Annotated in this window: 55 protein-coding genes and 1 pseudogene; 34 read left to right on the forward strand and 22 right to left on the reverse strand. The window is 60.9% G+C overall.

What is annotated here, in order from left to right:
* Positions 1–245: pseudogene (locus tag ACXAHG_RS06770) on the reverse strand (hypothetical protein); the annotation flags it as partial.
* A gap of 54 nt (positions 246–299) precedes the next feature.
* Positions 300–1,010, reverse strand: coding sequence for a uroporphyrinogen-III synthase (locus ACXAHG_RS06775; protein ID WP_475056644.1), 711 nt, complete (start codon positions 1,008–1,010; stop codon positions 300–302).
* A gap of 89 nt (positions 1,011–1,099) precedes the next feature.
* On the opposite strand from ACXAHG_RS06775, the gene tsaD reads away from it, so the two are divergent.
* The 6 genes from tsaD (at position 1,100) to ACXAHG_RS06805 (ending at position 5,227) form a co-directional block, all read left to right on the forward strand.
* Positions 1,100–2,197 carry a tRNA (adenosine(37)-N6)-threonylcarbamoyltransferase complex transferase subunit TsaD gene (gene tsaD / locus ACXAHG_RS06780; protein WP_475056512.1) on the forward strand — a complete coding sequence of 366 codons (1,098 nt, stop codon included), beginning with the start codon at positions 1,100–1,102 and terminating at the stop codon, positions 2,195–2,197.
* Positions 2,194–3,156: an NAD(P)H-dependent glycerol-3-phosphate dehydrogenase gene (locus ACXAHG_RS06785; protein ID WP_475056514.1), complete on the forward strand. Its 963-nt coding sequence runs from the start codon at positions 2,194–2,196 to the stop codon at positions 3,154–3,156. Before tsaD ends, ACXAHG_RS06785 begins: the two co-directional genes overlap by 4 nt.
* A 1-nt stretch (position 3,157) precedes the next feature.
* Positions 3,158–3,430 (forward strand): YciI family protein, encoded by a 273-nt coding sequence (locus ACXAHG_RS06790; RefSeq protein WP_039126373.1) that lies wholly within the window; start codon positions 3,158–3,160, stop codon positions 3,428–3,430.
* On the forward strand, positions 3,430–3,852 hold the full coding sequence (locus ACXAHG_RS06795; protein ID WP_475056515.1) for an EVE domain-containing protein: 423 nt from the start codon (positions 3,430–3,432) through the stop codon (positions 3,850–3,852). Before ACXAHG_RS06790 ends, ACXAHG_RS06795 begins: the two co-directional genes overlap by 1 nt.
* Before the next feature lie 45 nt (positions 3,853–3,897).
* Positions 3,898–4,293 carry a DUF1761 domain-containing protein gene (locus ACXAHG_RS06800; RefSeq protein ID WP_475056516.1) on the forward strand — a complete coding sequence of 132 codons (396 nt, stop codon included), beginning with the start codon at positions 3,898–3,900 and terminating at the stop codon, positions 4,291–4,293.
* A 286-nt stretch (positions 4,294–4,579) separates the two neighbouring features.
* Positions 4,580–5,227, forward strand: a complete 648-nt coding sequence (locus tag ACXAHG_RS06805; RefSeq protein ID WP_475056517.1) for a DUF899 family protein — start codon at positions 4,580–4,582, stop codon at positions 5,225–5,227.
* A gap of 247 nt (positions 5,228–5,474) precedes the next feature.
* On the opposite strand, the gene ahcY is transcribed toward ACXAHG_RS06805, so the two are convergent.
* The gene (gene ahcY, locus ACXAHG_RS06810; protein WP_475056645.1) at positions 5,475–6,863 is read right to left on the reverse strand and encodes an adenosylhomocysteinase; all 1,389 of its coding nucleotides are present in this window, start codon (positions 6,861–6,863) and stop codon (positions 5,475–5,477) included.
* Positions 6,864–7,014: 151 nt separating this feature from the next.
* Entirely contained in the window at positions 7,015–7,329 is a 315-nt protein-coding gene (locus ACXAHG_RS06815; protein ID WP_475040094.1) for a hypothetical protein, read from the reverse strand.
* A gap of 225 nt (positions 7,330–7,554) precedes the next feature.
* Here ACXAHG_RS06815 and ACXAHG_RS06820 point away from each other — a divergent pair, with 225 nt between their 5' ends.
* On the forward strand, positions 7,555–8,151 hold the full coding sequence (locus ACXAHG_RS06820) for an HD domain-containing protein (protein ID WP_475056518.1): 597 nt from the start codon (positions 7,555–7,557) through the stop codon (positions 8,149–8,151).
* A 338-nt stretch (positions 8,152–8,489) separates the two neighbouring features.
* Here the strand turns inward: ACXAHG_RS06820 and ACXAHG_RS06825 are convergent, their stop codons facing one another.
* Together ACXAHG_RS06825 and ACXAHG_RS06830 are read right to left on the reverse strand one after the other, a co-directional pair.
* A complete protein-coding gene (locus ACXAHG_RS06825; protein ID WP_475056520.1) occupies positions 8,490–9,044 on the reverse strand; it encodes an ActR/PrrA/RegA family redox response regulator transcription factor in 555 nt (184 codons plus the stop codon).
* A 78-nt stretch (positions 9,045–9,122) separates the two neighbouring features.
* Positions 9,123–9,743, reverse strand: a complete 621-nt coding sequence (locus tag ACXAHG_RS06830) for an SCO family protein (protein WP_475040096.1) — start codon at positions 9,741–9,743, stop codon at positions 9,123–9,125.
* A gap of 116 nt (positions 9,744–9,859) precedes the next feature.
* On the opposite strand from ACXAHG_RS06830, the gene regB reads away from it, so the two are divergent.
* The 10 genes from regB to ACXAHG_RS06880 all read left to right on the forward strand — a co-directional run bounded on the left by regB (position 9,860) and on the right by ACXAHG_RS06880 (position 22,629).
* Positions 9,860–11,254 (forward strand): sensor histidine kinase RegB, encoded by a 1,395-nt coding sequence (regB, locus tag ACXAHG_RS06835; RefSeq protein WP_475040097.1) that lies wholly within the window; start codon positions 9,860–9,862, stop codon positions 11,252–11,254.
* 89 nt (positions 11,255–11,343) lie between these two features.
* A complete protein-coding gene (locus tag ACXAHG_RS06840) occupies positions 11,344–12,891 on the forward strand; it encodes a PAS-domain containing protein (protein WP_475056521.1) in 1,548 nt (515 codons plus the stop codon).
* A gap of 49 nt (positions 12,892–12,940) precedes the next feature.
* On the forward strand, positions 12,941–13,417 hold the full coding sequence (gene tsaE / locus ACXAHG_RS06845; RefSeq protein ID WP_475056522.1) for a tRNA (adenosine(37)-N6)-threonylcarbamoyltransferase complex ATPase subunit type 1 TsaE: 477 nt from the start codon (positions 12,941–12,943) through the stop codon (positions 13,415–13,417).
* Positions 13,414–14,412 carry an aminoglycoside phosphotransferase family protein gene (locus ACXAHG_RS06850; RefSeq protein WP_475056524.1) on the forward strand — a complete coding sequence of 333 codons (999 nt, stop codon included), beginning with the start codon at positions 13,414–13,416 and terminating at the stop codon, positions 14,410–14,412. The genes tsaE and ACXAHG_RS06850 overlap by 4 nt, the downstream gene beginning before the upstream one ends.
* Positions 14,412–15,104, forward strand: coding sequence for a nucleotidyltransferase family protein (locus tag ACXAHG_RS06855; protein ID WP_475056525.1), 693 nt, complete (start codon positions 14,412–14,414; stop codon positions 15,102–15,104). Before ACXAHG_RS06850 ends, ACXAHG_RS06855 begins: the two co-directional genes overlap by 1 nt.
* Positions 15,094–18,027: a double-strand break repair protein AddB gene (addB, locus tag ACXAHG_RS06860; protein WP_475056527.1), complete on the forward strand. Its 2,934-nt coding sequence runs from the start codon at positions 15,094–15,096 to the stop codon at positions 18,025–18,027. The genes ACXAHG_RS06855 and addB overlap by 11 nt, the downstream gene beginning before the upstream one ends.
* Positions 18,024–21,377 (forward strand): double-strand break repair helicase AddA, encoded by a 3,354-nt coding sequence (gene addA / locus ACXAHG_RS06865; protein ID WP_475056528.1) that lies wholly within the window; start codon positions 18,024–18,026, stop codon positions 21,375–21,377. The genes addB and addA overlap by 4 nt, the downstream gene beginning before the upstream one ends.
* Positions 21,378–21,441: 64 nt before the next feature.
* Positions 21,442–21,762 (forward strand): thioredoxin, encoded by a 321-nt coding sequence (gene trxA, locus ACXAHG_RS06870; RefSeq protein ID WP_475056529.1) that lies wholly within the window; start codon positions 21,442–21,444, stop codon positions 21,760–21,762.
* A gap of 157 nt (positions 21,763–21,919) precedes the next feature.
* The gene (locus ACXAHG_RS06875; RefSeq protein WP_475056531.1) at positions 21,920–22,267 is read left to right on the forward strand and encodes a Lin0512 family protein; all 348 of its coding nucleotides are present in this window, start codon (positions 21,920–21,922) and stop codon (positions 22,265–22,267) included.
* Positions 22,264–22,629, forward strand: coding sequence for a Lin0512 family protein (locus ACXAHG_RS06880; RefSeq protein WP_475056532.1), 366 nt, complete (start codon positions 22,264–22,266; stop codon positions 22,627–22,629). Before ACXAHG_RS06875 ends, ACXAHG_RS06880 begins: the two co-directional genes overlap by 4 nt.
* Positions 22,630–22,698: 69 nt before the next feature.
* Here the strand turns inward: ACXAHG_RS06880 and ACXAHG_RS06885 are convergent, their stop codons facing one another.
* Positions 22,699–22,890: a DUF1127 domain-containing protein gene (locus ACXAHG_RS06885; RefSeq protein ID WP_475056533.1), complete on the reverse strand. Its 192-nt coding sequence runs from the start codon at positions 22,888–22,890 to the stop codon at positions 22,699–22,701.
* A gap of 203 nt (positions 22,891–23,093) precedes the next feature.
* Between ACXAHG_RS06885 and hslV the strand changes: the two genes are divergently transcribed.
* Together hslV and ACXAHG_RS06895 are read left to right on the forward strand one after the other, a co-directional pair.
* A complete protein-coding gene (gene hslV, locus ACXAHG_RS06890) occupies positions 23,094–23,657 on the forward strand; it encodes an ATP-dependent protease subunit HslV (RefSeq protein WP_475056534.1) in 564 nt (187 codons plus the stop codon).
* A 1-nt stretch (position 23,658) separates the two neighbouring features.
* On the forward strand, positions 23,659–24,729 hold the full coding sequence (locus ACXAHG_RS06895) for a hypothetical protein (protein ID WP_475056536.1): 1,071 nt from the start codon (positions 23,659–23,661) through the stop codon (positions 24,727–24,729).
* A 73-nt stretch (positions 24,730–24,802) separates the two neighbouring features.
* On the opposite strand, the gene ACXAHG_RS06900 is transcribed toward ACXAHG_RS06895, so the two are convergent.
* Positions 24,803–25,198, reverse strand: a complete 396-nt coding sequence (locus ACXAHG_RS06900; protein WP_475040109.1) for a DM13 domain-containing protein — start codon at positions 25,196–25,198, stop codon at positions 24,803–24,805.
* A 192-nt stretch (positions 25,199–25,390) separates the two neighbouring features.
* Here ACXAHG_RS06900 and hslU point away from each other — a divergent pair, with 192 nt between their 5' ends.
* Together hslU and ACXAHG_RS06910 are read left to right on the forward strand one after the other, a co-directional pair.
* Positions 25,391–26,704 carry an ATP-dependent protease ATPase subunit HslU gene (hslU, locus tag ACXAHG_RS06905; RefSeq protein ID WP_475056537.1) on the forward strand — a complete coding sequence of 438 codons (1,314 nt, stop codon included), beginning with the start codon at positions 25,391–25,393 and terminating at the stop codon, positions 26,702–26,704.
* Positions 26,705–26,783: 79 nt separating this feature from the next.
* Complete coding sequence (locus tag ACXAHG_RS06910; RefSeq protein ID WP_475056539.1) at positions 26,784–27,899, forward strand: alpha/beta hydrolase; 1,116 nt, start codon at positions 26,784–26,786, stop codon at positions 27,897–27,899.
* Between the two features lie 7 nt (positions 27,900–27,906).
* On the opposite strand, the gene ACXAHG_RS06915 is transcribed toward ACXAHG_RS06910, so the two are convergent.
* The 3 genes from ACXAHG_RS06915 to ACXAHG_RS06925 are packed head-to-tail and all read right to left on the reverse strand — an operon-like array spanning position 27,907 to position 30,200.
* The gene (locus ACXAHG_RS06915) at positions 27,907–28,494 is read right to left on the reverse strand and encodes a Smr/MutS family protein (RefSeq protein ID WP_475056540.1); all 588 of its coding nucleotides are present in this window, start codon (positions 28,492–28,494) and stop codon (positions 27,907–27,909) included.
* A complete protein-coding gene (gene mltA, locus ACXAHG_RS06920; RefSeq protein ID WP_475056541.1) occupies positions 28,495–29,547 on the reverse strand; it encodes a murein transglycosylase A in 1,053 nt (350 codons plus the stop codon).
* Positions 29,544–30,200, reverse strand: a complete 657-nt coding sequence (locus ACXAHG_RS06925; RefSeq protein ID WP_475040114.1) for a Tim44/TimA family putative adaptor protein — start codon at positions 30,198–30,200, stop codon at positions 29,544–29,546. The genes mltA and ACXAHG_RS06925 overlap by 4 nt, the downstream gene beginning before the upstream one ends.
* Positions 30,201–30,315: 115 nt before the next feature.
* Here ACXAHG_RS06925 and ACXAHG_RS06930 point away from each other — a divergent pair, with 115 nt between their 5' ends.
* Positions 30,316–30,816 carry an FxsA family protein gene (locus ACXAHG_RS06930; RefSeq protein WP_475040115.1) on the forward strand — a complete coding sequence of 167 codons (501 nt, stop codon included), beginning with the start codon at positions 30,316–30,318 and terminating at the stop codon, positions 30,814–30,816.
* Positions 30,817–30,872: 56 nt separating this feature from the next.
* Positions 30,873–31,361 carry a protein-export chaperone SecB gene (secB, locus tag ACXAHG_RS06935; protein ID WP_475040116.1) on the forward strand — a complete coding sequence of 163 codons (489 nt, stop codon included), beginning with the start codon at positions 30,873–30,875 and terminating at the stop codon, positions 31,359–31,361.
* A gap of 100 nt (positions 31,362–31,461) precedes the next feature.
* Here the strand turns inward: secB and dnaQ are convergent, their stop codons facing one another.
* From dnaQ to ACXAHG_RS06955, 4 genes are read right to left on the reverse strand one after another with little or no spacing between them, the layout of a single operon-like run.
* Positions 31,462–32,187: a DNA polymerase III subunit epsilon gene (dnaQ, locus tag ACXAHG_RS06940; protein WP_475056543.1), complete on the reverse strand. Its 726-nt coding sequence runs from the start codon at positions 32,185–32,187 to the stop codon at positions 31,462–31,464.
* Complete coding sequence (coaE, locus tag ACXAHG_RS06945) at positions 32,180–32,773, reverse strand: dephospho-CoA kinase (RefSeq protein ID WP_475040118.1); 594 nt, start codon at positions 32,771–32,773, stop codon at positions 32,180–32,182. The genes dnaQ and coaE overlap by 8 nt, the downstream gene beginning before the upstream one ends.
* Positions 32,770–33,603 carry a shikimate dehydrogenase gene (locus ACXAHG_RS06950; protein ID WP_475040119.1) on the reverse strand — a complete coding sequence of 278 codons (834 nt, stop codon included), beginning with the start codon at positions 33,601–33,603 and terminating at the stop codon, positions 32,770–32,772. The genes coaE and ACXAHG_RS06950 overlap by 4 nt, the downstream gene beginning before the upstream one ends.
* Complete coding sequence (locus ACXAHG_RS06955) at positions 33,600–34,199, reverse strand: Maf family protein (RefSeq protein ID WP_475040120.1); 600 nt, start codon at positions 34,197–34,199, stop codon at positions 33,600–33,602. The genes ACXAHG_RS06950 and ACXAHG_RS06955 overlap by 4 nt, the downstream gene beginning before the upstream one ends.
* Positions 34,200–34,609: 410 nt before the next feature.
* Here ACXAHG_RS06955 and ACXAHG_RS06960 point away from each other — a divergent pair, with 410 nt between their 5' ends.
* From ACXAHG_RS06960 to ACXAHG_RS06990, 7 genes are all read left to right on the forward strand, one after another.
* Positions 34,610–35,065, forward strand: a complete 456-nt coding sequence (locus ACXAHG_RS06960; RefSeq protein WP_475040121.1) for a CopD family protein — start codon at positions 34,610–34,612, stop codon at positions 35,063–35,065.
* A gap of 176 nt (positions 35,066–35,241) precedes the next feature.
* Positions 35,242–36,513, forward strand: a complete 1,272-nt coding sequence (rho, locus tag ACXAHG_RS06965) for a transcription termination factor Rho (protein WP_019295316.1) — start codon at positions 35,242–35,244, stop codon at positions 36,511–36,513.
* Positions 36,514–36,543: 30 nt separating this feature from the next.
* A complete protein-coding gene (mnmE, locus tag ACXAHG_RS06970; RefSeq protein WP_475056544.1) occupies positions 36,544–37,830 on the forward strand; it encodes a tRNA uridine-5-carboxymethylaminomethyl(34) synthesis GTPase MnmE in 1,287 nt (428 codons plus the stop codon).
* A 13-nt stretch (positions 37,831–37,843) separates the two neighbouring features.
* Positions 37,844–39,718 (forward strand): tRNA uridine-5-carboxymethylaminomethyl(34) synthesis enzyme MnmG, encoded by a 1,875-nt coding sequence (gene mnmG, locus ACXAHG_RS06975; protein ID WP_475056546.1) that lies wholly within the window; start codon positions 37,844–37,846, stop codon positions 39,716–39,718.
* A complete protein-coding gene (gene rsmG / locus ACXAHG_RS06980) occupies positions 39,715–40,332 on the forward strand; it encodes a 16S rRNA (guanine(527)-N(7))-methyltransferase RsmG (protein ID WP_475056548.1) in 618 nt (205 codons plus the stop codon). The genes mnmG and rsmG overlap by 4 nt, the downstream gene beginning before the upstream one ends.
* A complete protein-coding gene (locus ACXAHG_RS06985) occupies positions 40,325–41,134 on the forward strand; it encodes a ParA family protein (RefSeq protein ID WP_475040125.1) in 810 nt (269 codons plus the stop codon). The genes rsmG and ACXAHG_RS06985 overlap by 8 nt, the downstream gene beginning before the upstream one ends.
* A gap of 26 nt (positions 41,135–41,160) precedes the next feature.
* The gene (locus ACXAHG_RS06990) at positions 41,161–42,054 is read left to right on the forward strand and encodes a ParB/RepB/Spo0J family partition protein (RefSeq protein ID WP_475056549.1); all 894 of its coding nucleotides are present in this window, start codon (positions 41,161–41,163) and stop codon (positions 42,052–42,054) included.
* Here the strand turns inward: ACXAHG_RS06990 and ACXAHG_RS06995 are convergent.
* The 4 genes from ACXAHG_RS06995 to rph are packed head-to-tail and all read right to left on the reverse strand — an operon-like array spanning position 42,044 to position 44,873.
* A complete protein-coding gene (locus tag ACXAHG_RS06995) occupies positions 42,044–42,397 on the reverse strand; it encodes a YbaN family protein (RefSeq protein WP_475040127.1) in 354 nt (117 codons plus the stop codon). The two genes, ACXAHG_RS06990 and ACXAHG_RS06995, sit on opposite strands and share 11 nt — an antisense overlap.
* Before the next feature lie 4 nt (positions 42,398–42,401).
* On the reverse strand, positions 42,402–43,556 hold the full coding sequence (gene hemW, locus ACXAHG_RS07000; protein WP_475056550.1) for a radical SAM family heme chaperone HemW: 1,155 nt from the start codon (positions 43,554–43,556) through the stop codon (positions 42,402–42,404).
* Positions 43,549–44,163, reverse strand: a complete 615-nt coding sequence (gene rdgB / locus ACXAHG_RS07005; RefSeq protein WP_475056552.1) for an RdgB/HAM1 family non-canonical purine NTP pyrophosphatase — start codon at positions 44,161–44,163, stop codon at positions 43,549–43,551. Before rdgB ends, hemW begins: the two co-directional genes overlap by 8 nt.
* The gene (rph, locus tag ACXAHG_RS07010; RefSeq protein ID WP_475056553.1) at positions 44,160–44,873 is read right to left on the reverse strand and encodes a ribonuclease PH; all 714 of its coding nucleotides are present in this window, start codon (positions 44,871–44,873) and stop codon (positions 44,160–44,162) included. The genes rdgB and rph overlap by 4 nt, the downstream gene beginning before the upstream one ends.
* A gap of 143 nt (positions 44,874–45,016) precedes the next feature.
* Between rph and hrcA the strand changes: the two genes are divergently transcribed.
* Positions 45,017–46,081, forward strand: a complete 1,065-nt coding sequence (gene hrcA, locus ACXAHG_RS07015) for a heat-inducible transcriptional repressor HrcA (protein ID WP_475056554.1) — start codon at positions 45,017–45,019, stop codon at positions 46,079–46,081.
* A 9-nt stretch (positions 46,082–46,090) separates the two neighbouring features.
* The gene (locus tag ACXAHG_RS07020) at positions 46,091–46,651 is read left to right on the forward strand and encodes a nucleotide exchange factor GrpE (protein WP_039126498.1); all 561 of its coding nucleotides are present in this window, start codon (positions 46,091–46,093) and stop codon (positions 46,649–46,651) included.
* 83 nt (positions 46,652–46,734) lie between these two features.
* Here the strand turns inward: ACXAHG_RS07020 and mutS are convergent, their stop codons facing one another.
* Together mutS and ACXAHG_RS07030 are read right to left on the reverse strand one after the other, a co-directional pair.
* A complete protein-coding gene (gene mutS, locus ACXAHG_RS07025) occupies positions 46,735–49,365 on the reverse strand; it encodes a DNA mismatch repair protein MutS (RefSeq protein ID WP_475040132.1) in 2,631 nt (876 codons plus the stop codon).
* A gap of 102 nt (positions 49,366–49,467) precedes the next feature.
* Complete coding sequence (locus ACXAHG_RS07030; protein WP_475056555.1) at positions 49,468–50,301, reverse strand: flagellin; 834 nt, start codon at positions 50,299–50,301, stop codon at positions 49,468–49,470.
* A 296-nt stretch (positions 50,302–50,597) separates the two neighbouring features.
* Between ACXAHG_RS07030 and ACXAHG_RS07035 the strand changes: the two genes are divergently transcribed.
* Together ACXAHG_RS07035 and ACXAHG_RS07040 are read left to right on the forward strand one after the other, a co-directional pair.
* A complete protein-coding gene (locus tag ACXAHG_RS07035; protein ID WP_475040134.1) occupies positions 50,598–52,853 on the forward strand; it encodes an NADP-dependent malic enzyme in 2,256 nt (751 codons plus the stop codon).
* 6 nt (positions 52,854–52,859) lie between these two features.
* Positions 52,860–53,732, forward strand: coding sequence for a ribokinase (locus ACXAHG_RS07040; protein WP_475056557.1), 873 nt, complete (start codon positions 52,860–52,862; stop codon positions 53,730–53,732).
* Between the two features lie 78 nt (positions 53,733–53,810).
* Here ACXAHG_RS07040 and msrA read toward each other — a convergent pair whose 3' ends face one another.
* Complete coding sequence (gene msrA, locus ACXAHG_RS07045; RefSeq protein WP_475040136.1) at positions 53,811–54,476, reverse strand: peptide-methionine (S)-S-oxide reductase MsrA; 666 nt, start codon at positions 54,474–54,476, stop codon at positions 53,811–53,813.
* Between the last annotated feature and the right edge of the window lie 130 nt (positions 54,477–54,606).

Consider the following 54,606-nt stretch of genomic DNA (forward strand, 5'->3'; position numbering starts at 1 on the left):
GTCTCGGTCTCGGTCTCGGTCTCGGTCTCGGTCTCGGTCTCGGTCTCGGTCTCGGTCTCGGTCTCGGTCTCGGTCTCGGTCTCGGTCTCGGAAACCGGGGATTCTGTTTCGTCAGCCGCGTCAACCGCCGCGCCGGCAGTTTCCGCGCTCACGTCCTGTTCCGAAGTCTCCACAACTTCTTCAACCGGCTGGGTCTCGCCGGGGCCGGGCTCAATCACGTCTTCCGGATTTTTCTTGTCAGCCACGCCGGCCTCCCCCCTCGATTCCTAAAAAATACATTCTCGCGAACACGCTGGACACTACTCTGCGCGATCCCCGCCCTCAAGCCGGGACAGCTGCGCTGCGGCATCAAGGACGGCTTCGCCCATTGCCTTGGCATCCGGAGCCCTACTTACGCGCAACGTCTTGCAATTCAAGCCTTTCAATGGCTCCGCCACCGCTGGGCTCAGCGCAATCAGATGCAAATTCGCCCCATCCCCGCACAGATTGGCAAAATGGCGCGCAGTTCTGGGAGAGAAAAGCGGCACGATCACATCCTTTTGCGCAGAAAGAACAGCTTGGGCCTCCTCCGTCAGCGGCAACAGCACTTGATCATAGACCACCTGCTCCCGGCACGGCAGCCCCGCATCCTCAAGCCTCTGTGCAATGTTTCCCCGTGCGTGCGCACCCCGCAGGTGCAGCAACGGTCCTTCAGGGCGCTGCTGCAAAAGGGCTGCAACCAGCTCATCCGCGCATATGCCTGCGCAGGACGCCGTCCAGCCCGTTTCCATAGCGGCCTGCGCAGTGCGTTCTCCCACGCAATAGGCAGGCAGGCGGGCGGTGGTTTCACGTGAAGCGGTCTCCACCCCGTTTGCAGAGGTGAAGATGACCCCCTTCGCACCATCTAATTGGACCGGGGTGCCCGCAGGCCGGATCTCAATCAGCGGTGCATGGACAACCTGCAGCCCGGCGCGCGCATCAGCAGGCAGCCCGGCCGCGAACCGCTTGGCCGCGTCCAGCGGGCGTGTCATCAGCAATGGCACCATCGCAGGGCTCCCGGGATTGTTTGCAGGCAGCTTAGGTGGTAGCCCCGGCGGCAATTCGATGCAACGGTAAGGCCATGACTAAGACCCTGACCATTCTGGGGCTGGAAAGCAGCTGCGACGACACCGCCGCCGCCGTAATGCGGCAGGCTGAGGGCGCGCAGCCTGAGGTTCTGTCCTCGATCGTGTTCGGCCAGACCGAGCTGCACAGCGCCTTTGGCGGCGTGGTGCCCGAGATCGCAGCCCGCGCCCATGCCGAGAAGCTGGACCTCTGCGTGCGCGATGCGCTGGCCGAGGCCGGGCTGACACTGAAGGACATGGATGCGGTTGCGGTGACGGCCGGCCCCGGCCTGATCGGCGGCGTGATGTCGGGCGTGATGTGCGCCAAGGGGATCGCCGCCGCCACCGGCCTGCCGCTGGTGGGCGTGAACCATCTGGCGGGCCATGCGCTGACGCCGCGGCTGACCGATGGCATCGCTTACCCCTACCTGATGCTGCTGGTCTCTGGCGGGCATTGCCAATACCTGCTGGTGCGCGGGCCGGAGGATTTCACCCGCCTCGGCGGTACCATCGACGACGCGCCGGGCGAGGCGTTTGACAAAACCGCGCGCCTGTTGGGCCTGCCGCAGCCCGGCGGCCCTTCGGTGCAGGCTGAAGCGGAAGCGGGCGACCCCAAACGCTTCCGCTTCCCGCGGCCGCTGCTGGACCGGCCGGATTGCAACCTGTCATTCTCCGGCCTGAAGACCGCGCTGATGCGGATGCGGGATCAGATCGTGGCCGAGAAAGGCGGGCTGACGCGTCAGGACCGCGCCGATCTGTGTGCCGGGTTCCAGGCCGCAGTGGTGGACACGCTGGCAGAGAAAACCCGCCGCGCAATCCGCCTGTATCTGGAAGAGCAGCCTGCACAGCCAACTGTTGCCGTGGCTGGCGGTGTGGCGGCAAATACCGCCATTCGCACTACGTTAGAGACTGTTTGCGCCGAGGCCGGCGCGGCCTTCACGGCGCCGCCGCTGCGGCTGTGCACGGATAATGCGGCGATGATCGCCTACGCGGGCCTTGAACGGTTCAAGGCGGGCGCACGCGACGGGCTGGACCTGACCGCCCGCCCGCGCTGGCCGCTGGACCAAAGCAGCCCGGCACTGATCGGATCCGGCCGCAAGGGAGCCAAGGCATGAGTATTTCCGTTCTGGGATCGGGCGCCTTCGGCACCGCTTTGGCGATTTCACTGGCTGGCAACGGGCCGGTGACCTTGTGGGCGCGTAACCCCATGAAGGCGCAGTCGATGCAGGACAGCCGCCGCAACGGCACCCGCCTGCCCGGTGTGGCACTGCCGGAGAACCTGACCGTAACCGCGGATATTTCGCAAGCCTGTGCGTCTGACGTGCTGCTGCTTGCGGTGCCGATGCAGACACTGCGCGGGGTGCTGGAAGCGCATCGTGATCTCTTCACCGGCAAGACACTGGTTGCCTGCTGCAAAGGGATCGAGCTGGACTCCGGCCTGGGCCCGGTTGCGGTCATTCAGGAAGTCCTGCCAGATGCAAGCGCCGCCCTGCTGACCGGCCCAAGCTTTGCCGCCGATATTGCCCGCGGCCTGCCCACCGCACTGACCCTTGCCTGCAATAATGCAGAGCGGTGCAAGGCGCTGCAGGAGCAGCTGACCACGGCGAACCTGCGTCTTTACCGCACCACGGACACCATAGGTGCCGAGACTGGCGGCGCCCTGAAGAACGTCATGGCGATTGCCTGCGGCGCGGTCATCGGTGCGGGCCTTGGCGACAGTGCCCGCGCAGCGCTAATGACCCGCGGCTACGCCGAGATGCAGCGCATGGCGCTGGCCTGCGGCGCCAAGACAGAAACGCTGGCGGGTCTGTCCGGCTTTGGCGACCTGACGCTCACTTGCAGTTCGGATCTGTCGCGCAACTACCGTCTGGGCCTGTCCATCGGCCGCGGCGAGGAGTTTGATTCCAGCATCACGGTGGAAGGTGCCGCCACTGCGCGGGCCGTGGCGGCACAGGCCCAGCGGATGGGATTGGACATGCCGATCACGCTCACGGTAACCAATTTGCTCGATCAGCGCTTGACGATCAGCGAGGCAGCGGCACATTTGCTTAAAAGACCATTAAAAGAGGAATAAAATGCTCATCGCATTGATTGCCCGCGACAAACCCGGTGCCCTGCAGACCCGTCTCGATAACCGCGACGCACATCTGGCCTATATCAACGACACCGGTGTTGTGGCGCAGGCCGGCCCGCTCTTGGATCAGGATGGCAATATGGCCGGCTCTCTGGTTATTCTGGACGTCGAAGACATGGCAGCCGGCCAGGCCTGGGCGGACAACGACCCCTACAACAAGGCGGGCCTGTTTGAAGCTGTCGAACTGATCACCTGGAAAAAGGTCATCGGCTGATGCGTTACTGGCTGTTCAAATCCGAACCCTCCACCTGGAGCTGGGATAACCAGGTCTCCAAAGGCGAAGATGGTGAGGAATGGGACGGCGTGCGCAACTACCAAGCGCGCAATTTCATGCGCGAGATGAAAATCGGCGAGCGCGGGTTCTTTTATCATTCGCAGAAAGAGAAATCCGTGGTCGGCATTGTCGAGGTCTGCGCCACAGCACACCCCGACAGCACCACTGAAGACGCGCGCTGGGAATGCGTCGACATCAAGGCGGTGCGGCCCTTTGCCAAGCCTGTCTCCCTTGATCAGATCAAGACGGACCCGAGGCTGGAGGAGATGGTGCTGGTCAAGAACTCCCGCCTGTCGGTGCAGCCGGTGAGCGAGGCGGAATGGGCCGCCATCTGCGCGCTGGGGGAGACAGACCCCGGCTGATCTGCCACTCTGCTCTCCACAGGCAGAACAATCAGGGAGAGCATTGTGGAACTTGTCAGTGTGATTGCAGCGGCGGCGGCAGCATTTGTGCTGGGCGCGGTCTATTACGGTGCCTTGGCCAAGCCCTGGGTTGAGGCCTCGGGTGTGGAATGCGATGAGGACGGCAAGCCGAAGGGCGGGCAGAGCCCGGCGGTTTTTGCCATGGCCTTTGTGCTGCAGCTGATCGTCGCTGGCATGATGCGCCATGTGTTCACCCTGTCAGGCATCGAGTCCCTTGGTGCGGGCCTGGTGGGCGGCGCCGGTGTCGGGCTGTTCTTCATCAGCCCCTGGATCGCGCTGAACAACATGTACGGGATGCGGCCGGTCAAGCTGACGCTGATTGACGGCGGATATGCGACGCTGGCCTGTGCTGCAGCTGGGGCTGTGCTGGGGCTGTTCTGAGCCTGCGGCGTCTGAATTGAAAAAGGGAAGGTCTTGCGGACAAACAAGACCTTCCCTTCCACCCCGCGTGCCCATATCCACCACACGCGTATGAAAATCTGTGTCTTGGCCGTCCTGACCGTGACATCAGGTATAGGCTGTCCCGCCCCGATTCCGCAAAACAATAACCCGGACAATGCAAGACAAATGGGAACCGCTTACCTGCGGCGGCCCCGGCACTTGACAGGGCGGCCTATTATTTAACACTATTGTTAAATAGATGTTCACCAGCCAGGAAAGGTGATCCATGCCTGTAAACCTCCCTAATGAAAGCGCCGCCTACCGGGCTGCCCGCAATAACCTGTTGAAGGCCGAGCTTGCGCTGCGGGCGCAAACCGAAGAGGTCGCGGCCCTGCGCCGGGCCCTGCCGGAAGGCGGACTGGTTGCGCAGGACTACAGCTTTCGCAGCACCAGCGGGGCGAAGGTGCCCATGCGGGAGCTGTTTGGTGAACACAGCACCCTTGCCATCTATTCGCTGATGTACGGCCCGGAGGCCAAGGCCGCCTGCCCGATGTGTTCCGCCTTCCTGGATGGCTGGCGCGGACAGGTAGCCCATGTGCAGGAACGGATGGGATTTGCAGTGGTCGCCCAGTCTGCGCCTGAGCGCCTGGCTGCGTTGCAGGAGGAATTGGGCTGGCAGGCGCTGCCACTGTTTTCTGCGGCAGGAACCAGTTATCAGCAGGATTACCTGGCCGAGAATGAGGGGGGCGCGCAGCTGCCGATGCTGCATGTCTTCACCCGCTCCAGGGATGCCATCCGGCATTTCTGGGGGTCTGAGATGTTCTTTGAGCCCAGCCCCTGGCAGCCGCGCCACATAGACGCGCTGTGGCCGCTGTGGAGCCTGTACGACCTGACACCCGAAGGCCGCGGCAGCCATATGCCGAACCCGGGTTGAGCCTGCCGGGCCGGTACACACCTCGCAAAAGGGAAGTCACCCGCCCGTCGCGTCAGCGGCGGGCACGCGCCTGCCCGCCCGTCAAACCGAAGGTTTGCCTCCGGCAAAACGGCGGGCGCGTTCGCGCCCACCCGGGCAGACGCTCACCGCGATACTCTAACGGAGCCAGTTGCCGAAACCCTGCCTATCAAAAGAAAAGCGCCGCCGGATTGCTCCAGCGGCGCTGACTTTTCAAAAGCGAAACCGCTTAGTAGCGGTAGTGCTCCGGCTTGAAGGGGCCTTCGGGCTTGACGCCGATATAGGCGGCCTGTTCGGCGCTCAGCTGGGTCAGTTTAACGCCGATGCGGCCCAGGTGCAGACGGGCGACTTTCTCGTCCAGGTGCTTGGGCAGGATGTAGACGTCGTTTTCGTAGTTGTCGCCGCGGGTCCACAGTTCGATCTGGGCCAGCACCTGGTTGGTGAAGGAGGCCGACATCACGAAGGACGGGTGGCCGGTGGCGTTGCCGAGGTTCAGCAGACGGCCTTCGGACAGCAGGATGATGCGGCTGCCCGAGGGCATCTCGATCATATCCACCTGGTCCTTGATGTTGGTCCACTTGTGGTTCTTCAGCGCCGCGACCTGGATTTCGTTGTCGAAGTGGCCGATGTTGCCGACGATCGCCATATCCTTCATCTCGCGCATATGCTCGATGCGGATCACGTCCTTGTTGCCGGTGGTGGTGATGAACACGTCGGCGGTGGCGACTTCGTCTTCCAGCAGGGTAACCTCGAAACCGTCCATGGCGGCCTGCAGGGCGCAGATCGGGTCGGCCTCAGTCACTTTCACCCGGGCGCCAGCACCGCGCAGGGAGGCGGCGGAGCCTTTGCCCACGTCGCCATAGCCGCAAACCACGGCGACCTTGCCGGCCAGCATGGTGTCGGTGGCGCGGCGGATGCCGTCGACCAGCGATTCCTTGCAGCCGTATTTGTTGTCGAACTTGGACTTGGTGACCGAGTCATTGACGTTGATCGCCGGGAACGGCAGCTGGCCGTTTTTCTGCAGTTCATACAGGCGGTGCACGCCGGTGGTGGTTTCTTCCGAGACACCCTGGATCGCGTCGCGGGTCTTGGTGAACCAGCCGGGCGATGCCTCCATGCGCTTGAAGATTTGCGCCTTGATGACGGCTTCTTCCTCGGACTGCGGCGCCGGGATGATGTCCTCGCCCGCTTCGGCGCGCGCACCCAGCAGCACATAGAGGGTGGCGTCGCCGCCATCATCCAGGATCAGGTTGGCGCCTTCAGGGAACATGAAGGATTTGTCCAGGTAGTCCCAATGCTCTTCCAGGGTCTGGCCCTTGATCGCAAAGACCGGAATGCCGGCCTCGGCGATGGCCGCGGCGGCGTGGTCCTGGGTCGAGAAGATGTTGCAGGACGCCCAGCGCACATCGGCGCCCAGCGCCACCAGCGTTTCGATCAGAACCGCAGTCTGGATGGTCATGTGCAGCGAGCCGACAATGCGGGCGCCTTTCAGCGGCTTGCTTTCACCGTATTCTTCGCGCAGCGCCATCAGGCCCGGCATTTCGGTTTCGGCGATGTCCAGCTCTTTGCGGCCAAACCCGGCCAGCGCGATGTCTTTGACGATATAATCCCCGGCCATAGTCTGCTCCATTCCGGTTACGAGTACACTTGCAGCAGGGCCTAACACTGCAATTGTTGATATTCAACGAAGATACCCGCAACCGGAGCCGGCGGCTCTGGCTTTTTAACGGTGGTCAGGCTGTTGGGGGGAGCCTGTCAGGCTGCCAAAGTCAGCTTGGCGTGCCCGGATCCGGCGTTTTTTCCGCTATGTGGAAGAAGGAGGAACCGGTTGCCACAACGCAGCTGATTCCGTTTGCATGTGTAACCAAAACGGTGAAAGTACCGGTTTCATCTGAAGACCAAACTTCAATCACTGTGGCCTCTGGGCGGCTTTTCTGAAGTCCGCCGGCGGTCAGCCGTTCGGAATATCCGCTTTCCAGTTTCTGGGTCATGACCTCACGGTCGCCGCAGCTTGCAGCCAGGGCAGGCGGCGCTGTTGCAGCCATGCCGAAAAGCAGGGAAAGGCCAAGTAGACGCTTGAACATGACAAACTCCTTTCTGTTGCGTGTCACGTCGCAGAAGGGGGTTGCCGCAGAGAGGGGGCGGTGCCCCTTGTGTACCTATAATATTGGGTCTGAAGCGCTCTATTTCAAACTCACGGAACATAAACACCCCGTTTTCATCCGTGTTTGCAAAGTGCCGGCAGGCATTGCCCGGCATTGCCTCAGCAGGTAGTCAAAAAGCGTATTGCAGTGACAGGATGCACCGTCATGCCCGCCAAAACCGTCCGCGCCTGGCAGAGAATGCTATCGGGGCGCCGCCTCGATCTTCTGGACCCGACGCCCGTAGACATCGAGATCGAAGACATCGCCCATGGGCTGGCCTTTGTGGCGCGCTGGAACGGCCAGACGATGGGGGACTTTGCCTATTCCGTGGCTGAGCATTCGCTGCTGGTTGAGGACATTTTCAGCCGGATGCAGCCCAAGGCGCCGGTCAAATGGCGGCTGGCCGCGCTGCTGCACGACGCACCGGAATATGTGATCGGAGATATGATTTCCCCGGTCAAGGCGGCCGTGGGTCCGGGATACGGCGATCTGGATCAGCGGCTGACCGCTGCCATCCATCTGCGGTTCGGGCTGCCTGCCGCCCTGCCCAAGACCGTCAAGGCGCAGATCAAGCGGGCGGACAAAATCAGCGCCTGGATGGAGGCGGTGCAGATTGCAGGGTTTTCAGAGGCAGAAGCCAGCAAGTTCTTCGGCCGCCCGAAAGCAGAGATTGCCGAGGGGCTGCACATCCGCCTGCGCCCGCCGGTCGAAGTGCGGCAGGATTTCATTGCCCGGCACCAGGCCCTGTTGCAGCGGATGTAGCCGGCAACGGGTTTCACCCAGCTATGGCCGCTGCCATGCCGGTGGTTCCAATCGTTACTCTGCTGCCTGTCCTGCGTATAATGGATAGCAAGGTAAGTATGGCGGCGCCGCCAAGGGGCGGAGGCGGGACGGGAGGGTTGCTCCCGCACGCGAAACGTCGTCTGTGCGTGCCCGTGCCAAAGGGCCCAGTTCCAAGTTGCCGGGGGTGTCAGGCCCGGCAGTGACCGCGATCGACTGGGACTATGCCGCAGGCCGCTTAAGATCCCGTGAGACCAGCGTACGCAGGCTGCGCAACACCCTACGTTGAGGGGCAGAGCCCCGTGTCTGAAGTGGAAGGTTCAGCGCGGGCTGCGCTTGGCCAGGATCCGCTGCAGGGTGCGGCGGTGCATGTTCAGCCGCCGGGCAGTTTCCGAGACATTGCGGTCGCAAAGCTCATAGATACGCTGGATGTGTTCCCAGCGCACCCGGTCAGCGCTCATCGGGTTTTCCGGCGGCGGCGGCAGCTCATCGCCGCTGGTGAGCAGCGCATTCATGATGTCGGTGGCATCAGCCGGCTTGGACAGATAGTCGGTTGCCCCGATCTTGACCGCGGCCACTGCGGTGGCAATGGCGCCATAGCCTGTCAGAACCACCACCCGGCTGTCAGGGCGCTTCTCGCGCAGCACCTCGACCACGTCCAGGCCATTGCCATCCTCCAGCCGCAGGTCGACTACCGCATAAGCCGGCGGCCGTGCCGTGGCTATGGCACTGCCTGCCGCAACGGACCCTGCGGTTTCCACCTCGAATCCGCGCTTCTCCATTGCCTTGGCAAGACGCCGCAGAAACGGCTCGTCGTCATCGACCAGCAGCAGCGTTTTGTCGGGTCCAATGTCCTGCAGAGCAGTTTCGGCCATGCCCGGTCCTCCGCGAAGTTTTTCAGTTCACGCAAGAATATGTCCGGGCAAGGGGAAAGGTCAAACAGCTATCCCGCCTCAAGTTTTCCCGATGAAACAGGCAGCTTTGTCCGCCATCTGTTCGGCGGTTTCGTCACGGCGGAAGAATTCCACAAACCCGTCTTCCGGCAGCACAAGGTAAGAGAAGGTGGAATGATCGACCAGATAGTAATCCTCGTCCCCCTCGTTCTTTTTGAAATAGGTTTTGTAGGCCTTGCTGGCCGCCCTCACCTGGTCCAATGAACCGGTCAGGCCGATCATCTTTTCATGCAGGTTTTCGGCATAATCACCAACAGCTTCAGGGGTATCGCGCTCCGGGTCGATGGAAATGAACACCGGGGTCACGCTGATGCCGCGCTCTGCCAGAACATCGACGGCATCGGCGTTGCGGGCCGAATCCATCGGGCAGACATCGGGGCAAAAGGTATAGCCGAAATAGACGATTGACGGCTCGGTGATCACGTCTTTGTCGGTAACGGTTTCACCTTTGGCGTTGACCAGTTCGAACGGGCCGCCGATGGTGTCGGCGCCGCCGGCGATCTGGCTGCTGCGGCACTGTGCGAATTTGTCGCCCCCGTTGCCTCCCTGCGTCAGGAACCAGGCACCGCCCACCAGGGCAGCAACAAAAGCGGCAGCAAAAAGAGCATAAACGCGGGTCATGGGATCACACTTTTCATCAAGGAAGGGTTGTTGATCGTTTGCGGCGCCAGACCTATCAAGAAATACAGCCGATGCAACTGGCGCACGGCGTCACATCTGCGGGAGCACTGGACCCCATGAGCGATCGTTTTTTCAGACCAGCAGGCGGTCAGGAACACAGCCACTGGATCCGGCTGCGGACCCTGATCTTATTGCGCTGGGTCGCCATAGCCGGCCAGGTGACAGCGATCGCTGTTGCGCAGCACCGGTTTAACCTGCAGCTGGAACTGGGCCTGTGCTACCTGGCTATCGGCATTTCTGCCGCCGGCAATCTGATTGCCGTCTTTGCTTTTCCGGAAAACAAGCGCCTGACGGAGTTCGAAAACTTCCTGATGGTTCTGTTCGACCTGCTGCAACTGGCCTTTCTGCTGTATCTTACGGGCGGGCTGAACAACCCGTTTGCATTGCTGGTGCTGGGGCCGGTTACGATCTCTGCAGCGGTGATGGGGCTGCGCTCCACCCTGATCATCGGCGCCACTGCGATCATCCTTGTTACCCTGATGGCAGAATTTCACCTTCCGCTGCGCACGGAACAAGGGTTCATTCTGCGGATCCCGGATGTCTTCATCTTCGGCAACTGGATCGCCATTGTTATCGCGATCCTTTTCATCGGTGCCTATTCTTTTCGTGTCAGCAATGAAATGCGGTCCATGTCGGACGCGCTGAGTGCCACCCAGCTTGCGCTTTCGCGGGAGCAGAAACTGACGGACCTGGGCGGCGTGGTTGCCGCGGCGGCGCATGAGCTGGGCACGCCGCTGGCCACCATCAAGCTGACCAGCGCAGAGCTGATCGAGGAGCTGGACGACCGCCCCGACCTGCGCGAAGACGCCGCCCTGATCCGCGAACAGGCCGACCGGTGCCGCGATATCCTGCGCGGAATGGGGCGGGCTGGAAATGATGACCTGCATCTGAGGCAAGCTCCGTTTTCAACGCTTGTGACGGAAGCCGCAGAGCCGCATATGAACCGCGGCAAAGCAGTTCTGTACCATGAAGAACCGCTGGAGGGCGGAGATTTCCAGCAGCCGACAGTCATGCGCAAGCCGGAAATCATTCATGGACTGCGCAATCTGGTTCAGAACGCGGTGGATTTCGCGCAATCCACCGTGTGGATTGATGCTGCCTGGAACGACGACCGGATCATCCTGCGGATATGCGATGACGGCCAGGGGTTTCCTCCGCATCTTTTGGGCCGTATCGGCGACCCGTTTGTCCGCCGCCGCAAAGGGGAAACCGTGCAGAAGCAGCGGCCGGAATACGAAGGGATGGGGTTGGGCCTGTTCATTGCCAAGACATTGCTTGAGCGGACCGGGGCCAAGTTGAGATTCGCCAATGGCGCCGACCCTTTCCAGACCCTGAGCCCCTATGGCGACAGGCGCGGCGCCATCGTTGAAGTTGCCTGGCCCCGGACGAAAATCGACGCAATCGCTGCCGGCGGGCCTGTTACCGGGAAAAATATACCTTTAGAAATTTAACTATTCACTTTTGGGCAACCAATTAAACTTCATTTAACCATTATTAGGGAACCATACGGCTAAACGAGAGCTGAACTAGGCAGGACGACATGCAGAACTTCGCTTCGATCGAATGGTTTGTACTGGCAGCGCTTTGCGTTGCAACGGCTGCTGCCGCGGTCTGGTGGCTGTCTCCCTCCCCGCGCCGCCAGGGGCTTGAACACGACTTGCTGGCAGGCGACGGCCGCACCGACGCGGTCTTCCTGTTCGATGACACCAGCCTGATCGGCTGGTCCTCCGGCGCCCGCAAATTCATTGGCGATCAGGCGGAAAACTTTGATTGGGGCATGTTGCGCGATCAGCTCGCACGCAACTACCCCGGGCTGCCGCAATCACCGGGTTTCCTAAAGGATGTCGGGCCCTTGGTCCTGTCCGGAACCGCCTCTGCTGAAAGCCGGGAAGCACATTGCGAATGGATTGACGGCGTCACACGGGTACAGCTGCGCCGCAGCACGCTGGAAGAACAGAACAAATCCCTGGACCAGGAACTGACCACCCTGCGCGCTGCCGTGCACCAGGCGCCCTATCCGGTGTGGCTGCAATCCGAAGAGGGGGATGTGACCTGGTCCAACCTGGCCTATGACGATCTCAGCCAGAAAATCCGCGGCCGCAGCGCCGACTTTGCCGAGCCGCTTTTTACCGATCTCCATGATCCGATGACCAGCGGCAAGCCGGAGAGAATCAATATCCCGCTGCCCGACAGCAGCAAGAAGCTTTGGTACAATGTCTCGACCACTGAAACGGAAGCCGGCTGGCTGTGCCACGCAGTTGACGTGAATGCCGTGGTCGATGCCGAGGTTGCCCAGCGCAACTTTGTGCAAACCCTGGCCAAGACTTTTGCCCAGCTGTCAATCGGGCTGGCAATTTTCGACCGCAACCGCCAGCTGGTGCTGTTCAATCCGGTGCTGATCGACCTGACCGCCCTGCCCGCGAACTTCCTGAGCTCACGGCCCAACCTGCTGACCTTCTTTGACCGGCTGCGCGACCAGCGGATGATGCCGGAACCCAAAAGCTACTCCAGCTGGCGCCACCAGATGGCCGACCTGCTGGAAGCCGCAGCCGAAGGCCGCTACCAGGAAACATGGTCGCTGCCATCGGGTTCGGTCTACAAGGTTTCCGGCCGGCCGCATCCGGATGGCGCCATTGCGTTCCTGTTCGAAGACATCACCGCCGAAGTCACCCTGACCCGGCAATTCCGGTCCGAACTGGAAATGGGCCAATCGATCATGGACCAGATGGACGAGGCGATTGCGGTCTTTGCCAACGATGGCAGCATGACCTTCTCCAACAGTGTCTATGATGCCATGTGGCAAATGAACCCCGATGCGAGCTTTGCTAAAGTGTCGATTATGGACACGAGCCGGGTTTGGCAGGACACCTGTGCGCCGACGCCCGTGTGGGGAGAAATCCGCGACTTTGTCGCAGGTGGCGAAGGGCGGGAAGCCTGGTGGTCCAAGGTACAGCGACGGGACGGAACCCCGCTGGTTTGCATGGTCTCAGCCATTCAGAACGGTGCAACAATGGTCAGGTTCCATTCACCGCAAGCCGCCCCTCTTCCGGAAAGCCAGGAGCGTTTCCCCGCCATCAGCCAAGGGTGAATGAGGAAACCCGCTTGCAGCAGCACCGCGGCGGCGCCATTGTACCGCCATGACACTGAAAAATGCGGTCTACACGCTTAAGTCACCCGATGAAACGGCCCGCATGGCCGAGCATATCGCCGGAGCCCTGCGCCCCGGCGATTGCTTGTTGCTGGAGGGGGTTATAGGTGCAGGCAAAACCCATTTTGCCCGCCATCTGATCCAGTCTCTGATGGACGTTCCCGAAGACGTGCCCTCTCCTACTTTTACGCTTGTGCAGACATATGATCTGCCGGCGGGAGAGATCTGGCACACAGATCTTTACCGCCTGTCTTCTTTGGATGAGCTGGAGGAATTGGGTTTGACCGAGGCTTTCGAAACGGCAATCTGCCTTGTTGAATGGCCGGACAGGCTGGCGGAACTTGCACCGCCCCATGCCTTGCATTTGACATTGGCCCTGGATCCGGAACACGAGGACCGCCGCCAGCTGACACTTCACTGGAGCGATCCAAAATGGCAGCCTCTGATGGAGCGCATCAGCATATGACCAACCGCAATTCCTTGTGCGAAAACTTCCTTGCGGGAACACCCTATGCCAACTGGCAGCGCGGCCCGCTGGCAGGCGATGCGTCTAACCGGCGCTACGAACGGCTGACTAATACCGATGGGCAATCCGTGGTGCTGATGGACGCGCCGCCGGAAAAGGGCGAGGATGTGCGCCCCTTTGTCCGCATTGCAGAATATCTGCGTGCCCAAGGCCTCAGTGCTCCTGAAGTTCTGGCCCAGGATTGCGAACACGGGTTTCTGCTCTTGGAGGATCTGGGCGACGATCTTTTTGCCCGCGTCGTTAACCGGGAGCCGGCATTGGAATGGGAGCTCTATGAAGCTGCAACCGACGCGCTTGCCGCGCTCCACCGGGCGCCGATGCCGGAACTGGAACCCTATGGTCCACGGCTGATGGCAGAAATGGCCGGGCTGGCCTTGTCAAAGTACCGCGCCGGAATTCTTGGCGGCAGCGACCCGGATCTGCTGGCCCGGTTCGAGAACCTGTTCGAAGATATCCTGCGCGAAACCGTCAAGGGTGACACCGTTCTGGTCCAGCGGGACTATCACGCAGAAAATCTGCTGTGGCTGCCACAGCGGGAAGGGGTTGCACGTGTCGGCCTGCTGGATTTCCAGGACGCGCGTTCCGGCCACCCGTCCTATGATCTGGTGTCGCTTTTGCAGGACGCCCGCCGTGATGTGCCGGCGGGTATCGAGATGCAGATGATCAACCGCTATATTGAAGCTTCCGGCGTAGAAGAATCCGGCTTTCGCAGTGCGTACACCGTTCTTGGCGTACAACGGAACCTGCGTATTCTCGGCGTCTTTGCCCGCCTGAGCCTGGAGTATGGAAAGCCGCATTATGTCGACCTGATCCCGCGTGTTTGGGACCATTTCATCCGCGGGCTGGAGCATCCGGCACTGGCGCCGGTGGCCACCCTCTTGCGTGAAAGCCTGCCTGCGCCAGCGCCGGGCAATCTGGATAAGCTGAGGCCCTGATGCAGCACTCCCCCGATGCCGTCATGCTGTTCGCCGCGGGTTTTGGCACCCGGATGCGGGAGCTGACCCGCGACAAGCCAAAACCGATGATCGACGTTGCCGGCCGGCCGCTGATCTGTCACGCGCTGGCGCTGGCCAAGGCGATCCAACCGGCCCGGATCGCGGCGAATCTGCATTACATGCCTGAGCCTCTGCAAGCATTGTTAGAGCCTGAAGATGTGCAGATCAGCCTCGAACAGCCTGAAATTCTGGACACCGGCGGCGGGCTGCGCCAGGCCCTGCCCTTGCTTGGAGACGGACCGGTTTTCACCATGAACACCGATGCCATCTGGAAAGGCCCGAACCCGCTGCAACTGGCGCGTGAGGCCTGGGACCCTGAACGTATGGATGCGCTGCTGGTCTGCGTGCCGCTGGAACGCGCCGTGGGCCGCGCTGGCGGCGGCGATTTCTCGGCAGATGCCGAGGGCCGCATCAGCCGCGGCGGCAATCTGGTTTATGGCGGGGTGCAGATCCTGAAAACAGACGGGTTGCATCAGGTTGCGGAGCGGGTGTTCTCGCTGAATGTGCTGTGGAACCGGATGGCAGCGGACAGCCGACTGTTTGCGCTGGAATATCCCGGCCGCTGGTGCGATGTGGGCCACCCCGAAGGGATTGTACTGGCTGAGGAGCTGATCGCCGCAGATGATGTTTGAACCCTCCAGCACCCCGCGCGTCTTTGCCGTGCCCTGCGGCGTCGATTTCCCGCGGGCGCTGGTCGAAGGCCTGCGCGCCCGCGCCCAAGGCCAGCCGCCCGAGGCGCTGGCAAAGGCTGAGCTGATCCTCAACACCTCCCGCATGGCGCGGCGGGTGCGGGCGCTGTTCGACGATGGTCCCGCCATGCTGCTGCCGCGGATGCTGATGCTGACGGATCTTGCCCAGCGCGCAACGCTGGAGGGGCTGCCGCCCGCCCTGCCCCCGCTGCGGCGCCGGCTGGAGCTGTCGCAGCTGATCGCGAAACTGCTGGATGCGCAGCCCGATCTGGCTTCGCGCGCCTCGCTTTATGATCTGTCCGACAGCCTGGCGGCGCTAATCGACGAGATGCAGGGCGAAGGCGTCAGCACGGATACGATCCGCGATCTGGATGTTTCCGACATGTCCGGCCATTGGGCGCGGGCGCAGGCCTTTATCGGCATCGCCGATGAATTCACCGGCCTGCATGAGGGCGCGATGGATGCCCAGGCGCGTCAGCGGCAAGTGGTGCTGAACCTGATCGAGCAATGGCAGGAGACCCCGCCGCAGCACCCTGTCATTCTGGCCGGCTCCACCGGCTCGCGCGGGACGACGCTGCTGCTGATGCAGGCCATTGCCCGCCTGCCGCAAGGCGCGGTGGTGCTGCCGGGCTTCGACTTTGACCAGCCAGAGCGTGTTTGGAGCGGGCTGGATGATCCGATGATCTCGGAGGACCATCCGCAATACCGGTTCCACAAGCTGATGAAAGACTTGGAGATTTCGCCGGCGGATGTGCAGACATGGACTGAAACTCCGCCGGTTTCGCCGGAGCGGAATAAACTCGTGTCCCTCGCCCTGCGCCCTGCCCCGGTGACCGACGCCTGGATGAGCGAAGGCCCGCAGCTGACCGGATTGGACACAGCCACCGGGAACGTCACGCTGATCGAGGCGCCCTCCCCCCGGTCCGAGGCATTGGCCATTGCCCTGCGCTTGCGCCAGTCGGCGGAGGACGGCCAGACCGCTGCGCTGATCACCCCGGACCGGATGCTGACCCGCCAGGTTTCGGCGGCGCTGGACCGCTGGGATATCCTGCCTGATGACTCGGCCGGCCAGCCCTTGCAGCTGTCGCCGCCGGGCCGCTTCCTGCGCCATGTTGCGGGGCTGTTCTGCAAGCCGCTGGCCTGCGACAGCCTGCTGACACTGCTTAAACACCCGCTGACCCATGATGGCGCCGGCCGCGGCGACCACTTGCGCCAGACCCGCGAGCTGGAGCTGTCCCTGCGCCGCAATGGGCCGCCCTTCCCCGATGCCGCGGCCTTTGCCGGTTTTGAGAAAGGCCGTGAACTGACGCATGGCTGGACCGCATGGCTGTCAGCCTGTTTTGCGGATCAAGAGATTGCCGGCACCCTGCCCCTGACCGATTGGGTCGAGCGTCTGCGCGAGTTGGCCGAACGCATTGCCGCGGGCAGCCAGGCTGAGGGCTCCGGCACCCTTTGGGACAAGAAAGCCGGCCAAGCTGCCCTTGCCTGCATCGAAAATCTGGAGGCCGAGGCGCCTTATGGCGGCGAGATGACCGCCCGCGACTTTGCCGACTTGCTGGGCGCCTTGCTGAGCCAGGGCGAGGTGCGCGACCGCGATGCGCCCTATGGCTCGATCATGATCTGGGGCACGCTGGAGGCGCGGGTGCAGGGCGCCGATCTGGTAATCCTTGGCGGGTTGAACGAGGGCAGCTGGCCCGAGGTGGCGGCACCTGATCCCTGGTTGAACCGCCAGCTGCGCAATCAGGCGGGGTTGCTGCTGCCGGAACGCCGCATCGGCCTGTCGGCGCATGATTTTCAGCAGGCGATTGCCGCGCCGGAGGTCTGGCTGACCCGGTCTGAGCGGTCAGAAGAGGCCGATACCGTGCCCTCGCGCTGGCTGAACCGGCTGACCAACCTGCTGTCCGGCCTGCCGGAGCAAGACGGCCGGGATGCGTTGGATGTCATGCGGGCCAAGGGCCGCCAATGGCTGGGCTGGACCGAAGCATTGGAAGAACCGACGCCGATCCCGCAGATGCCGCGACCCTCGCCACGCCCGCCGGTGGCAAGCCGCCCGCGCCGGCTGACGATCACCGAAATTCCGAGGCTGATCCGCGACCCCTATGCGATCTATGCCAAGCATGTATTGCGGCTAAAGCCCCTCAATCCGCTGGTGCAGGAACCTGACGCCCTGCTGCGCGGCATCGTGGTGCATGAGGTGTTCGAGCATTTCATCAAGGAGGCCCAGGCCGATCCTTCTCTGCTGACTGCCGACCACCTGATCAACAAAACCCGCCAGCTGCTGGACACCCATGTGCCCTGGCCGGTTGCCCGCATTCTGTGGCACACCCGCATCCGCAAGATTGCCGGCGACTTTGTGCTGGCGGAGCAGGAACGCCAATTCCGCGCCAGGCCGGTTGCGTATGAGGCCAAGGGCAGAGCCCGGCTGGATCCGCTGGATTTCACCATCGCCTGCCGCGCCGACCGGATCGACATGGACGACCGCGGTTTCCTGCATCTTTATGACTACAAGACCGGCGCGCCGCCTTCGGAGGCGCAGCAGAAGAAATTCGAAAAGCAGCTGCTGATCGAAGCTGCGATGGCCGAAGAAGGCGCCTTTGTGGATCTTGGCCCAGCCGAAGTTGCCCGCGCGCTGTTCATAGGATTGGGCAGCAAGATGAAGGAAGTGCGCGCGCCCTTGGATGAAGAGCCGCCCGCCAAGGTCTGGGACGAATTGCGCACCTTGATCGGAGCCTATTTCGAGCCTGAACAAGGCTATTCGAGCCGGCGCATGGTGCATCGCGACGATATCGCCGGCGACTATGACCACCTGGCACGCTACGGCGAATGGGACCGTAGCGCCACGCCGCAGCCGGAGGATCTGGCATGACCGTCCGCGACGCCGCCTCTGAGGCCCAGTTCCGCGCTGCCCGCCCCGATGCCTCGACCTGGCTGGCGGCCAATGCCGGCTCGGGCAAGACCAAAGTGCTGACCGACCGGGTTGCGCGGCTGTTGCTGAAAGGCGTGCAGCCGCAGCATATCCTCTGCCTCACCTATACTAAGGCCGCAGCCAGCGAGATGCAGAACCGGCTGTTCAAACGGCTGGGCGAATGGGCGATGCTGGGTGATCCGGCGCTGATTGGTGCCCTGACCGAGTTAGGCGAAGTCAACACTGCTGCCGAGGATCTGGCGAAGGCCCGCACTCTGTTTGCGCGCGCGATTGAAACCCCGGGCGGGTTGAAGATCCAGACTATTCACTCTTTCTGTTCGTCGCTCTTGCGCCGCTTTCCGTTGGAGGCCGGCGTCAGCCCGCAGTTCTCGGAAATGGACGACCGCGCGGGCCAGCTGCTGCGGGCCGAAATCATGGAAGACTTTGCCCAAGGCGAAGAGGCCCCGCTGGTTGACGCCTTGGCGCGCCATGTCAGAGATAGCGATTTTGAGACCCTGACCGCGGCCATCTGCCAGCGCCGTGCCGACTTCGGCGAGCCGCTGGAGTGGACCGGGCTGCTGGAACTGTTTGAGCTGCCCGAAGGTTTTGATGAGGCCGCGCTGGAAGCGCTGGTGTTCCTTGGCGGTGAAGAGGAGCTGCTGCAGCGTACCCGCGACATGCTGGGGCAGGGCGGTGCGACGGATCAGAAGGCCGCCGCCAAGCTGGCGGGCATCAGCAAACCCACGCTTGCTGATCTGAGCACTTTGGAAGGCGTCTTTCTGACTGGCGCGAGCGCCAAGGAGCCATTTACGGCCAAACTGGGCAAGTTCCCCACCAAGAAGCTGCGCGAATCCCACCTGCCGCTGATGGACCAGCTGGAGCCGCTGATGCTGCGGGTGGAGGATGCCCGTGCCAAGCGCCTTGGTCTCACCGCCGCGCGCAAGAGCCATGATCTGCACCGCTTTGCAGCCGCCTTCCTGCCGGAGTATGAGCGCCGCAAGCAGTTGCGCGGCTGGCTCGACTTTGACGATCTGATCCTGAAGGCCCGGCAATTGCTGAACGACCCGGGTGTGGCAGCCTGGGTTCTGTACCGGCTGGACGGCGGTATCGACCATATCCTGGTGGATGAGGCGCAGGACACCAGCCCGGTGCAATGGGACGTGATCGAGAAGCTGGCGCAGGAGTTTACCGCCGGAGAGGGCGCGCGTTCAGGTGTGGAGCGCACCATTTTTGTGGTCGGAGACAAGAAGCAGTCGATTTACTCCTTCCAGGGCGCCGATCCGGATGCATTCGACCGGATGCAGCAGGAGTTCGGCAAGCGGCTGGCACAGACCGGGGCAGGGCTGCAGGATGCCTCGCTGGATTTCTCCTTCCGCTCCTCCCCCGCGATCCTGAAACTGGTGGACCTGGTGTTCAAGGACAGTCCCCGCGCAGGTTTCCGCAGGGAGGCGTTGCACCGCGCCTTCAAATCCGATCTGCCGGGCCGGGTGGACCTGTGGCCGGTGGTCGAGAAGGTCGAGGATGACGAGGACCCCGATTGGACCAGTCCCGTCGACCGCCCCAGCAGCCACCACCACACGGTGATCCTGGCGGAGCGCATCGCGCAGTCGATCAAAGAGATGATTGAAACCAGCGTGACGATCCCCGAGGACGGCGCGGAGCGCGGCACCTTCCGGCGCCGGCCCGTGACAGCCGGCGATTTCCTGATCCTGGTGCAGCGGCGCTCGGATCTGTTTTCGGAGATCATCCGCGCCTGCAAAAAGGCAGAACTGCCCATCGCCGGCGCCGACCGGCTGAAGGTGGGGGCAGAACTGGCGGTGAAGGACATTGCCGCGCTGCTGCGGTTCCTGGCGCTGCCGGAAGACTCTTTGTCTCTGGCCGAGGCTCTGAAATCGCCGCTCTTCGGTTGGAGGGAGCAGGCGCTGTTCGACCTCGCGCACCGGCGGAAGGCCATGTACCTGTGGCCGGCGCTGCGGGAGCGGGCAGGGGAGTTCCCGGAAACCATGGCGGTGCTGAACGACCTGCGCGCCAATGCCGATTTCCTGCGCCCCTTTGACCTGATCGAACGTATCCTGACCCGCCACGGCGGCCGCCAGAAACTGCTGGGCCGACTGGGGCCGGAAGCGGAAGACGGCATCAATGCGCTGCTGTCGCAGGCGCTGGCCTATGAGCGGACGGATGTGCCCAGCCTCACCGGGTTTCTGGTCTGGATGCAGACGGATGACCTGGAAATCAAGCGCCAGATGGGCGCGGCCGGCGATATGATCCGGGTGATGTCGGTGCATGGCTCCAAAGGTCTGGAGGCGCCGATCGTGATCCTGCCGGACACTGCCAAACGGCGGCCGCCGACAGATGCAGAGATCATGCTGGCGGGCGGAAGTCCGGTTTGGAAGGTGCCGAAAGAGCAGATGCCCGCCGCCATGCTGGCAGCCCGCGAGGCAGCGCAGGAGAAGTTGCAGAATGAGCGGCTCAGGCTCCTGTATGTGGCTCTAACCCGGGCAGAAAAGTGGCTGATCGTGGCTGCGGCTGGCGATGCTGGAGACGCCGGCGATAGCTGGTACCGCATGGTTGAAGGCGCCATGCGGGAAGGCGGCGCAGTCGAATGCGAGACCGGGGGCGGCAGCGGCCTGCGCCTGCAGCATGGCGATTGGGACGGGCTGCCGCTGGAAGTGCCGCCGGTTCATGAGGCCGCAATGCATACCCTGCCAGAGGTCTTCACCCGGTCTGCCCGCTCCTATGAAGCGCCGGCGCCGGCGCTGAGCCCCTCGGACTTGGGCGGGGCCAAGGCTTTGCCTGGTGATCAGGGTCTGAATGAGGACGCCGCCAAGGCCCGCGGCAGCCGGCTGCACTTGCTGCTGGAGCATCTGCCGGGACGGCCCGAGGCAGACTGGCCGCAACTGGCGCAGGACCTGCTGCAGGGGGCCGAAGACACTGCAGAACTGCTGAGCGAAGCCTCGGCGGTGCTGAAGAATCCGGATCTTGCGCACATCTTCCAGCCAGAGACGCTGGCAGAGGTGCCGGTGACTGCGGACCTGCACGGCAGCCGTCTGCATGGCGTCATCGACCGGCTGATAGTTACTCCGGAGAAAATCGTCGCGGTGGATTTCAAATCCAACGCCACAGTGCCTGAAACAGAAGGGCAATGCCCCGAAGGCCTACTGCGGCAGATGGGCGCCTATGCCCATGCGCTGGCACAGATTTTTCCCGGCCGCACCGTTGAAACCGCGCTTTTGTGGACCCGCACTGCAATGCTGATGCCGCTGCCGCACGAGCGCGTGACAGCGGCGCTGATGCGTCGGATGGAACCTTGACGATCCGTTAAGCCGTACCTAGGTTCCAACTCCAGTTGCCACATAACTCTATGGAGACATGCATATGTCCACCGTTGCCGTCACCGACGCCACTTTTGACGCCGAAGTCAAGAACTCCGATATCCCCGTTGTGGTGGATTTCTGGGCCGAGTGGTGCGGTCCCTGCAAACAGATCGGCCCGGCTCTGGAAGAGCTGGCCGCGGAATTCGACGGCAAGGTGAAAATCGCCAAGGTCGATGTTGACAGCAACCCGAACGCCGCCGCCGCCATGGGCGTGCGCGGCATCCCGGCGCTGTTCATCTTCAAGGACGGCCAGGTGATCTCGAACCGTGCCGGTGCCGCACCCAAGGCCGCGCTGCAGAGCTGGATCGAAGACGCGATCTAAGCTGGATCCCTTTCGAAGGGTTTCATGAGGGCTGTCCCCGCTGGGGCGGCCCTTTTTCATGCCCTGCGCTCTGGTGTAGCTGCAGGCGGCAAACTGGCTCTTTTCATTGCGCCGCCGCCCTGCGACGGTCCGCGTTGAGACAGGTACAGGAGGCACTATGGCCAAGACACGGGTACTGGTGGAATTCGGCATGGGCACGTCGCTCCGGCGCGAGGATTATACTGAGGCCGCCCGCCGCGCGATCAAGGATGCGCTGTGGCACAACTCCGTCAGCATGGCGGAGCTGTTTGATTTCCGGAAGGAAGACATGATCATCGACGCCGAGATCGGGGTGCAGAAACCGGAAGCAGTGGACACGGACGCGCTGATGGAGATCTTTCCCTACGGCCGGCCCAGCATCCGGGTTGTCGAGGGCGGTTTGAACATCGAGAAACCCCACGGCGGGCGCACGGTGATCGCCAATGCTGCCGTTGTGGTGTCCTTTGACATGGAGGCCGCGGAATGAGCGAAAAACGCATCATCCTGGAAATGGGCATGGGCAATGATCTGTATGGCCAGGACTACACCAAGGCCGCCCGGCGCGCGGTGCAGGACGCGCTGCATCACTCCTCGATCACGCTGTTTTCCAAGCTGGGCATCGACCACAGCGAGATGCGGGTAGAGGTGACCATCGGCGTGCAGCAGCCGGAGGCAGTGGATTGCGATCTGGTGGCTGAGGATCTGCCGCGGGGCCGGGCCAGCGTGCGGGCAGTGAAGGGCGGTCTGGATGTGGAGGATGCCGACGCCGGCGGCCGCCATGTGGTTGCCACTGCCGCGATCGAGGCCTGGCTGCCGGATCAGGCCGGGAAGTACAAGATCAGCAGCTGAAATGCGGCTCTATTAAAGAAAAAGCCGCCCGGAACTGGGCGGCTTTTGAATTCGGTACTGGCCGACTGATTACAGCGAAGCAATGTCGCCGCGAACCAGTCCGATGTCTGCCAGTTGGGCGTCCGACAGCTTGTCCAGCGCGTTGCGCGTCTGGCGGGTCTCGTTCCATTCCACGAGAGCAGTTTTCACGTTGATCAGTGCGTCGACCACGCGGAGAACGGTGACTGCTCCGAGCGGCGCGTAGATGTTTGCGGTAGTCATAGCGCTAGTCCTTCTGAGAAACAGCCGACCCTGTGCCGGTTGTGAGCCCCATGTAGGATAAGGGCCTGAGTCCCACAATTGCTGGAATCTCAGCCCCGATCTGCACGTATTGCATAGCGTATGCAGCCGGATCCTGGCGCATCCTATCCCTTGTGCCCTGCAAGTGATGGTTCCATATAGAGGGCAGAAATTTGGAGGCATGAATGGCAGACGATCAATTCCCCGGCTGGCACGGCACAACCATCATCGGTGTGAAAAAGGGCGGTGAGGTGGTCATCGCCGGCGACGGACAGGTGTCGCTGGGCCAGACCGTGATCAAGGGCACCGCCCGCAAGGTGCGCCGCCTGTCGCCCGGCGGCTTTGACGTGGTGGCAGGCTTTGCCGGCTCGACCGCGGATGCCTTCACGCTGCTGGAACGGCTGGAGGCCAAGCTGGAGGCCACCCCCGGCCAGCTGGCCCGAGCCAGTGTTGAGCTGGCCAAGGACTGGCGCACCGACAAATACCTGCAGAAGCTGGAGGCGATGCTGATCGTCACCGACGGCAAGGACATGTTCGTGATCACTGGCGCCGGCGACGTGCTGGAGCCCGAGCACGATGTGGCGGCCATTGGTTCGGGCGGCAATTTCGCCCTGGCTGCGGCGCGCGGCATGATGGACAGCGACAAGTCTGCTGAAGCGGTGGCCCGCGATGCAATGGCGATTGCCGCCGATATTTGCGTCTATACCAATGGCAATCTGACCGTCGAATCCATCGGCCAGGAGGGTTGATGTGGCTGAGATCGGCAAGGACGATCTGCGGGCCGCAGTTGGCTCCGGCCTGCTGAGCGAGGCGCAGGCGGCATCATTGCTGGCATTGGCGGACAGCCGCCGCGGCGCGCGGGAGAACCTGGCGCCGGGCGATGAGCCTTTTGAGCTGTTCAAAGGCTTCAACGAGATCTTCATTGTCATCGGCCTGCTGATCCTGGCCTCCGGTTGGATGGCCTTCACCGCGGTGGATCTGGCCGGATCCATTGGCGGCTATCAGCAAAAGGCGGTCTGGTCCGCCGTTGCCGGCGCCGTGGTTCTGTGGCTGCTGTCGGAGTATTTCATCCGCCGGCGCCGGATGGTGGCGCCGGCGATTGCGCTGTCGCTGTTGTGGGCCGGCAATGCAGGCACCGGCTTTGCCGCACATTTCTCGCAGCCCTTCATGATTGCGCAGAACGACTTTTCCAGCCTGCCACTGCCCTTTGCGCTGAGCACGGCTGCCATTGCAGTGTTCTGGCTGCGCTTCCGGGTGCCCTTTGCGATGGCGCTGATTGCGCTGGGGGTTTTTGTCTTCGCCTTTCTGACCGCTGCGATCCGGGGCGGCACGCCGGCCGGGATCAGCGAACTGTTCCTGCTGTCGGCCAGCGGGCCCTTTGCGTGGATCACCCTGGCCGTCGGCTTTGCCGTCTTTGCCGTAGCGATGGCTTTTGACCTCAGCGACCCGCATCGGGTGACGCGGCGGTCGGCGCAGGGGTTCTGGCTGCACGTGGTGGCCGCGCCGGCCCTGGTCAACACCATCGCGCTGAGCTTGCTGGACACCGGCGGCTCCGGATCACACATGCTGCTGCTGGGGGTGCTGCTTCTGTTTGCGCTGATCGCGATCATCATCGACCGGCGGTCGTTCCTGATTGCCGCCATCGGTTATAGCGTCACCCTGGCGGGCACCGTGTTCAACGGCGAGGGCACGGCGATCACCATTCTGGCGCTTGGCGTGTTCCTGGTCGCCCTGGGCGCCTTCTGGAGCCGGATCCGGGCTGCGCTGCTGGCACCGCTTTCCCAGGTGCTGCCCTTGCACCGGCTGCCGCCCTCCCATTAAGGGCCGGCAAAGAAAGAGGGCTGAGCAGATGCCCAGCCCTCCCATTGGCCATGTTGCGTGAGTGGCAGGCCGGTTATTTAATCTTGGCAACACCCAGCGGCACGCCCGCAACCTCGCACCAGATGTACACCTCGTTGTGCTTGGAAATGTCCCAGGTGGCGGGCACCGCATAACGCTGCTTGCCGGTCAGGCTGAGCAGGGCGCCCAGTTTGGTGTCGGGGTCATACTTGCCGTCCTTGCCCAGGGCGACACGCGGGTCCGGGCCGCCGTCCAGCGAGAAATCGTCGCCCAGCTCGACGATGTAGCGGCCGCCTTCTTCGACCACTTTGACCGCGCCTGAGGTCACGTGGTTCGAGCGGCCCTCAAAGTGGCCTTTGGCGCCGCCGGCAATGGCAGCGGTTGCACCGGTGAGGGTCACGGCGGCGGTGGTTGCAGCGGCGGCGGCAAAGAAGGATCGGCGGTTCAGCATTTGTGTCTCCCTTTAGCTCCTGAACAAAACGCTGACCTCATCTGGTCAGGTTCGGTTTTAAAAAGAAACCGGGGCTCACCGGCCTATTATCTGGCGTGTTTCGCCCGTGTTCCGGCGTGAGGTTTCCGTGATTGGCTTGTGATTGGCCGGCCGTGACCCTAGGTTCCCGGTGAAACAAGAAAGCTGAGTGACATGACCGATCTGACCCCGCGCGAAATCGTTTCCGAACTGGACCGCTTTATCATCGGCCAGAAGGAGGCCAAGCGTGCCGTGGCCGTGGCGCTGCGCAGCCGCTGGCGGCGCAAGCAGCTGGCCGATGACCTGCGCGACGAGGTCTATCCGAAGAACATCCTGATGATCGGCCCCACCGGCGTCGGCAAGACCGAGATCTCGCGCCGGCTGGCGAAACTGGCGCGCGCGCCGTTCATCAAGATCGAGGCCACCAAGTTTACCGAGGTCGGATATGTCGGCCGCGACGTGGAGCAGATCATCCGCGATCTGGTCGACAGCGCCATTGCCCAAACCCGCGAGTTCATGCGGGAAGAGGTGAAGGCCAACGCCCACAAGGCCGCCGAGGACCGGGTGGTTGAGGCCATCGCCGGTACAGAGGCGCGCGATGCCACCCGCGAGATGTTCCGCAAGAAGCTGAAGGCGGGTGAGTTGGACGACACCGTTATCGAGCTGGACGTGGCCGATACCTCCAACCCGATGGGCAATATGTTCGACATCCCCGGCCAGCCCGGCGGCGGCAATATGGGGATGCTGAACCTGGGCGACCTGTTCGGCAAAGCAATGGGCGGGCGCACCACCCGCAAGAAGATGACCGTCGCCGAAAGCTATGAGGTGCTGATCGGCGAAGAGGCGGACAAGCTGCTGGATGACGAAACCGTCACCCGCACCGCGCTGGAGGCTGTCGAACAGAACGGCATCGTGTTCCTTGACGAGATCGACAAGGTCTGCGCCAGGCAGGAGGTCCGCGGCGGCGATGTCAGCCGCGAAGGGGTGCAGCGCGACCTGCTGCCGCTGATCGAGGGCACCACCGTCAGCACCAAACACGGCCCCGTAAAGACCGACCACATCCTGTTTATCGCCTCGGGCGCCTTTCACATAGCCAAGCCATCGGATCTGCTGCCGGAACTTCAGGGCCGTTTGCCGATCCGGGTCAACCTGCGTGCTCTTACTGAAAATGACTTTGTCCGGATCCTGACTGAAACTGACAATGCTCTCACCCGCCAATACACTGCCTTGATGGGCACGGAAGAGGTCGAGGTGACTTTTACCGAAGACGGGATCGCGGCGCTGGCCAAGATCGCGGCGGAAGTGAACCAGACTGTCGAAAACATCGGTGCGCGCCGGCTGTACACCGTGATGGAGCGTGTCTTTGAGGAGCTGTCCTTTACCGCACCTGACCGCTCCGGTGAGGCCGTCACCGTTGACGCCTCTTTCGTCAAAAAGAACCTGGGCGAGCTTGGCCGTTCAGCAGATGTCAGCCGGTACGTGCTTTAAATAGCATTCTGCCTCGCACCCGCTATGGACTTTGGCGGCTGGCACAGTAGCCTGCCGCCATTGATTGAGGTGGGATGAAATGCAGGTGCTGAAGCTGTTTTTTTGGGGATTTCTGTTGTTTCTGTCCGCCTGTACTGACAGATCCCTTTCCCCAACAGTTCCAGAAGCGCTGCAACTGGGCACCCCAAAAACGATCTTTGCGGCAACCAACCGGGATGCGTTGCCGGACGGCACATTTGGCACTGACCGGACAGACGGTTTCAGCCTGCTGGAGCTGACGGTTTCCATTCCGCCGGACCACAAGCCCGGGTCTCTGAAATTCGGCTACAACGACCCGGATCCTGCCACAGAGTTCACCATGGCAGGCCGCAGGAAATTTGAAGATGAAGACGCGTTTTCAGCCCGCCTGAAACAGGAACTGGCTAAATTCCCGCCGCAAGAACGGGATGTTACCGTCTTTGTCCACGGCTTCAATTCGACCCAGGCGGAGACGGCTTTCCGCGCTGCACAGCTGACCCACGATATAGATGTTCCCGGCGCAACGGTGATCTATTCCTGGCCAAGCAAAGGCCGTCCGCTTGGCTATGCCTATGATGGTGATAGCGTGCTGTTCGCCCGCGACGGTTTGGAAATGCTGTTGCGTAAACTGCGCTTATCCGGCGTTGAACGGATTGTTGTAGTTGCCCATTCCATGGGCGGGCTGCTCACCATGGAAGCACTGCGGCAGATGGAGATCAAAACGCCTGGGTGGACAGCCCGGAACCTGGGCGGCGTTGTTCTCATGTCACCGGACCTGGACGTCGATGTTTTCAAATCCCAGATGCAGCGGTTTACCCAAGTGCCGCAGCCATTTCTGATCTTTGTTTCACGCAAGGATAATGTGCTGACCCTGTCCCAGCGGCTGCGGGGGCTTGATGGGCGTGAGAGGCTGGGTAATCTCGACAATATTGAGGAGATAAAGGGGTTGCCGGTTGAAGTCATCGACACAACTGCCTTTGCCGATGAAGCGGAATCGCAGCATTTCGTGGCTGCGTCCTCCCCTGCGCTTCTGGCGCTGCTCAACGGCGCCCGGCAGACGGCTGACACCTTTACCCAAGGTCAGGACCTATTGCAGAAGATTCTGCCCGGGCAGATCGTTATTCGCGACAACGCGGTAAAGGTGGCTCTGGAAAACACAGTTGCAGACAGCCGGTAGCAGGCGGTCAGCGGTTCCGCCTAAGATAAATGTAATAAGCGCCTTCGCCGCCATGGCTGATGTGGGCTGGCGTTACCTGCAATACTGCCTGTGACAATGGCGGCAGCGCCAGCCATTGGGGAACCTTGTGGCGCAGCACCCCGCGCGGCACCGGCATCGGGCCTGGCTCATCACGGTCCTTGCCCTTGCCAGTCACCACAAGCACCAGCCGTTTTCCTGACGCCTGCGCAGACAGAATGAACCGTGTAAGGGCCGGGTGCGCCGTGTCGATACGCATACCGTGCAGGTCCAGTTTTCCCTCAGGCCTGATCTTGCCCCGCTTCATGCGCCGGAACGCTTTTTCATCCATTTGCAGCGGATCGCTGGCCAGGCTGCGTGCGATCGAGGGTTTCAGGTCGTTTTTAACAGGTTTGGGTTTTGCCCTGCTGCCAATCTCAAAGGCCGCCAGGCGCGGCTCCGGCTGCTTGACTGGCTTGGGTTTTGGCATCGGCGGGGCAGGGGGCGTTGAATGTGCGCCCGGATGCAACCGCTCAGTGTGCTTCACGACCTTATGCCAAAGGTCGATTTCCTCCCCTGTCAGTTTCCGCCGTGTCATTCAAAGATCTTCCGGCAGCATCGCATAGGCCCGCTGGATCGGCAGCAGAACCACCATCCGGCCGGGATCTTTCATTGTACCGGCGGTTTCGCCGGCCACATCGCCAGTGCCAACAAAAATATCTGCACGTTGCGCGCCCTTGATGGCAGATCCGGTATCCTGTGCAACCATCAAACGGCGCAGCGGCATATTGCCTTGCTTTTCGACCCAAACAGGCGCGCCCAAAGGCGTATATGCAGGGTCCGCCGCAATGGTCCGCATCGGCGTTACCGAGCGGTTCATTGCACCAAGCGGCCCCTTGGAAGCAGCAACTTTGCGCACTTCCCTGAAAAACACATACGACGGGTTGTGGAACAAAAGCTCCTTGCCATCGGCTGGATTCCGGCGCACCCAGGATTTGATCACCTGGGCACTTACCTGGTGGACATTGTACACGCCCCGGCGCACCAGTTCTTTGCCAATAGATTTATACGGATGGCCATTGGCCCCGCCGTAGCCAACGCGGATCATTGTTCCATCCGGAAGGCGGATCCGCCCCGATCCCTGAATTTGCAGAAAGAACAGCTCAACCGGGTCGTCCACCCAGGCAATTTCCAGCCCGCGGCCTTGCATCACATCGCTGGTCAGAATGTCCCGGCGCGGCAGCCAAAGATCCGTGCGGCGCGCCTCTGGCGGTATCTTATAGACCGGATACCGGTAGCGTCCTGTGGGATAGCGGGAGCCGTCCAGCTCAGGTTCAAAATAGCCCGTGAACAGGGCCGGATTGCCATCCTCAATCAACACCGGGCGGAAGAACAGTTCAAAGAATGCCCGTGCGCCTTCGGGCGCCTGTGATTGAGCCGCCTTGCACAGAGCAGTCCAATCCGGATCCCTCAGATCACCGCAGGTTTCCAGGAAAACGGCCAGAGCCGCTGCATGGTCATCGTCTGCCCAACCGTCTAGCTGAGCAAAATCCAGCAGGCTGGACACGGCTTCGGATTGCGCCCCAGAGGCGGTCATCGCGGCACCTGCAATTGCAGCTGCCCCAAGTGCCCCCCGAAGCGCCGCAATCATGCGTCCGTCGCGACCAGCTGCCAGTTCGGATCGTCGCTTCCCATGCCGCGCGCAAAGACCCATGTGTCCTTCTGGCGTTTCACAGCTTTGGGATCGCCTTCGACGATATCGCCGCCGCGGTCACGTACTACAGAAGTCAGCTCACCCACAAAACGCATGGTGATCTCCGCGCGGCCGGTTGACGGGTTGAATTGGGCATCTGCCAGAGACGTTTCCCGGACGCCGATGAATTCAGCCTCGATCTTCAATCCCTGATCTTCGCGCTGCGCAACGGCGTCAACAAAACTGTCAAACACGTCTTCCGCCAGGAAGGGCTGGATTTCGTCCAGGTTTCCATGTTCGAACCCCATCAGGATCATCTCGTATGCGCCACGCGCACCTTGCACAAAGTCCTGCACCTGAAACGATGGCTCCGCCCGTTTCATCGCCGCAAGAGCGGCAGCTTGCGGGCTGTCTTCAGCCACATAGTCAGTGATGTCGCGGTCAGGGCCGCCTTCGATCACTTCCAGGTCGGGGCGGCGTCCCCGCGCTTCGGATTGCGGCAACGGCGGCTTTTCAAAGCCTTCACGTGTTCCCAATACGCTTTTCAGGCGCAGGATCAGAAACACGGCAATACCGGCCAGAACCAAAAGCTGAATCACAGGCGACTCCATGGATACCTCATGCTAGGCGTTCGTACTTTGTTTGAAACCAAAGCGGTCACGTCTTATGTAGGTGACGGGCGGGGGCAAGTCTACCGCCCGGGTGTATGATCGCAAGGAAACCCTGATGTATCTTTTCCTGGCCTTTCTGATGGTTCCCATCATTGAAATCGCTTTGTTTATTCAAGTTGGGGGCGCCATCGGGCTGTGGCCGACCCTGGCCATCGTTGTTCTGACCGCCGTGCTGGGCACCTGGCTGGTGAAAACCCAGGGGCGCATGGCAATGGGCCAGCTGCGGTCGTCTTTCCAGCAATTGTCAGATCCTGCGGAGCCTTTGGCCCACGGAGCCATGATCCTGTTTGCCGGTGCGCTGCTGCTGACGCCGGGATTCTTTACGGATGCCTTCGGCTTTGCCTTGCTTATGCCGCCAGTGCGGCTGGCTGTGTACTGGTATCTGCGCGCCCGTGTCACTGTGGCCCAGTTCCAAATGGGTCCTGGCAGCATGCACGGGCGGCACTACCCCGGAGCTGCCGGAAAACCGGATGACATTATTGATGGCGATTACGAAGATGTGACCCCAGGGAAGCGTCCCGAAGGCCCTTCGGGCTGGGTTGAAGGCCCCCGTTGAGCTAGCCGGACCAAGCTGCTAAGCACGGTCAAAAGCATATTTTCAGGAGTATCTCCATGGCCGAAAACGGCGAAGCCCAGCAGCAGCCACAGGTCCAGATGAACATTCTGGGCCAGTTCATCCGCGACATGTCGTTTGAAAACGTGATGGCGCAGAAAGGCACCGGCGGCGACGTTCAGCCCGATGTCAGCGTTCAGGTGAACCTGGATGCGAAAAAGCGCTCAGCTGAAAACCAGTATGAAGTCGTCACCAAGCTGACCGTCGAGTCCAAAAACAAGGAAGGCGGCGAGGTTCTGTTTGTGCTGGAACTGGAATATGTCGGCGTGTTCAACATCGTGGGCGTGCCGGAAGACCAGCTGCACCCGTTCTTGCTGATCGAATGCCCGCGCATGACCTTCCCGTTCCTGCGCCGTATCGTGTCCGACGTGACCCGCGACGGCGGCTTCCCGCCGCTGAACCTGGACAACATTGATTTCGTGGCGATCTACCGTAACGAGCTGGCCCGCCGTCAGCAAGAGGCAGCGGCAGCTGCCCCGACCCAGTAAGGGTTCAGAGTTTTGAAACAGAAAACGCCGCTGAATATCAGCGGCGTTTTTCTTTTTCCGGGCCGGCTTGGGTCAACCTTCGTGGCCCATGCTGCTTAGGTCAGGAGGCCTTCCACAAAGCATCATCGCCCATCTTGGCCACAAAAGCGTCATGCGCGGCCTGTTCCTCAGCTGTGATCCGCGCCGGCAGGGCCGTTTGCCGCGGGGCAGGGCGCCAATCATCTTCCACCTGGACCGAGCTGGAGGAGGCTTGCGTCGACAAGCCAAAATCCGGCTGACGGCCGCCAATCAGCTCCAGGTAGACATCAGCCAGGATCTCGGAGTCGAGCAGCGCGCCGTGCAGGGTCCGGTTGGAGTTGTCGATATTGAAACGGCGGCAGAGCGCATCCAGCGTTGCCGGCGAGCCCGGGAACCGCTGGCGGGCCATCGCCAGGGTGTCGATGGCCTGATCCATCGGCAGTTTGGGCAATCCCATCCAGCCGAGCTCCGCGTTCAGGAATTTCATGTCGAAGCTGGCGTTGTGGATGACCAGCTTGGAATCCTGCACAAAATCCAGGAACTTCTGACCGATCTTGGCAAACACCGGCTTGTCCCGCAGCGTCACCGCGCCGGGTTCCGGTTTTTGCGGCGGCTCCAGAAGATCCGGGCCAATGCCATGCACCGAGAACGCCTCAGCCGGCATGGAGCGTTCCGGGTTCATGTACTCGTGGAACGTCTTGCCGGTGGGCATGTGGTTATAGAGCTCCACCGCGCCGATCTCGACGATGCGGTCGCCGGAAAAGGGATCAAACCCGGTGGTTTCGGTATCAAGAACGATTTCACGCATGGGCCAGTTTGCTCCTGATGTCTGCGAGGATCTCTGCCACCTGCGCCTCGGCGTGCTCTAGCGTGTCCGTTTCAATCACGTAGTCGGCGCGGGCGATTTTGTCCTTAATCGGCATCTGTTTTTGCAGGATTTGCCGGAACTGCTCAACCGTCATTGTGCCGCGGGAAAGAACACGGCTTTGCTGGGTTTCCGCGTCAACGCTTACACAGGCCACCGCATCCATTTCGGCGTGGCCGCCGGTTTCAAAAAGCAGCGGGATGTCGAAGACTAGGACATCGCTTTTTGCCTGCGCCCGGAAGGCGGCCCGGTCCCGCGCAACCAGCGGATGCACGATGGTTTCGATGAGTTTCAATGCGTCTGGATCAGCGCCAATGATCTTCTTCAAGGCGTCCCGGCTGACTGCGCCGTCCTCAATTGCCTCAGGGAAAGCGGCCTGCATCGGTGCGACCGCCGCACCCTCTTTGCCATAAAGCCGGTGAACAGCCGCATCAGCATCCCAAACAGCGCAGCCCTGGGCCGCGAACAGTCTGGCAGTTGTGCTTTTGCCCATGCCGATGGATCCGGTGAGACCGAGGCTGAAACTCATCTGAGTGCCGCCGCGCGGGTGGCTGCGTCCACTTCGGGACGATGGCCGAACCAGCGCTCGAACCCCGGAACCGCCTGGTGCAGCAGCATGCCAAGCCCGTCGACCACGGTGCAGCCGGCATCTTCGGCGGATTGCAGCAGGTCGGTTTTCAGCGGCGCATAGATCAGGTCTGTCACCACCGCATTTCGCTGCAACCCGTCCAGCGGCACCCGCAGACGGGGCTTGCCGACCATGCCCAGAGAGGTGGTGTTCACGATCAGCGCGCCTTCTTCGATGATATTGCCGGCCTGGACCCAATCAGACACTTTGACCCGGCTGCCGAAATCGTTTTGCAGCTGTTCGGCACGGCCGCGGGTGCGATTGGTCAGCAGGATCTCGGGCACTCCAGCCTCCAACAGCGACGCGACGACCGCGCGGCAGGCGCCGCCGGCCCCCAGCACCACGGCCGGCCCGGACTGCGGTTCCCACAGCGGCGCGCCCTGTTGCAGGTTGGTGATGAAGCCATAGCCGTCGGTGTTGTCGGCCATAATGGTGCCGTCCTTGCGGAAGATCAGCGTGTTGGCCGCGCCGATCAGCTTGGCCCGGTCGGTGACCTTATCGGCGATTTCCATCACCGCTTCCTTGTGCGGGATCGTCACATTGGCGCCGACAAACCCCATTTTCGGCATCATCCGGATGGTGTCGGCCAGATCCTCAGGCTCCACATGCATCGGCACGTAATGACCGGCAATGCCATGAGCGTTCAGCCAGTGGCGGTGCAGCTGCGGGGATTTGGAATGCGCAACCGGACAGCCGATAACGCCGGCCAGCGGGATTTTGGCTTCTGTCATTGCTCGATTACCCCTTGCAGACCCAGATAACTGATAAGCTCCATCAGCGGCAATCCCAAGACATTAAAGTAGCTTCCGTCAATGGAGGTGAACAGGCGCACGCCTTCCTCCTCCAGTTTATAAGCGCCCACCGCGTGGCGGATGCTGTCCCAATTCCGGGACACATAGTCCTGCAGATAGGCATCGGAGCATTTCCGCATTACCAGCCGGACCTGCCCCACATGGCGCCAGACAGGTTCTCCGTCGCGGTAGATCACTGCCGCCGACAGCAGCATATGCCGCTTGCCGCACATCGCCTTGAGCTGCTTCAGCGCCACCTCTTCACTGATGGGTTTGGAAAGAAGGGTTCCTTCAAAATCAAGCACCTGGTCACATCCCAGCACCAGTTTTCCCGGGTGTTTACCGCTGATCTTGCGCGCCTTTGCCTCAGCCAGCGCATCGGCAATGTCCCGCGGCGGCGCCTGTTCAGCCAGAAGCGCGGCCTTGATCGCGTCTTCATCAAGCCGAGGGATGTCAGTGGCAAATTCAATGCCTGCCTGGCGCAATAGATGCGCCCGGATTTCGGAACCGGAAGCCAGCACTATGTGGGCAGTCATGTGGAAAACCCCGTGGGAAAGACGCAGATCGTTTCAGGACGTTTTGTATGGTTTTCCACGCTCAAGTAAAGACTCCAGGGCTTGACGCAAATCTCAGGATTCAGCCGGCTGAGTCGTCCTTTGTGAGCGAGGATAACTTGGAATCCGTGGATATGCCGGCTCTCCCCGGATCATCCCAGTCTTATCCCCAAGCACGGATTGGTAAACACATCCTTAACGCACCTTATTTCTAAGGCGTTAAGAAAATTTCCACGACTCCTGTCCCATCCAAGCTGGAATCTTATCCCTGCTGGGGATAAGCGGAGGAGGATTCACTTATCCACCGGAATCCACGCACCCTACAAAAACATCATCCTTCTAATATTCATTTAATTATTAGGGTGATCAGATCAGACCAGGGAGAACAGCCCATGGACCTGAGCGATGTGATGTTCACGCTCTACCCATACGCCAAGTCGCTGCACATCATGGCTGTACTCAGCTGGATGGCAGGTCTCTTCTATCTCCCCCGTCTGTTTGTGTATCATGTGGAGCAGGCAGAGAATGTGAAGGAAGCCATTCCAATCTTTCTGACCATGGAAGAAAAGCTCCTCAGGATCATCATGCGCCCGGCCATGTATGTGTCCTGGGCAGCAGGGCTGTTCATCGTTCTCACGCCCGGAATCGTCGACTGGAGCTACATCTGGCCCTGGACCAAGGGGGTCTCGGTGATTGCCATGACCTGGTTCCATCATTGGCTGCTGTTCCGCTACCGCGATTTCAAAGAAGGCAGGAATTCTCTCACCGGCCGGCAGTTTAGGATGATGAATGAGGTGCCCACTGTGCTGATGCTGGTGATTGTGGTTTCAGTCATCTTCAAATTCTGACGCAGAGGCGCAGAAACAAGCCCAGCAGCGCCGGAACGCTTGCAGCCGGCGTTTGACTCATCTGAAACGAGTCCCTATGTATGGCTCTCAACGGGCCCGTCCGGGCGTGCCGTGTTTTCCATTCCTGTCGTCAGACCGACCCCCTGGGTAAACGGGGGAGTAGAGGCCGTATATATATGACCGTGCAATCCCTGAATCTGTCCGATCTCAAGGCGAAAAGCCCCAAAGCGCTGCTGGCGATGGCCGAGGAGCTGGAGATCGAAAACGCTTCGACCATGCGCAAGGGCGAGATGATGTTCCAGATCCTGCGGGAACGTGCGGATGAGGGCTGGGATATCGGCGGCGACGGTGTGCTGGAGGTGCTGCAGGACGGCTTCGGCTTCCTGCGCTCGCCCGAGGCCAACTATCTGCCGGGTCCTGACGATATCTATGTCTCGCCGGACATGATCCGCCAGTATTCGCTGCGTACCGGCGACACCGTCGAAGGCCAGATCAAGGCACCGCTGGAGTCGGAACGCTATTTCGCACTGACCAATGTCACCAAGATCAACTTTGAAGAGCCTGAGAAGGCCCGTCACAAGATTGCATTCGACAATCTGACACCGCTCTATCCGGATGAGCGCCTGAAGATGGAGATCGAGGATCCCACCATCAAGGACCGCTCCGCCCGGGTAATCGACCTGGTGGCCCCCATCGGCAAAGGCCAGCGTTCGCTGATCGTGGCGCCGCCGCGGACCGGTAAGACCGTGATCCTGCAGAATATCGCGCATTCGATCGAGAAGAACCATCCGGAATGCTACCTGATCGTTCTGCTGATCGACGAACGCCCGGAAGAGGTTACCGACATGCAGCGCTCGGTGAAGGGCGAGGTTGTCTCCTCCACCTTCGACGAGCCGGCGACACGCCACGTTGCAGTTTCCGAAATGGTCATCGAAAAGGCCAAGCGTCTGGTGGAACATAAACGAGATGTTGTTATCCTCCTTGACTCGATCACAAGACTTGGTAGGGCGTTCAACACTGTTGTTCCGTCCTCGGGCAAGGTTTTGACCGGTGGTGTCGACGCAAACGCGCTGCAGCGCCCGAAACGCTTCTTTGGTGCCGCACGTAACATCGAAGAGGGCGGTTCGCTCACCATTATCGCCACCGCGCTGATCGACACCGGATCGCGCATGGACGAAGTGATCTTTGAAGAATTCAAAGGTACCGGCAATTCGGAAATCGTGCTGGACCGCAAGATTGCCGACAAACGTGTGTTCCCGGCAATCGACATCCTCAAGTCCGGTACCCGGAAAGAGGATCTGCTGGTCGACAAGGGCGATCTGGCCAAAACCTTTGTTCTGCGCCGGATCCTGAACCCAATGGGCACCACCGATGCCATCGAGTTCCTGCTATCAAAGCTGAAGCAGACCAAGTCGAATTCCGAGTTCTTCGACTCGATGAACACCTGATCCGGGCCGGCAAGAGAGAAGGGCCATCCCATGGACACGATCTTTGCGCTGGCCTCCGCCCAAGGAAAGGCAGGGGTTGCGGTAATTCGCGTCTCTGGCCCGCTGGCGCTTGAGGCCGGCGCTCAGCTTTGCGGCGGCGACTTACCGGCGCGGCGCGCCAGCCTGCGGGAATTGCGGGACGAATCAGGGGAACGGCTGGATGAGGCGCTGGTTCTGACCTTCACAGCGCCAAACAGCTTTACCGGCGAAAATACCGTTGAATTTCAAACGCATGGAAGCACTGCAGTTGTTTCCGCGGTGCTTGATTCTCTGAGGCGAATCAATGGTTTGAGAATGGCCGAACCCGGTGAGTTCACGCGCCGGGCGCTGGAAAACGGAAAACTGGACCTGGCTCAGGTTGAAGGCTTGGCGGACTTGATCGACGCGGAAACCGAAGCGCAGCGCAAGCAGGCGCAAGTGATCCTTGCTGGCGGATTGGGCGACCTGGCCGAGACATGGCGCGCAAACCTGATCCGGGCTGCGTCACTGATCGAGGTCACGATCGACTTCGCCGATGAAGAAGTGCCGGTTGACGTCACGCCTGAGGTGGCTGCGCTGTTGGCGGATGTTCAGGCCGGCTTGGAGAAGGAAACCGCCGGCGTCAGAATTGCCGAACGAATCCGCAGCGGGTTTGAGGTTGCCATCATCGGTGCGCCGAACGTCGGGAAGTCTACGCTGCTGAATGCGCTTGCCGGCCGCGAAGCCGCGATCACGTCCGAATACGCGGGCACCACCCGCGATATTATCGAAGTGCGTATGGATCTTGCCGGCCTGCCTGTTACCCTGCTGGACACCGCCGGCCTGCGCGAAACTGAAGACCATGTTGAAGGGATTGGTATTGCCCTGGCGCGCAAACGGGCCGAAGAAGCAGATCTTCGGGTTTTCCTGGCAGAGGATGATGAGGTCCTTGATGTTGAAATGCAGGCCGGCGACATCCGCCTGCGCCCTAAGGCCGATCTGAGGGACGACACCGGCGATGCAATTTCCGGCCGGTCCGGGCAGGGGATAGATCGCCTTGTCGGACATGTTTCGGAAGTTTTAGGTACCCGTTCTGCACAGGCTGGGATTGCAACCCGCGCCCGGCACCGGGATGCGATGCTGTCGGCCATTGTATCTCTGAAAGAAGCCCAGGATATCCTGCAGCGAGGTCCTGAGTTTTATGATATAGCTGCCGAGGAAATGCGGTCTGCTATCCGGGCATTGGAGATGCTTGTCGGCCGGATCGGGGTTGAAAATCTCTTGGATGAGATTTTCTCCAGTTTTTGTCTGGGAAAGTGAAGGAGTGTTTCACGTGAAACATTCATCGTATGATGTGATCGTGGTCGGCGGCGGTCACGCCGGCACAGAGGCTGCCCATGCCTCGGCACGGATGGGTGCTTCGACCGCTTTGATAACACTGGATCGTAGTGGCATTGGTGTTATGTCCTGCAACCCAGCCATTGGAGGCTTGGGGAAAGGGCATCTTGTCCGGGAAATTGACGCCATGGATGGCGTTATGGGGCGCGTTGCAGATCGGGCCGGTATACAGTTCCGCCTTTTGAACCGAAGAAAAGGGCCAGCGGTTCAGGGGCCGCGAGCTCAGTCTGACAGGATAATTTACCGGCAGGAAATGCTCCGGTTGACGGAAGCACAGCGAAACCTGGATATAGTTGAAGGTGAGGTTACTGACTTTCTCATGGCAAGCGGGGAAGTCGCCGGCGTCATTCTTGCAGATGGCAGTGAGATCCCCGCAAAATCTGTGATCTTGACGTCTGGAACATTCCTCCGCGGTGTCATTCACATCGGCGACGTATCTAAACCTGGCGGGCGGATGGGGGATAAGCCGTCCGTTAGGCTGGCTGAAAGGTTGGACAGCTTCGATCTGCCACTGGGCCGGCTGAAAACCGGGACCCCTCCGAGATTGGACGGGCGTACGATTGATTGGGCTTCGCTTGACGCACAGCCTGGCGACGATAATCCTGTGTTCTTTTCGTTCTTGACCAAGTCACTTCAGGCTAAACAGGTATCCTGCGGGATTACGCACACAAACCCGGAAACCCACGAAATCATCCGCAACAACCTCAGCCGGTCTGCGATGTATGGCGGTCACATTGAGGGGGTTGGCCCCCGGTATTGCCCTTCGATTGAGGATAAGATCGTCCGGTTTTCTGACAAAGAGTCTCACCAGATCTTCCTTGAGCCTGAGGGCGTATCCGACCACACTGTCTACCCGAACGGAATTTCAACAAGTTTGCCAGAGGATATTCAAGAATCCTATGTGCGTTCTATCCGGGGGCTGGAGCACGCAGTCATTCTGCAGCCTGGATACGCCATCGAATATGACTATGTTGATCCCCGCGCGCTCTCACTAGATTTGGCGCTGAAGGACGTACCCGGCTTGTATTTGGCAGGTCAGATCAACGGGACTACCGGTTATGAAGAGGCCGCCGCCCAGGGGCTTGTAGCGGGTTTGAATGCAGCCCAGCGTGCCAAGGGGAAGGAGGCCGTGACCTTTAGCCGGGCCAATAGTTACATTGGGGTGATGATTGATGATCTCACCACAAACGGGGTTATAGAGCCTTACCGGATGTTCACGTCGCGAGCAGAATTCCGACTATCCCTGCGGGCCGATAATGCGGATCAAAGGCTTACACCCATGGCGATCGAACTTGGTTGTACTGGTAAGGATCGTATTCGCATGTTTTCGGAAAAGACCGAACGCTTGCAGTCCGCGCGGCAGATACTGGAGGCGCAAACCTTCACTCCGAAACAGGTTTCTGAGGCCGGCATCAGGATTAATCAAGACGGAAACCGGAGAACTGGGCTGGACGTACTGGCGTTTCCGGATGTGTCTTTCGATGACTTGAAGGCACTTCTGCCTGAGCTTAGCTCTGTTGAGCCGGAAATTTCCAGGCAGCTGGAGCGGGATGCTCTTTACGCAAACTACATCTTACGCCAGGAGCGGGAGGTTTCCGCTCTGAAGCGGGATGAAAGCTACAGTATTCCTGCTGATTTCATTTATGAGGGGGTTGAAGGACTGTCGAATGAAATTCAGCAGAAGTTAAAAAAGGCCCGCCCTGAAACTCTTGCCCAAGCTGCACGCGTTGATGGCATAACTCCGGCAGCCCTGGCGTTGATTTTGGCTCGCCTGCGAAAGGTGCGGGGCAGGCAGGAGAAGTCTGCATGAGCACAGAAGACTTGTGGCGCGCGCTCAGTGTTTCACGTGAAACAATGCGTCGTTTGGAGCTTTTCGAGGTGGTGGTCAGGAAATGGAATCCGAGGATCAACCTTGTTTCCAAGTCTAGCCTCGAACACATCTGGACACGGCATATTGCAGACTCGGTGCAAATTTTCCGGTGTGTCTCCGCACCAGGCCACTGGGTAGACATCGGCAGTGGGGGCGGATTTCCAGGTTTGATTATTGCCTTAATGGCTGCTGAGGAAGCGCCGGATATGCAAGTGACGCTTATCGAAAGTGATCAGAGAAAAGCTGCTTTTCTTAGAAGTGCAGCGCGAGAATGCGGTGCGGCTGTTCGGGTAATATCAGAGCGTATCGAACGAGTTGAGGCCCAGAAGGCTGACGTCTTGTCCGCCCGGGCGCTGGCTGATCTTTCCGATCTTCTGGAGTTTTCTGAGCGTCATCTTGCCGGGGATGGCATTGCGCTGTTCCCGAAAGGCCAGAGTTGGAAAAAAGAAGTGGATAACGCGCAGCAGCGATGGCGGTTCAAAGCAGAACCCATTAAAAGTCTGACTGAGCCTGAAGCAGTAATCCTGAAAGTCTGGGGAGTTGAACGTGCCTGATTTTTCCCGCCCGGAGGGGCCACGTATCATCGCGGTCGCAAATCAGAAAGGCGGGGTAGGGAAAACAACAACAGCGATCAACCTTGCTGCGGCCCTGGTCGAAGGTGGGCTGCGTGTATTGGTGGTTGATCTGGATCCGCAGGGAAATGCCTCAACCGGCCTTGGGATAGAGCCCTCTGACCGGGATCTTACAACATATGATCTTCTGGTGGAGGATGCTTCCCTTGCGGATGTCATCCGGACAACGGAGATTGAAGATCTTTGCATCATTCCCGCAACTGTTGATCTGAGTTCTGCGGATATTGAACTTTTCACCAATGAAAAGCGAAGCTACCTGCTGCATGACGCGCTTCGGCAGACGGCGATGGATGAGTATGATTGGGATTACGTCCTGATAGACTGCCCGCCGTCTCTGAATCTTCTGACGGTCAATGCTATGGTGGCAGCGCATTCTGTTCTGGTGCCGCTTCAGAGCGAATTTTTCGCATTGGAAGGTGTAACTCAGCTGATGCTGACGATTCGCGAGGTGCGCCAGTCGGCTAATCCAGGACTGCGAATCGAAGGTATCGTTCTGACCATGTTCGACCGGCGCAACAACCTGTCGCTGCAGGTTGAGCAAGACGCACGGGATAATCTCGGCGACCTCGTGTTTCAAACTAAGATCCCGCGCAATGTGCGTGTTAGCGAAGCACCTTCCTATGCTTTGCCGGTGTTGAACTATGACACCAACTCCCAAGGCGCACAGGCCTATCGCGCACTGGCAGAAGAAATCCTGAATAAACATCAGAAGATAGCGGCGTAAATGCAGAATACAGACCGGAGGCAACCATGGCAGACAAAAAGACAAAACCACGAGGGCTGGGCCGGGGATTGTCAGCGTTGATGGCAGATGTGAACCCCGCGCCGGTGAGCACGCAGACTGAAGCACCACGGAATGCGGAAGTACTGGTTCCGATTGAGAATATTATTGCCAATCCAAATCAGCCGCGCCGGCAGTTTCTGCAAGAGGACCTGGATGACCTGACCGCCTCCATTAAGGAAAAGGGGGTCCTGCAGCCGCTGATCGTACGCCCGCGACCTGGCGGACAATATGAGATTGTTGCCGGCGAACGGCGCTGGCGGGCGTCTCAGGCGGCCCAGCTGCATGAAGTGCCGGTGCTGATCCGGGACTATTCAGACCTTGAGATGATGGAAGTGGCTATCATCGAAAACATCCAGCGCTCTGACCTCAATGCGATGGAAGAGGCGCAGAGTTACAAGCAGCTAATGGAGAAGTTCGGCCATACTCAGGAGAAGATGGCCGAGGCGCTTGGAAAAAGCCGCAGCCACATTGCGAATCTGGTGCGCCTGCTGCATCTGCCGGATGATGTACAGATCCTGGTTCAGGAACGAAAACTTTCTGCAGGTCACGCGCGTGCGCTGATCACTTCCGACAATGCGTCTGACCTGGCCAAGAGAATCGTGAAGAGCGGGCTGTCCGTGCGGGCGACGGAGGCGTTGGTAAAGAAGGATGCCGCAGGTTTCCAGACAACTGCCGCCAAGAAGCCGAAGCAGTCAGCCGAAAAGGACGCGGATACACGCGCTTTGGAAGGCGATCTGTCGGCAATGCTGAAAATGAAGGTGTCGATTGACCATAAGCCGGGCGGAGAGAGTGGATCGGTAACGATAAGCTATGCGGATTTGGATCAGCTTGATGAGCTGTGTAATCTGCTCAGCCGTTAGGCCGGGTCCAGATAAAGACCAGAACGGCTGAAAGCACCAGCACTTGAATGCCCAGCACATAGCTTGGGACAGAAAGCAGCAGAGATAGTCCAAAGACGGCGGCAATCGAAGCGGTTGCCGCCTTTTTTGCGACCGGCCGGATTGCACCGCTGTTGCGCCAATCGGTGATCATTGGGCCGAAAACATTGTGGGCTAGGATCCAATCGTGCAGCCGGTCTGAGGAATTGGCGAAACAGAAGGCTGCAAGCAGCAGGAATGGAACAGTCGGAAGAAGGGGAAGGACAATGCCGATGACGGCCAAGGCAACAAAGAACAGTCCCAGGCCGGCATATAGAAAACGCATTGCTTCAATCCATCAATAGATCGCGGAGAACCGCATTCAATACCGCGCGGCCATGATCGGTTGCGCGTAGCCTTTTCTCCGAGATAGTGACCATGCCGAGTTGTACAAGGTTATCAAGCCGGCTTTCAGAGAGGTTCCGGCCAGAGAGCTGGGAATAGCGTACCACATCCAGACCTTCCGACAGGCGCATCCCCATCATCAGGTATTCTGCCGCAGCATCTTCTGCACTGAGAGCTTCGCGCAGAGATTCGCCGTTGCCCTTGCCGACGGCTTGCAGCCAAGCCCCAGGGGCGAGGTGGGTCTCGGTCGCGTAGCGCTTGCCGTTCAGGGTGAGGCGGCCATGGGCGCCTGGGCCGATCCCGGCATAGTCGCCATAACGCCAATAGATCAGGTTGTGGCGGGATTCCGAGCCGGGCTTGGCATGGTTGGAGATCTCATAGCTGGCCACGCCGAAGTCTGCGCAGATGTCCTGAGTGGCCAGGTACATGTCGGCAGCGGTGTCATCGGTGGGCAGGTTGCGCAGTTTGCCGCGGGCGTAGCGGTCTCCGAATGCGGTGCCGTCTTCGATGGTAAGCTGGTAGAGTGATAGATGGTCAATAGCCATCGACAACGCTTCGCGCAACTCGGCCTGCCAGGCCTCCAGGGTTTGGCCCTGGCGTGCGTAGATCAGGTCAAAGCTCACCCGGTCGAAACACTTTCGGGCGATGTCAAAGGCAGCCTTGGCTTCGGACACGCTGTGGATGCGTCCCAGCCTGCGCAGATCCTCGTCGTTCAGAGCCTGAATGCCCATGGAGACCCTGTTGACGCCAGCGCCACGGTAGCCGGCAAAGCGCCCGGCCTCGACAGAGCCAGGGTTTGCTTCAAGAGAAATCTCTATGTCATTGGCAAAGGGCCAGATTTCACGTGCCCGTTCGATGACGGCAGACACTGTTTCAGGCAGCATCAGGGAAGGGGTGCCACCGCCGAAGAAAATGGAGTTCAAAACCCGCCCGGAAAGCTGTTCCGAGAGTCTGTCCAGCTCGGCCAAATAGGCCCTAACCCATAGGTTCTGGTCTATTTTTGCAGAGACATGGCTGTTGAAGTCGCAATAGGGGCATTTGGCCTGGCAGAAGGGCCAATGCACATAAAGGCCAAAGCCCCCATTTCGCCAGTCATCCACCGAAACAGCCCTGGACGAACTGGGCCACCGCCTTGCCGCGGTGGCTGATCTTGTTCTTCTCCGCCGGTTCCATCTCGGCGCAGGTGATGCTGTAGCCGTCGGGCTGGAACATCGGGTCGTATCCAAAGCCGTGTTCGCCGCGAATCGGCCAGACCAGATGCCCGGGCATCACACCTTCGAAGACTTCGTCGTGGCCGTCGGGCCAGGCAATGACCAGGGTGCAGCGGAACTGGGCGCTGCGGGGAGCGTCAGCGCCGACGGCGTTCAGCTCGTCATTGGCTCGGGTCATCGCCATCTTGAAATCGCGGCCGCTGGGGGTTTCAGCCCAATCGGCGGTATAGACACCGGGCGCGCCATTCAGCGCGTCGATGGTGATGCCGGAGTCATCTGACAGGGCAGGGAGGCCGGTGGCCTTGGCGGCAGCATGCGCCTTGATCCGGGCATTGCCGACAAAGGTATCTTCGGTCTCCTCCGGTTCTGGCAGATCCATCTCGCCGGCGCCGACCACGCTGACGCCGAAGGGGGCGAGGATCTCGGTGATCTCGTTCAGCTTGCCCTTGTTGTGGGTGGCGACAAGCAGCTTGCCGCCTTCCAGTTTGCGGGTCATTTGCAGGCGGCCTTCTGCAGTTCAGCCAGTTCAGATGTGCCTCGGGCGGCCAGGTCCATCAGCTGGTTCATCTGGTCGCGGGAGAAGACAGAGCCTTCGGCCGACATCTGTACTTCGATCAGCTTGCCGGAACCGGTCATGATGAAGTTGCCGTCCACGCCGGCCTCGGAATCTTCGGGGTAGTCGAGGTCCAGCACCGGCTGGCCGGCATAGATGCCGCAGGACACGGCGGCAACCGGATCAAGCAGCGGGTCGATTTGCACGTCGCCGGCCTTCATCAGCTTGTTCACCGCCAGTCGCAGCGCAACCCAGCCGCCGGTGATCGAGGCGCAGCGGGTGCCGCCGTCTGCCTGCAGCACGTCGCAGTCGACGGTTATCTGGCGTTCACCCAGGGCAACGCGGTCTACACCGGCCCGCAGGGCGCGGCCGATCAGGCGCTGGATTTCCACTGTGCGGCCGCCCTGTTTCCCGGAGGATGCCTCGCGGCGCATACGGGTGTTGGTGGCACGCGGCAGCATGCCGTATTCGGCGGTGACCCAGCCAAGGCCGGTGCCCTTTATGAACGGCGGCACGCGGTCTTCGATGGTGGCGGTACACAGCACGTGGGTGTCACCCATCTTGATCAGGCAGGAGCCCTCGGCGTGTTTGGTGAAACCGGTCTCGATTGAGACGGCGCGCATTTCATTCAATTCTCGTCCAGAGGGTCGCATGGTGTATCCTTTTGCTGTTGGCTTTGGGATAGCCCTGCGGGACAAGGCGATGCAAGCCCGATTGACCTTTTGGCTTGCTGCTCTTTAATGACATCTTGGCTGCGGCTTCTTATGTTGAAACCGCAATAAATGCTGGAAGGCCGATGAGTGACCCGCAAAACATTCTGCAGGATCTGAACGACCGCTCGCGGGAGGTGTTCCGGACGGTGGTGGAAAGCTATCTGGAGAGCGGCGACCCGGTTGGCAGCCGTACCCTGACCCGCAGCCTAAGCGAGAAGGTCAGCGCGGCGACAGTACGCAATGTGATGCAGGACCTAGAGTATCTGGGCCTGCTGGACAGCCCTCATATCAGTGCCGGCCGGGTGCCGACGCAGCTGGGGCTCAGGATGTTCGTGGATGGGCTGCTGGAGGTCGAAGACCTGAAGGCCAACGACCGCGAGAAGATCGACGCGACCCTCGGGAAGAATGCCGGCGATGTGGGCGGTATGCTGGACCGGGTCGGCGCGGCTTTGTCGGGTGTCACGCAGGGGGCGTCGCTGGTTCTGACGCCTAAGCATGAGGCGGAGATCCGCCATATCGAATTTGTCTCGCTGGCGCATGACCGGGCGCTGGTGGTGCTGGTGTTTTCTGACGGGCATGTGGAGAACCGGCTGTTCACGCCGCCGCCCGGACAAACGCCAAGCTCGATGCGGGAGGCGGCAAATTTCCTGAACGCGCTGATCGAGGGGCGGACTCTGAGCGAAGTGCAGCGGCAAATGCAGACGGTAATTACCGCGCGGCGCCAGGAAATTGACAGTCTTGCACACGCAATGATTGAAAGCGGTCTGGCAGTCTGGGAAGATGACGGCAGCGAGCAGGCGCGGTTGATTGTTCGGGGCCGGGCGAATCTGCTGGCAGAAACCGGCGCAGCCGAGGAGCTAGAGCGGATCCGGACCCTGTTTGACGACCTGGAGCGCAAGCGCGATATCGCCGAATTCCTGGAACTGACCGAGGACGGCGAGGGCGTGCGCATTTTTATCGGTTCGGAGAACAAACTTTTCTCACTTTCGGGTTCCTCTTTGGTGGTGTCTCCCTATATGAACGCGGATCGAAAGATCATTGGTGCGGTGGGGGTGATTGGCCCGACGCGCCTGAATTACGGACGGATCGTGCCGATTGTGGACTATACGGCACAACTGGTCGGCAAGCTGTTGTCGGACCGGAGTTAGAGGTGAAACATGGCAGAGCTCAAGGACGAAGACTTTCTGGATGACATCGCCGCCGCCGAGGCTGAAGAGCTGGCAGCGCAGACCGAGGAATTTGATGATGCCTCGCTGGAAATTGATGCGCTTCGTGCGGAACGGGATGAGCTGAAGGACCGCTTTATGCGGGCGCTGGCGGATGCCGAAAACGCCCGCAAGCGCGGCGACAAGGCGCGCCGCGAGGCAGAGAATTACGGCGGCTCGAAACTGGCCCGTGACATGTTGCCGGTCTACGACAACATGAAGCGCGCGATTGAAGCGGCCACTGACGAGCAGCGCGAAGTTTCCGCGGCGCTGATCGAAGGCGTCGAGCTGACCATGCGTTCGCTGCTGGGTGTGTTCGAGAAGCACGGCATCCGGATCGTCTCGCCCGAGGTTGGCGACAAGTTCGACCCGAAAGTGCATGAGGCGATGTTCGAGGCGCCGGTGCCGGGCACCAAGGCAGGCGACATCATCCAGGTGTCAGCAGAAGGGTTCATGCTGCACGACCGGCTGCTGCGCGCGGCGCAGGTTGGCGTGTCATCGACACCTGCGTAACAGGAGCGCCCTTACGGGCGCTGCCTCCGGCGGGAGTTTTTTTGGCAAGATGAAAGAGCGGTCCCGATTGGGGCCGCTTTTGTTTAGCCTGCGGCTTCTTTCAGCTTGTAGAGCATTTCCAGCGCTTCACGCGGCGACAGGTCATCCGGGTGGATGCCGGCCAGGAGCTCTTCCGCCGGCGAAGGGCCGGCCGGGGCCTTGGGCTGTGGCGGCGGGGCCGCTGCAAACAGGGGCAGGTCGTCGATCTGGATCTTGGTGCCGCCTTCACGGCTGCCTTGTTCCAGCATGTCGAGGACATCGCGGGCACGCGCCACTACAGAAGCGGGGAGGCCGGCCAGCTGTGCCACTTGCACACCATAGGAGCGGTCGGCGGCACCCTTGCGGACCTCGTGCAGGAAGATCACTTCACCTTCCCACTCCTTGACCGCGACGGTGGCGTTGTCGACGCCTTCCAGTTTGGCGGCGAGCTGGGTCAGCTCGTGGTAATGGGTGGCAAACAGCGCGCGGGAGCGGTTCACTTCGTGCAGGTGTTCCAGCGTCGCCCAGGCGATGGAGAGACCGTCGTAGGTGGCGGTGCCGCGGCCGATTTCATCGAGGATCACCAAGGCGCGGTCGTCGGCCTGGTTCAGGATCGCGGCGGTTTCGACCATTTCGACCATGAAGGTGGAGCGGCCGCGGGCCAGGTCGTCGGAGGCGCCGACGCGGCTGAACAGCTGGCTAACCAGGCCGATATGGGCGGCTTCGGCCGGGACATAGCTGCCCATCTGGGCGAGCAGGGCAATCAGCGCGTTCTGGCGCAGGAAGGTCGATTTGCCGGCCATGTTGGGGCCAGTCAGCAGCCAGACCGCGGCGCCGTCCTGGGCGGTTAGGCAGCAGTCGTTGGCGACAAAGGCCTCGCCCCCTTGCTGGCGCAGGGCCTGTTCCACCACAGGGTGGCGGCCGCCTTCCACGTGGAACGCACGGCTGTTGTCGACCTTAGGACGGGTCCAGTTTTCACCGCGTGCAAGATCGGCGAGGCCAGTGAGCAGGTCCAGCTCTGCCAATCCGCGGGCTGCGGTGTTAAGGCGCGCTGCACAGTCCAGAATAGCGCCTGAAAGCCTTGCATAGAGCCTCTTTTCAATCTCTAACGCGAGGTTACCGGCATTCAGAATGCGGGTCTCAATCTCGCTCAGCTCCACCGTGGTGAAACGCACCTGATTGGCGGTGGTCTGACGGTGGATATAGGTTTCGTTCAGCGGCGGCGACATCATCTTGTCCGCGTGGGTTGCGGTGGTTTCGATGAAATAGCCCAGCACGTTGTTATGCTTGATCTTCAGCGAGGCGACGCCGGTGTGTTCGGCGTATTGCTTCTGCATCGAGGCAATGACCGAGCGGCCCTCGTCGCGCAGTGTGCGGGCTTCGTCCAGTTCCGGGTCATAGCCGGCTGCGATGTAGCCGCCGTCACGGGCCAGCAAGGGGGGCTCGGCGATGAGGGCAGCGTCGAGCAGGGATAGGAGGTCGTCAAACCCTTGCAGGTCCGACATGGCACGGGTGATCAGTTCGGGCAGATCCAGGCCGGCGCAGAGTTCAGCGATGACCTCAGCTTGCGACAGCCCGTTCCGGATCGCGGCTAGATCACGGGGACCGCCGCGCTCCAAGGCAAGGCGGGAGAGGGCGCGGTCGAGGTCGGGGGTCTTACGTAGCGCAGCACGCAGATCTTCTGCGGTCTGTGCCTGATCAACCGCGAAATCCAAGGCTGCAAGACGTTGTTGGATCACATTCAGATTGCGCGAGGGGCTGGACATGCGTTGTTCCAGCAGGCGGGCACCGCCGGGGGTGACGGTGCGGTCCACCACCGACAGAAGCGAACCTGAGCGGCCGCCGGAGAGCGACCGGGTCAATTCCAGATTGCGGCGGGTGGCGGCGTCAATCTGCACCACCCGGTCCTGAGCCTCCTGCTGCGGCGGCTGCAATAGCGGCAGCTTGCCCTTCTGGGTGATCTCCAGATAGTCGATCAGCGCACCCATCGCCGAGACCTCTGCGCGGGTGAAGGTGCCGAAGCCATCCAAGGCGCTGACGTTGAACAGGCTACAGATACGTTTCTCTGCTGCGGTGCTGTCAAAGCTGGCCTTGCCCAATGGGGTCAGCGGAATCTTGTATTCATCAGCCAGCGGCAGGGCGGCATCATAGGCGGGGCCGTCGGCGACAATCAGTTCCGATGGCGCCAGCCGGGCCAGCTCCGGCGACAGGCGGACACGGGCTACCGGCATCACGTGAAACGCGCCGGTGGAGATGTCGGCCCAGGCCAGGGCGGCCTCATCCCGAAGTTCAGAGTAAGAGACCAGGAAATTGTGGCGGCGCGCCTCCAGCAGGGAATCCTCGGTCAGGGTGCCGGGAGTCACCAGCCGTACCACGTCGCGTTTCACCACAGATTTGGAGCCGCGTTTCTTGGCCTCGGCGGGGCTTTCCATCTGTTCACCTACGGCGACGCGGAAACCTTTGCGGATCAGTGTCAGCAGGTAGCCCTCGGCGGCATGCACCGGCACGCCGCACATCGGGATGTCTTCACCGTTATGTTTGCCGCGTTTGGTCAGCGCGATATCGAGGGCCTCTGCGGCGTTGACCGCGTCCTCAAAGAACATCTCGTAGAAATCGCCCATCCGGTAAAAAAGCAGCGCGTCTGCATGCGCTGCCTTGATCTCGAGATACTGCGCCATCATGGGCGTTACGGTCATTGGAGGTCCCCCGGGGTCGTCTTTGCAAGACATCTACAATGGGGGCGGAGCGAGGAAAACCCGGATATGCCTGCCGCCGGACCCTCTGGCGGCAGGCTGCTGTCAGTAGAGGTTGCGCAGAGTGTCAGGCATCGTGTTGACAATAGAGAGCGACAGCGTGCTCAGCTGTTGCTGTGCTTGCAGCGCCAGCAGCTTGGTTGCGGCTTCCTCCATATTGGTGTCGATCATCGAACTGACACCGCGGGTAAGCGCATCCGACTGTTTGCTGACATAGTCGCCTTGGCCTGCGAGTTGATTGGCACTTGCCCCCAAGGCTGCAGAGCCTTCGATTGCATAGGCAAGAAAGCCTTCGATTTCTCCCAATGCGGTCAGGGCGCTGGCGCTGTCGGTGATGGCAGTGCGGCTGCCGAGATCGAACAGCGGGCTGCCTTCAAAATCCACTCCGTCAACGCTGAGGGTGCTTAGGCTGCCGTCGCTGGAAATCGCTGAGGGCACTGTCAGCCCAGAGCCGCCGGAGCCGTCGACATCGGTCTTGAGCAGGTTTACCCCGTTGAAACTCGAAGCAGAAATGATCGAATTGATCTGTTCGGCTTTCTGCGCCATGGCGTTTTCGAATTTGCTGAAATCGCCGGTGCCGCTTGCGGCCATAACTGCCAGCGACCGCATTTCCTGGAGTGTGTCGGAGATTTGTTCAGCCCCGGCTGATGCAACCGCAACCGTGGCCTCGCCCAGAGACAAGGAGTCCGACACCGACTGCAATCCCGAGATGTCGGAGTTCATCAGCTCTGATATTGCCCAAAGAGCCGCGTTGTCCTGGGCAGTACTGACGTTTTGGCCGGTCGAAATACTGTCTTGCACTTCGCTGAGCTGTGAACTGACACTGCCCAAAGTTTGCAAGGCAACAAGCGCACCGGAATTATTCTGGAAGCTTATCATTCCTCATTTTCCTTTGATCCATGCCCGTGTTCCGGGCGGACAAATGTCTTTCTGACACATGCCTTCCAGGCCTGTGAGAACAGGCCTGAGCGCCACCTTCAGACAGGTGCAGGTTAAAACCTATTAAGAAATTGCAGCGCTTGACGGTCTACTTTAGGGCGAAAACTTGACGGTAATTATCGTCTTTTAGCCGCATTTATCTCAATTCTGGCTATACAGATTCTTGAAACCCCGGATTGAGGGCTGCGGAGGGCTGGGATAAGACGGTCGGCGACGAGGAGAGGACACGAATTTCAATGCCCAAATCAAAGATCACCAACGAAGAAGCCCTGGCGTTCCACCTGCAGCCGACGCCGGGGAAATGGGAGATCAACGCCACTGTCCCGATGACCACGCAGCGGGATCTGTCGCTGGCGTATTCCCCGGGTGTAGCCGTGCCTTGCGAAGCGATCGCGGAAAATCCGGAAACCGCCTATGACTACACCAACAAGGGCAACCTGGTTGCGGTGATTTCCAACGGCACCGCGGTGCTGGGACTGGGCAATTTGGGCGCGCTGGGCTCAAAACCAGTGATGGAAGGGAAGTCTGTTCTTTTCAAACGCTTTGCCGATGTGAACTCGATCGACATCGAGCTGGACACCGAAGATCCGGACAAGTTCATCGACGCAGTCAAGCTGATGGGCCCGACCTTTGGCGGCATCAATCTGGAAGACATCAAGGCGCCTGAGTGTTTCATCATCGAACAGCGCCTCAAGGAAGAGATGGACATTCCAGTCTTCCACGATGATCAGCACGGCACCGCGGTGATCTGCGCGGCAGGCCTGATCAACGCGCTGCATCTGTCGGGCAAGAAGATCGAAGACGTAAAGATCGTCCTAAACGGTGCCGGTGCCGCGGGCATCGCATGCATCGAACTGTTGAAGGCGATGGGGGCGCGGCATGAGAACTGCATCGTCTGCGACACCAAGGGCGTGATCTTCCAGGGCCGCACCGAGGGCATGAACCAGTGGAAATCGGCCCATGCCATCAGCACGGACCTGCGCACTTTGGAAGAAGCTATGCGCGGTGCAGACGTATTCCTCGGCGTGTCGGTCAAGGGGGCGGTGACCCAGGAGATGGTCGCCTCGATGGCCGATAACCCGGTGATCTTTGCGATGGCCAACCCGGATCCGGAAATCACCCCGGAAGAGGCGCATGAGGTGCGTGTGGATGCTATTGTCGCAACTGGCCGGTCGGACTATCCGAACCAGGTCAACAACGTGCTGGGCTTTCCTTACCTGTTCCGCGGTGCGCTGGACATTCACGCCCGCGCCATCAATGACGAGATGAAGATCGCCTGCGCCCATGCCCTGGCCGCTCTGGCGCGTGAGGACGTGCCGGACGAGGTGGCGCTGGCCTACGGCAAGTCGCTGTCCTTTGGCCGCGATTACATCATCCCGACACCGTTTGACCCGCGGCTGATCCACCGGATCCCGCCGGCGGTGGCCAAAGCCGGCATGGATACCGGCGCCGCCCGTCGCCCAATCGTCGACATGGACGCCTATGAGATCGGTCTCAAGTCCCGGATGGACCCGACCGCCTCGATCCTGCGCGGGCTGAACGCGCGGGCCCGCTCGGCTCAATCCCGGATGATTTTTGCCGAGGGCGACGACCCGCGGGCGCTGCGCGCTGCGGTGATGTACCAGCGCTCGGGCTTTGGAAAATCGCTGGTGGTGGGCCGGCAGGAAGACGTGCGCGCCAAGCTGGAGAAAGCCGGCCTGGGCGACGCGGTGCGCGAGCTGGAGGTGGTGAACGCGGCCAACACACCGCATTTCGATACCTACAAGGACTTCCTCTACAGCCGGCTGCAGCGCAAGGGGTTTGACCACAAAGACATCCACCGCCTGGTCGGCCGTGACCGCCATGTGTTCTCGAGCCTGATGCTGGCGCATGGCCATGGCGACGGGCTAGTGACCGGGGCGACCCGCAAGTCTGCGCATGTTCTGGAACGGATCAACCATGTGTTTGATGCTGATGCGGCTCACGGTGTTGCCGGCGTCACCGCGCTTTTGCACAAGGGCCGGATCGTGCTGATCGGCGACACGCTGGTGCATGAATGGCCGGACGAAAACCACCTGGCCAACATTGCTGAACGCGCCGCCGGGGTGGCCCGGCACATGGGGCTTGAGCCGCGGGTGGCTTTTGTCAGCTTCTCCACATTCGGCTATCCAGTGTCGGAACGGGCGGAAAAGATGCATGTCGCCCCCACCGTGCTTGATCAGCGCGGTGTCGACTTCGAATACGAAGGTGAGATGACCGTCGATGTGGCGCTGAACGAGCGCGCACAGCGCTACTACCCGTTCCAGCGCCTGACCGGCCCGGCCAATATCCTGATCGTGCCGGCCCGCCACTCAGCCTCGATCTCGGTCAAGCTGATGCAGGAGATGGGCGGTGCCACGGTGATCGGCCCGATCCTGTCGGGCATCGACAAGCCGATCCAGATCTGTTCGACCACCTCCACCACCAATGACATCCTCAACATGGCGGTGCTGGCGGCCTGTAACATCGGGTGAATTGACATGGCGATCTGGAATCTGGGCTCGATCAACGCGGATATGGTTTATGCCATGCCGCATTTGCCGTCGGCGGGAGAAACTCTTGCCGCCTCCAGCCTGGACAGGTTTCTGGGCGGCAAGGGGGCCAATATGTCGGTTGCCGCCGCCCGCGCTGGCAGTGGCGTGTTTCACATCGGTGCTGTTGGTCCGGACGGCGCCTGGGCCCGGGAGCGTCTGGCCGGCTACGGTGTAGACACGGCGCATGTCACTGAAACGGAAACCCCCACAGGCCATGCGATCATTGCGGTGGAGCCGGGCGGCGAAAACCAGATCATCCTGTTTCCCGGAGCCAACCGGGCACTTGCGGTGGAGCAGCTGATCCAGGCGTTCTCCAAAGCCGCGGCAGATGATATCCTGGTGATGCAGAATGAAACCAGCCTGCAGGCGGAGGCTGCGGAACTGGGCCGGCAGCTTGGATTGCGGGTATGCTACGCAGCTGCACCCTTTGATGCGGGTGCGGTGCAGGCGGTCCTGCGTCATCTCGATTTCCTGATTCTGAATGAGGTCGAAGCCCGCCAGCTTCAGGCTGCGACGGGCAAAGCGCCGGGGGCAATTGGCGTCAAGGACGTGATCATCACGCTCGGCGCCAAGGGCGCCCGGCATGTTGATGGAGAGACTGGCACTGTGCGCGACGTGCCGGCCCAGCCGGTCACCGCGGTGGATACAACAGGTGCCGGCGACACGTTCACCGGCTACGTGCTGGCCGGTTTGGATCAGGGACTGGAAATGGCGGAGGCAATGGAAAATGCCAGCCGCGCTGCGGCGCTGATGGTAACGCGCCATGGCACTGCAGATGTCATTCCCCATCTAAACGAAGTCCAGGCCGCCAGGTTCTGATACCGGACGGCCTGCTTCTTTCTGGTTCAAAATACTCCGGGGGAATTGGCCGTCAGGCCAAGGGGGCAGCGCCCTGCCTTAATGCCCTTTGGCAAAGGGGGCGGCATCCCCCCACAATTGCGCCACCCGGGCGTCGCGGCCGCAGGCCTGGCGGTAGCGCTTGTAGGCGGCCGCCTGCCGTTTTGGGCCAAAGCGGGTGAACACCAGGCTCTCTCCCTTGTAATAATCCTGGTGATAGTCTTCCGCCTCGTAGAAGGTTCCCGCCTGCAGGACTGGCGTCACGATTTCTTGCCCCAGGGCCTCTTGCGCTTCGGCCCTTACCTGTTCTGCAAGGGTCTTTTCCGTAAGGTTAGAGACAAATACCGCTGTCCGGTAACTTTCACCCCGGTCGCAGAACTGGCCGCCGGCATCTGTGGGATCGACCGAGCGGAAGAACAGCTCCAGCAGCCGATCCCTCGATACCTTCACCGGGTCAAAGGTGATCTGCACCGCCTCATAATGGCCGGTTCCACCGCGGGTCACGTCCTTGTAGGTCGGGTTCTCCAGCTTGCCGCCGGTATAGCCCGAGACGGCTTCAATCACTCCGGGCACGCTTTCGAAATCGCTCTCTACGCACCAGAAGCAGCCACCTGCAACAGTGAGCACTTCGGTTGATTGCGCCTGCAGCGGGTTGGTTTGCGCAACGGTGCCGATAGCAATCAGCCCTATCAGGGCTATGGGTTTCAGTCTTTCGAGAACACGCATCTCTGTCTCCATCCTGCTTTAATGCCACCCTGCCGGCTGGTTCACGTCCCCTCAACCCGCCGGAGCCGCATTTCACAGACAGGTGACAGCAAGTTACTGCTTGGAAATTGGATCCAATCTTACTAACGTG

It is taken from the genome of Leisingera sp. ABD4_442, from assembly GCF_056160905.1.

Bases quoted from the DNA above. Each gene is read 5' to 3' on its own strand.
- ACXAHG_RS06775 (WP_475056644.1), bottom strand. From the start codon at position 1,010: ATGACACGCCCGCTGGACGCGGCCAAGCGGTTCGCGGCCGGGCTGCCT.
- tsaD (WP_475056512.1), top strand. From the start codon at position 1,100: ATGACTAAGACCCTGACCATTCTGGGGCTGGAAAGCAGCTGCGACGAC.
- ACXAHG_RS06785 (WP_475056514.1), top strand. From the start codon at position 2,194: ATGAGTATTTCCGTTCTGGGATCGGGCGCCTTCGGCACCGCTTTGGCG.
- ACXAHG_RS06790 (WP_039126373.1), top strand. From the start codon at position 3,158: ATGCTCATCGCATTGATTGCCCGCGACAAACCCGGTGCCCTGCAGACC.
- ACXAHG_RS06795 (WP_475056515.1), top strand. From the start codon at position 3,430: ATGCGTTACTGGCTGTTCAAATCCGAACCCTCCACCTGGAGCTGGGAT.
- ACXAHG_RS06805 (WP_475056517.1), top strand. From the start codon at position 4,580: ATGCCTGTAAACCTCCCTAATGAAAGCGCCGCCTACCGGGCTGCCCGC.
- ahcY (WP_475056645.1), bottom strand. From the start codon at position 6,863: ATGGCCGGGGATTATATCGTCAAAGACATCGCGCTGGCCGGGTTTGGC.
- ACXAHG_RS06815 (WP_475040094.1), bottom strand. From the start codon at position 7,329: ATGTTCAAGCGTCTACTTGGCCTTTCCCTGCTTTTCGGCATGGCTGCA.
- ACXAHG_RS06820 (WP_475056518.1), top strand. From the start codon at position 7,555: ATGCCCGCCAAAACCGTCCGCGCCTGGCAGAGAATGCTATCGGGGCGC.
- ACXAHG_RS06825 (WP_475056520.1), bottom strand. From the start codon at position 9,044: ATGGCCGAAACTGCTCTGCAGGACATTGGACCCGACAAAACGCTGCTG.
- ACXAHG_RS06830 (WP_475040096.1), bottom strand. From the start codon at position 9,743: ATGACCCGCGTTTATGCTCTTTTTGCTGCCGCTTTTGTTGCTGCCCTG.
- regB (WP_475040097.1), top strand. From the start codon at position 9,860: ATGAGCGATCGTTTTTTCAGACCAGCAGGCGGTCAGGAACACAGCCAC.
- ACXAHG_RS06840 (WP_475056521.1), top strand. From the start codon at position 11,344: ATGCAGAACTTCGCTTCGATCGAATGGTTTGTACTGGCAGCGCTTTGC.
- tsaE (WP_475056522.1), top strand. From the start codon at position 12,941: ATGACACTGAAAAATGCGGTCTACACGCTTAAGTCACCCGATGAAACG.
- ACXAHG_RS06850 (WP_475056524.1), top strand. From the start codon at position 13,414: ATGACCAACCGCAATTCCTTGTGCGAAAACTTCCTTGCGGGAACACCC.
- ACXAHG_RS06855 (WP_475056525.1), top strand. From the start codon at position 14,412: ATGCAGCACTCCCCCGATGCCGTCATGCTGTTCGCCGCGGGTTTTGGC.
- addB (WP_475056527.1), top strand. From the start codon at position 15,094: ATGATGTTTGAACCCTCCAGCACCCCGCGCGTCTTTGCCGTGCCCTGC.
- addA (WP_475056528.1), top strand. From the start codon at position 18,024: ATGACCGTCCGCGACGCCGCCTCTGAGGCCCAGTTCCGCGCTGCCCGC.
- trxA (WP_475056529.1), top strand. From the start codon at position 21,442: ATGTCCACCGTTGCCGTCACCGACGCCACTTTTGACGCCGAAGTCAAG.
- ACXAHG_RS06875 (WP_475056531.1), top strand. From the start codon at position 21,920: ATGGCCAAGACACGGGTACTGGTGGAATTCGGCATGGGCACGTCGCTC.
- ACXAHG_RS06880 (WP_475056532.1), top strand. From the start codon at position 22,264: ATGAGCGAAAAACGCATCATCCTGGAAATGGGCATGGGCAATGATCTG.
- ACXAHG_RS06885 (WP_475056533.1), bottom strand. From the start codon at position 22,890: ATGACTACCGCAAACATCTACGCGCCGCTCGGAGCAGTCACCGTTCTC.
- hslV (WP_475056534.1), top strand. From the start codon at position 23,094: ATGGCAGACGATCAATTCCCCGGCTGGCACGGCACAACCATCATCGGT.
- ACXAHG_RS06900 (WP_475040109.1), bottom strand. From the start codon at position 25,198: ATGCTGAACCGCCGATCCTTCTTTGCCGCCGCCGCTGCAACCACCGCC.
- hslU (WP_475056537.1), top strand. From the start codon at position 25,391: ATGACCGATCTGACCCCGCGCGAAATCGTTTCCGAACTGGACCGCTTT.
- ACXAHG_RS06910 (WP_475056539.1), top strand. From the start codon at position 26,784: ATGCAGGTGCTGAAGCTGTTTTTTTGGGGATTTCTGTTGTTTCTGTCC.
- ACXAHG_RS06915 (WP_475056540.1), bottom strand. From the start codon at position 28,494: ATGACACGGCGGAAACTGACAGGGGAGGAAATCGACCTTTGGCATAAG.
- mltA (WP_475056541.1), bottom strand. From the start codon at position 29,547: ATGATTGCGGCGCTTCGGGGGGCACTTGGGGCAGCTGCAATTGCAGGT.
- ACXAHG_RS06925 (WP_475040114.1), bottom strand. From the start codon at position 30,200: ATGGAGTCGCCTGTGATTCAGCTTTTGGTTCTGGCCGGTATTGCCGTG.
- ACXAHG_RS06930 (WP_475040115.1), top strand. From the start codon at position 30,316: ATGTATCTTTTCCTGGCCTTTCTGATGGTTCCCATCATTGAAATCGCT.
- secB (WP_475040116.1), top strand. From the start codon at position 30,873: ATGGCCGAAAACGGCGAAGCCCAGCAGCAGCCACAGGTCCAGATGAAC.
- dnaQ (WP_475056543.1), bottom strand. From the start codon at position 32,187: ATGCGTGAAATCGTTCTTGATACCGAAACCACCGGGTTTGATCCCTTT.
- coaE (WP_475040118.1), bottom strand. From the start codon at position 32,773: ATGAGTTTCAGCCTCGGTCTCACCGGATCCATCGGCATGGGCAAAAGC.
- ACXAHG_RS06950 (WP_475040119.1), bottom strand. From the start codon at position 33,603: ATGACAGAAGCCAAAATCCCGCTGGCCGGCGTTATCGGCTGTCCGGTT.
- ACXAHG_RS06955 (WP_475040120.1), bottom strand. From the start codon at position 34,199: ATGACTGCCCACATAGTGCTGGCTTCCGGTTCCGAAATCCGGGCGCAT.
- ACXAHG_RS06960 (WP_475040121.1), top strand. From the start codon at position 34,610: ATGGACCTGAGCGATGTGATGTTCACGCTCTACCCATACGCCAAGTCG.
- rho (WP_019295316.1), top strand. From the start codon at position 35,242: ATGACCGTGCAATCCCTGAATCTGTCCGATCTCAAGGCGAAAAGCCCC.
- mnmE (WP_475056544.1), top strand. From the start codon at position 36,544: ATGGACACGATCTTTGCGCTGGCCTCCGCCCAAGGAAAGGCAGGGGTT.
- rsmG (WP_475056548.1), top strand. From the start codon at position 39,715: ATGAGCACAGAAGACTTGTGGCGCGCGCTCAGTGTTTCACGTGAAACA.
- ACXAHG_RS06990 (WP_475056549.1), top strand. From the start codon at position 41,161: ATGGCAGACAAAAAGACAAAACCACGAGGGCTGGGCCGGGGATTGTCA.
- ACXAHG_RS06995 (WP_475040127.1), bottom strand. From the start codon at position 42,397: ATGCGTTTTCTATATGCCGGCCTGGGACTGTTCTTTGTTGCCTTGGCC.
- rdgB (WP_475056552.1), bottom strand. From the start codon at position 44,163: ATGACCCGCAAACTGGAAGGCGGCAAGCTGCTTGTCGCCACCCACAAC.
- rph (WP_475056553.1), bottom strand. From the start codon at position 44,873: ATGCGACCCTCTGGACGAGAATTGAATGAAATGCGCGCCGTCTCAATC.
- hrcA (WP_475056554.1), top strand. From the start codon at position 45,017: ATGAGTGACCCGCAAAACATTCTGCAGGATCTGAACGACCGCTCGCGG.
- ACXAHG_RS07020 (WP_039126498.1), top strand. From the start codon at position 46,091: ATGGCAGAGCTCAAGGACGAAGACTTTCTGGATGACATCGCCGCCGCC.
- mutS (WP_475040132.1), bottom strand. From the start codon at position 49,365: ATGACCGTAACGCCCATGATGGCGCAGTATCTCGAGATCAAGGCAGCG.
- ACXAHG_RS07030 (WP_475056555.1), bottom strand. From the start codon at position 50,301: ATGATAAGCTTCCAGAATAATTCCGGTGCGCTTGTTGCCTTGCAAACT.
- ACXAHG_RS07035 (WP_475040134.1), top strand. From the start codon at position 50,598: ATGCCCAAATCAAAGATCACCAACGAAGAAGCCCTGGCGTTCCACCTG.
- ACXAHG_RS07040 (WP_475056557.1), top strand. From the start codon at position 52,860: ATGGCGATCTGGAATCTGGGCTCGATCAACGCGGATATGGTTTATGCC.
- msrA (WP_475040136.1), bottom strand. From the start codon at position 54,476: ATGCGTGTTCTCGAAAGACTGAAACCCATAGCCCTGATAGGGCTGATT.